46 protein-coding genes (2 of these 46 cut by a window edge) are annotated in these 57,671 nt (G+C 72.5%); 20 read left to right on the top strand and 26 right to left on the bottom strand.

The features are described from left to right. A protein-coding gene (locus tag AB0J66_RS16045; RefSeq protein ID WP_364660455.1) for an FAD-binding oxidoreductase crosses the window boundary here: on the bottom strand, positions 1-1,220 show its 5' portion. It extends 148 nt beyond the left edge of the window; only the first 1,220 of its 1,368 coding nucleotides appear in the window; its start codon is at positions 1,218-1,220; the stop codon falls past the left edge of the window. 46 nt (positions 1,221-1,266) lie between these two features. Here AB0J66_RS16045 and AB0J66_RS16040 point away from each other — a divergent pair, with 46 nt between their 5' ends. Beyond that, a complete protein-coding gene (locus AB0J66_RS16040) occupies positions 1,267-2,880 on the top strand; it encodes an alpha/beta fold hydrolase (RefSeq protein WP_364660453.1) in 1,614 nt (537 codons plus the stop codon). On the opposite strand, the gene AB0J66_RS16035 is transcribed toward AB0J66_RS16040, so the two are convergent. Together AB0J66_RS16035 and AB0J66_RS16030 are read right to left on the bottom strand one after the other, a co-directional pair. Next, the gene (locus AB0J66_RS16035) at positions 2,867-4,459 is read right to left on the bottom strand and encodes a gamma-glutamyltransferase (protein ID WP_364660451.1); all 1,593 of its coding nucleotides are present in this window, start codon (positions 4,457-4,459) and stop codon (positions 2,867-2,869) included. The two genes, AB0J66_RS16040 and AB0J66_RS16035, sit on opposite strands and share 14 nt — an antisense overlap. After that, positions 4,456-5,577, bottom strand: a complete 1,122-nt coding sequence (locus AB0J66_RS16030) for an epoxide hydrolase family protein (protein WP_364660449.1) — start codon at positions 5,575-5,577, stop codon at positions 4,456-4,458. Before AB0J66_RS16030 ends, AB0J66_RS16035 begins: the two co-directional genes overlap by 4 nt. 117 nt (positions 5,578-5,694) lie before the next feature. Here AB0J66_RS16030 and AB0J66_RS16025 point away from each other — a divergent pair, with 117 nt between their 5' ends. Next, positions 5,695-6,300, top strand: coding sequence for a helix-turn-helix domain-containing protein (locus tag AB0J66_RS16025; protein ID WP_364660447.1), 606 nt, complete (start codon positions 5,695-5,697; stop codon positions 6,298-6,300). A gap of 125 nt (positions 6,301-6,425) precedes the next feature. On the opposite strand, the gene AB0J66_RS16020 is transcribed toward AB0J66_RS16025, so the two are convergent. Then, complete coding sequence (locus tag AB0J66_RS16020; protein WP_364660446.1) at positions 6,426-7,046, bottom strand: carbonic anhydrase; 621 nt, start codon at positions 7,044-7,046, stop codon at positions 6,426-6,428. A 27-nt stretch (positions 7,047-7,073) separates the two neighbouring features. Further along, positions 7,074-8,627, bottom strand: coding sequence for a GAF domain-containing protein (locus AB0J66_RS16015; protein WP_364660444.1), 1,554 nt, complete (start codon positions 8,625-8,627; stop codon positions 7,074-7,076). 121 nt (positions 8,628-8,748) lie between these two features. On the opposite strand from AB0J66_RS16015, the gene AB0J66_RS16010 reads away from it, so the two are divergent. Together AB0J66_RS16010 and gap are read left to right on the top strand one after the other, a co-directional pair. Continuing rightward, positions 8,749-9,699 carry a helix-turn-helix domain-containing protein gene (locus AB0J66_RS16010; protein ID WP_364660442.1) on the top strand — a complete coding sequence of 317 codons (951 nt, stop codon included), beginning with the start codon at positions 8,749-8,751 and terminating at the stop codon, positions 9,697-9,699. Between the two features lie 64 nt (positions 9,700-9,763). Further along, entirely contained in the window at positions 9,764-10,759 is a 996-nt protein-coding gene (gene gap, locus AB0J66_RS16005; protein WP_364660440.1) for a type I glyceraldehyde-3-phosphate dehydrogenase, read from the top strand. 4 nt (positions 10,760-10,763) lie between these two features. Here gap and AB0J66_RS16000 read toward each other — a convergent pair whose 3' ends face one another. Then, positions 10,764-13,523, bottom strand: coding sequence for an AAA family ATPase (locus tag AB0J66_RS16000; protein WP_364660438.1), 2,760 nt, complete (start codon positions 13,521-13,523; stop codon positions 10,764-10,766). Between the two features lie 82 nt (positions 13,524-13,605). Here AB0J66_RS16000 and AB0J66_RS15995 point away from each other — a divergent pair, with 82 nt between their 5' ends. Continuing rightward, positions 13,606-13,854 (top strand): SCO4226 family nickel-binding protein, encoded by a 249-nt coding sequence (locus AB0J66_RS15995; RefSeq protein WP_364660436.1) that lies wholly within the window; start codon positions 13,606-13,608, stop codon positions 13,852-13,854. On the opposite strand, the gene thrS is transcribed toward AB0J66_RS15995, so the two are convergent. The 8 genes from thrS to AB0J66_RS15955 all read right to left on the bottom strand — a co-directional run bounded on the left by thrS (position 13,830) and on the right by AB0J66_RS15955 (position 22,650). Next, positions 13,830-15,869, bottom strand: coding sequence for a threonine--tRNA ligase (gene thrS, locus AB0J66_RS15990; protein WP_364660434.1), 2,040 nt, complete (start codon positions 15,867-15,869; stop codon positions 13,830-13,832). The genes AB0J66_RS15995 and thrS overlap by 25 nt on opposite strands. Positions 15,870-15,953: 84 nt before the next feature. Next, a complete protein-coding gene (locus AB0J66_RS15985; RefSeq protein ID WP_364660432.1) occupies positions 15,954-16,505 on the bottom strand; it encodes a hypothetical protein in 552 nt (183 codons plus the stop codon). Between the two features lie 449 nt (positions 16,506-16,954). Next, entirely contained in the window at positions 16,955-17,617 is a 663-nt protein-coding gene (locus AB0J66_RS15980) for a hypothetical protein (protein ID WP_364660431.1), read from the bottom strand. Between the two features lie 536 nt (positions 17,618-18,153). After that, complete coding sequence (locus AB0J66_RS15975; protein ID WP_364660429.1) at positions 18,154-19,716, bottom strand: AAA family ATPase; 1,563 nt, start codon at positions 19,714-19,716, stop codon at positions 18,154-18,156. Positions 19,717-19,726: 10 nt separating this feature from the next. After that, positions 19,727-20,269: a hypothetical protein gene (locus AB0J66_RS15970; protein WP_364660427.1), complete on the bottom strand. Its 543-nt coding sequence runs from the start codon at positions 20,267-20,269 to the stop codon at positions 19,727-19,729. 2 nt (positions 20,270-20,271) lie between these two features. Next, a complete protein-coding gene (locus AB0J66_RS15965) occupies positions 20,272-20,445 on the bottom strand; it encodes a hypothetical protein (protein WP_364660425.1) in 174 nt (57 codons plus the stop codon). Position 20,446: 1 nt separating this feature from the next. Beyond that, complete coding sequence (locus tag AB0J66_RS15960) at positions 20,447-22,213, bottom strand: hypothetical protein (protein ID WP_364660423.1); 1,767 nt, start codon at positions 22,211-22,213, stop codon at positions 20,447-20,449. A gap of 17 nt (positions 22,214-22,230) precedes the next feature. Further along, positions 22,231-22,650: a hypothetical protein gene (locus AB0J66_RS15955; protein WP_364660421.1), complete on the bottom strand. Its 420-nt coding sequence runs from the start codon at positions 22,648-22,650 to the stop codon at positions 22,231-22,233. Positions 22,651-22,932: 282 nt separating this feature from the next. Here AB0J66_RS15955 and AB0J66_RS15950 point away from each other — a divergent pair, with 282 nt between their 5' ends. From AB0J66_RS15950 to AB0J66_RS15935, 4 genes are read left to right on the top strand one after another with little or no spacing between them, the layout of a single operon-like run. Then, a complete protein-coding gene (locus tag AB0J66_RS15950; RefSeq protein ID WP_364660419.1) occupies positions 22,933-24,204 on the top strand; it encodes a hypothetical protein in 1,272 nt (423 codons plus the stop codon). Beyond that, positions 24,201-26,066 carry a caspase family protein gene (locus AB0J66_RS15945; RefSeq protein ID WP_364660417.1) on the top strand — a complete coding sequence of 622 codons (1,866 nt, stop codon included), beginning with the start codon at positions 24,201-24,203 and terminating at the stop codon, positions 26,064-26,066. Before AB0J66_RS15950 ends, AB0J66_RS15945 begins: the two co-directional genes overlap by 4 nt. Beyond that, positions 26,066-30,079 (top strand): CHAT domain-containing protein, encoded by a 4,014-nt coding sequence (locus AB0J66_RS15940; protein WP_364660415.1) that lies wholly within the window; start codon positions 26,066-26,068, stop codon positions 30,077-30,079. Before AB0J66_RS15945 ends, AB0J66_RS15940 begins: the two co-directional genes overlap by 1 nt. A 20-nt stretch (positions 30,080-30,099) precedes the next feature. Continuing rightward, positions 30,100-31,515, top strand: coding sequence for a serine hydrolase (locus AB0J66_RS15935; protein WP_364660413.1), 1,416 nt, complete (start codon positions 30,100-30,102; stop codon positions 31,513-31,515). 3 nt (positions 31,516-31,518) lie between these two features. Here AB0J66_RS15935 and AB0J66_RS15930 read toward each other — a convergent pair whose 3' ends face one another. From AB0J66_RS15930 to AB0J66_RS15915, 4 genes are read right to left on the bottom strand one after another with little or no spacing between them, the layout of a single operon-like run. Then, complete coding sequence (locus tag AB0J66_RS15930; RefSeq protein ID WP_364660412.1) at positions 31,519-34,419, bottom strand: CHAT domain-containing protein; 2,901 nt, start codon at positions 34,417-34,419, stop codon at positions 31,519-31,521. Between the two features lie 17 nt (positions 34,420-34,436). Continuing rightward, a complete protein-coding gene (locus AB0J66_RS15925; RefSeq protein ID WP_364660410.1) occupies positions 34,437-35,243 on the bottom strand; it encodes a hypothetical protein in 807 nt (268 codons plus the stop codon). Beyond that, the gene (locus AB0J66_RS15920; RefSeq protein ID WP_364660408.1) at positions 35,240-35,527 is read right to left on the bottom strand and encodes a hypothetical protein; all 288 of its coding nucleotides are present in this window, start codon (positions 35,525-35,527) and stop codon (positions 35,240-35,242) included. Before AB0J66_RS15920 ends, AB0J66_RS15925 begins: the two co-directional genes overlap by 4 nt. Positions 35,528-35,570: 43 nt before the next feature. After that, entirely contained in the window at positions 35,571-36,269 is a 699-nt protein-coding gene (locus AB0J66_RS15915; protein WP_364660406.1) for a nicotinamide mononucleotide transporter family protein, read from the bottom strand. Positions 36,270-36,315: 46 nt separating this feature from the next. On the opposite strand from AB0J66_RS15915, the gene AB0J66_RS15910 reads away from it, so the two are divergent. After that, entirely contained in the window at positions 36,316-37,308 is a 993-nt protein-coding gene (locus AB0J66_RS15910; protein WP_364660404.1) for a magnesium transporter CorA family protein, read from the top strand. A gap of 30 nt (positions 37,309-37,338) precedes the next feature. After that, the gene (locus AB0J66_RS15905; protein WP_364660402.1) at positions 37,339-37,992 is read left to right on the top strand and encodes an ATP-binding cassette domain-containing protein; all 654 of its coding nucleotides are present in this window, start codon (positions 37,339-37,341) and stop codon (positions 37,990-37,992) included. Between the two features lie 3 nt (positions 37,993-37,995). On the opposite strand, the gene AB0J66_RS15900 is transcribed toward AB0J66_RS15905, so the two are convergent. Next, on the bottom strand, positions 37,996-38,826 hold the full coding sequence (locus AB0J66_RS15900) for an ATP-binding cassette domain-containing protein (protein WP_364660400.1): 831 nt from the start codon (positions 38,824-38,826) through the stop codon (positions 37,996-37,998). Positions 38,827-38,871: 45 nt separating this feature from the next. Here AB0J66_RS15900 and AB0J66_RS15895 point away from each other — a divergent pair, with 45 nt between their 5' ends. After that, a complete protein-coding gene (locus tag AB0J66_RS15895) occupies positions 38,872-39,810 on the top strand; it encodes a ribose-phosphate pyrophosphokinase (protein ID WP_364660398.1) in 939 nt (312 codons plus the stop codon). 150 nt (positions 39,811-39,960) lie between these two features. Here the strand turns inward: AB0J66_RS15895 and AB0J66_RS15890 are convergent, their stop codons facing one another. Then, the gene (locus AB0J66_RS15890; protein WP_364660396.1) at positions 39,961-41,031 is read right to left on the bottom strand and encodes a lytic polysaccharide monooxygenase; all 1,071 of its coding nucleotides are present in this window, start codon (positions 41,029-41,031) and stop codon (positions 39,961-39,963) included. Positions 41,032-41,314: 283 nt separating this feature from the next. Here AB0J66_RS15890 and AB0J66_RS15885 point away from each other — a divergent pair, with 283 nt between their 5' ends. The 4 genes from AB0J66_RS15885 to tuf all read left to right on the top strand — a co-directional run bounded on the left by AB0J66_RS15885 (position 41,315) and on the right by tuf (position 47,475). Further along, entirely contained in the window at positions 41,315-42,010 is a 696-nt protein-coding gene (locus AB0J66_RS15885) for an NAD-dependent deacylase (RefSeq protein WP_364660394.1), read from the top strand. A 60-nt stretch (positions 42,011-42,070) separates the two neighbouring features. After that, positions 42,071-44,089 carry a response regulator gene (locus AB0J66_RS15880; protein ID WP_364660392.1) on the top strand — a complete coding sequence of 673 codons (2,019 nt, stop codon included), beginning with the start codon at positions 42,071-42,073 and terminating at the stop codon, positions 44,087-44,089. A 138-nt stretch (positions 44,090-44,227) separates the two neighbouring features. Next, positions 44,228-46,042 carry a protein kinase gene (locus AB0J66_RS15875; protein WP_364660390.1) on the top strand — a complete coding sequence of 605 codons (1,815 nt, stop codon included), beginning with the start codon at positions 44,228-44,230 and terminating at the stop codon, positions 46,040-46,042. 242 nt (positions 46,043-46,284) lie between these two features. Continuing rightward, entirely contained in the window at positions 46,285-47,475 is a 1,191-nt protein-coding gene (gene tuf / locus AB0J66_RS15870; RefSeq protein WP_364660388.1) for an elongation factor Tu, read from the top strand. 43 nt (positions 47,476-47,518) lie between these two features. Here the strand turns inward: tuf and AB0J66_RS15865 are convergent, their stop codons facing one another. Then, positions 47,519-48,217: a TetR/AcrR family transcriptional regulator gene (locus tag AB0J66_RS15865; protein ID WP_364660386.1), complete on the bottom strand. Its 699-nt coding sequence runs from the start codon at positions 48,215-48,217 to the stop codon at positions 47,519-47,521. Between the two features lie 87 nt (positions 48,218-48,304). Between AB0J66_RS15865 and AB0J66_RS15860 the strand changes: the two genes are divergently transcribed. Continuing rightward, the gene (locus AB0J66_RS15860; protein ID WP_364660384.1) at positions 48,305-49,177 is read left to right on the top strand and encodes an aldo/keto reductase; all 873 of its coding nucleotides are present in this window, start codon (positions 48,305-48,307) and stop codon (positions 49,175-49,177) included. Further along, positions 49,177-49,782, top strand: a complete 606-nt coding sequence (locus AB0J66_RS15855; RefSeq protein WP_364661187.1) for an HAD family phosphatase — start codon at positions 49,177-49,179, stop codon at positions 49,780-49,782. Before AB0J66_RS15860 ends, AB0J66_RS15855 begins: the two co-directional genes overlap by 1 nt. 129 nt (positions 49,783-49,911) lie before the next feature. Here AB0J66_RS15855 and AB0J66_RS15850 read toward each other — a convergent pair whose 3' ends face one another. Beyond that, complete coding sequence (locus AB0J66_RS15850; protein ID WP_364660382.1) at positions 49,912-52,086, bottom strand: carbohydrate-binding protein; 2,175 nt, start codon at positions 52,084-52,086, stop codon at positions 49,912-49,914. 110 nt (positions 52,087-52,196) lie between these two features. Between AB0J66_RS15850 and AB0J66_RS15845 the strand changes: the two genes are divergently transcribed. After that, positions 52,197-53,399, top strand: coding sequence for a hypothetical protein (locus AB0J66_RS15845; protein ID WP_364660380.1), 1,203 nt, complete (start codon positions 52,197-52,199; stop codon positions 53,397-53,399). A 246-nt stretch (positions 53,400-53,645) separates the two neighbouring features. Here AB0J66_RS15845 and AB0J66_RS15840 read toward each other — a convergent pair whose 3' ends face one another. Genes AB0J66_RS15840 through AB0J66_RS15830 form a run of 3 tightly spaced genes read right to left on the bottom strand, consistent with a single transcriptional unit; the run spans position 53,646 to position 55,533 of the window. Further along, positions 53,646-54,401, bottom strand: a complete 756-nt coding sequence (locus AB0J66_RS15840) for a DUF427 domain-containing protein (protein ID WP_364660378.1) — start codon at positions 54,399-54,401, stop codon at positions 53,646-53,648. Between the two features lie 9 nt (positions 54,402-54,410). Beyond that, the gene (locus tag AB0J66_RS15835; protein WP_364660376.1) at positions 54,411-54,701 is read right to left on the bottom strand and encodes a PLDc N-terminal domain-containing protein; all 291 of its coding nucleotides are present in this window, start codon (positions 54,699-54,701) and stop codon (positions 54,411-54,413) included. 58 nt (positions 54,702-54,759) lie between these two features. Beyond that, a complete protein-coding gene (locus AB0J66_RS15830; RefSeq protein WP_364660374.1) occupies positions 54,760-55,533 on the bottom strand; it encodes an SGNH/GDSL hydrolase family protein in 774 nt (257 codons plus the stop codon). Between the two features lie 195 nt (positions 55,534-55,728). Here AB0J66_RS15830 and AB0J66_RS15825 point away from each other — a divergent pair, with 195 nt between their 5' ends. Continuing rightward, positions 55,729-56,112, top strand: a complete 384-nt coding sequence (locus tag AB0J66_RS15825; RefSeq protein WP_364660372.1) for a hypothetical protein — start codon at positions 55,729-55,731, stop codon at positions 56,110-56,112. Positions 56,113-56,115: 3 nt separating this feature from the next. Here AB0J66_RS15825 and AB0J66_RS15820 read toward each other — a convergent pair whose 3' ends face one another. After that, a protein-coding gene (locus AB0J66_RS15820) for a UvrD-helicase domain-containing protein (protein WP_364660370.1) crosses the window boundary here: on the bottom strand, positions 56,116-57,671 show its 3' portion. 292 nt of this gene lie beyond the right edge of the window; 1,556 of the gene's 1,848 nt are visible here — the last part of the coding sequence; its start codon lies beyond the right edge, outside the window; the stop codon is at positions 56,116-56,118.

Below are 57,671 nucleotides of genomic sequence, written 5' to 3'. Positions count from 1 at the left end.
GAACCGCCGGTAGCGTGGGGGCGGATCCGGCCGGCCAGGCGGTCGAGGGCCGTGTCGGCCCTTTCCGCGCCGGCCCTTCCTGCGCTGGCCCTTTCCGCGCCGGCATTGGCTCTTTCTGCGGCGGCGGGATAGGGGGCGACTGCCATGACCGAGAACGGGACGTCGCGGTGTCCGGCCGGGCCGGCGTCGGGGGCGGGGCGGGCCATCGCGCCGCCCCAGTGGCGTAGCTCGACGAAGGCGAGCGGTGAGTCGGGGGCGCCGGCCTCGACGACGGCGTCCAGGACCTCGTCCGGCAGAGTGTGGAACAACTCGAGCTCCTGCCGATTGGCCATCGGTGGTGCGTCGGGGCCGTTAGTAGCGTCGCCGGCCGCCGGGAAGGGGCGCATCTCGAACGCGTCGAACAACGGTGGGCCGGCGGCGGCCAGCAGCGGGGCGAGGACGCGGCGGCCGTCGTCGCCGTGGTGGAACGCGCGGAGGGCCAGGACCCGCTGTCCCCGCAACGGCTCCCTGATCAGCAGCACGGCGCTGTTCATGGCCTCGGGCTCGGTGCGGGCCCACTCCCGATAGGCGGCCAGGGTTTCCCGCGCTCGCTCGATGCGATAGAAGGACATGCCGGAGAAGACCCGGTCCACCGGGTAGAGCCGGAACTCCAGCGAGGTGACGATGCCGAAGTTGCCGCCACCGCCGCGCAGGGCCCAGAAGAGGTCGGGGTGCTGGTCGGCCGAGGCGGTCCGCGCGACGCCGTCCGCGGTGACGAGGTCGGCCCGGACGACGCTGTCGGCGGCGAAGCCGTACGTCCGGGACAACCACGACTGGCCGCCGCCGAGCGTGTAGCCGGTGACCCCGACCGTGCGGCAACGGCCGGCCAGGCCGGCGAGACCGTAGCGGGCGGCGGCGCGATTGACGTCGGCCCAGACTGCGCCGGGGCCGACACGGGCGATCCGGTTTCGGGGGTCGATGTGGACGTCGGTGAGCGCGGTGGTCTTGAGCAGCAGAGCGCCGTCGGCCGGGACCAGGGTGCCGTGACCGGTGGCCTGCACCGCGAGCGGCAGGGCCTGCTCCCGGGCCGCGCGGACCGCGGCCTGGACGTCATCGGCGCCGGCGGCGGCCACGATGACGGCCGGCCGTGACTCGAAGTTGCGCTGCCAGCCGGCCCGATGCTCGTCGTAGCCGGCGTCGCCGGGCCGGAACACCGGTCCGTACCGGGTGAAGGTCGTCATGGGCCTGAAGCTATGCAGCTCCCGGCCGGGGACGGATGCTGTGAGGATGTGGTCCGGATGTGCCGTGCGCGTGCTCGGCACCGGCGCGCTCCCGGTGGAGCGCAAAGCGCGCGAGCTGCTGACGATCCTGACCGTCCACGCCCCGGCCGCGGTCGGGCTCGACGAGCTCGCACGCCTGCTGTGGGACGACCCGCCGCCGTCTGCGGTCAAGACCTTGCGGGCCCACCTGTCCCGCGTCCGCACCGCCCTGCGCGCCGCCGATAGGCCGGCCGATCCCGTCGCCCGGAATGCTGACGGGTCGGCGGATTCTGTTGCCGGGGGCGCCGGTGGGTTGGCCAATCCGGTCGCTGACATTGAGCGGGTCGGGCGGGACGGGTATCGGTTGGCGGTCGCGGCTGAGCGCACCGATGTCGGCCTGGTCGCCGCCGCGCGGGTGCGGGCCCGGCGGCTGCTGGCCGACGGGGAGCCGGACAGCGCCGCCGCCGTGCTGGCCGAGGCCCGTGAGCTGTGGCGCGGCGAACCGGAACTGCCGGATACGGTCGCGGCGGCGGCGCTGAGGCAGGGATGGCGACAGGAACGGCGGCTTCTCGTGCAGGAGCATCTCGGGTGTGTCGCGGCGGGCACCGATCCGGGCTCGGCCCTCGGCGAGCTGGAGCGGCTGACCGCGACCGATCCGCTGGACGAGCCGCTGTGGGTGCTCTACGTGCGGGCCCTGCACCGATCGGGGCGGCCGACCGAGGCTTTGCAAGCGGCGGCCACCGCCCGGGCGGCGCTCGTCGAGGTCGGCCTCGACCCGTCGGCCGCTCTGCGTGACGCCCAGGCCGAGGTGCTGCGGCCGGAAGCCCCGATGACGTCCACAGTGGATTATGCCGGGCCGACCGCGTACACCCGTCTCTCCCGCCGCGGCCATGACCTCGTCGTGCTCAACCCGGGCCTGCTCACCATCGACGGCTTGCTCGACGGCGGCTACGCCCGCACGGCGCTGGCGGCCCTCGCCGAACACGCGGCCGTCGTCTGCCTGGACCGCCGCGGCATCGGCCTTTCCGGCCCGCTCGACCCGCAGCAGGCCCCGCTGGACCAATGGGCGGACGACGTGCGCCAGGTGCTCGACACCCTCGGCGTCGCGCGGGCCGACCTGTTCGCCAACTTCGACACCGGACTGGTCGCCCTGGAGTTCGCGGCCCGCCACCCCGCCCGCGTACGCCGTCTGGTCCTGGCCCAGTGCTTCCCGCGCTACACCCGGAGCGGCGACTATCCGTACGGCCTGGACCCCCACACGACCGAGACCCTGATCAGGGACACGGTCGCCCCGGCAGGGCTGGACTCGGTCGCCCAGGCCGCCCCGAGCGTCGCCGCCGACGAGTCCTTCCGCCAATGGTGGAACCGGCTCGGCCGCCGCGCCGCCGCCCCCGCGGTCGCCACGGCGATCCGGTCGGTCGCCACCGGCACCGACCTACGCCACCGGCTGCCCGCCGTGACCGCGCCGACGCTGATCCTGCACCGCCGCACCTGCCTCAACGTCGACATCGGGCACGCCCGCTACCTGGCCGCCCACCTCCCGGACAGCGAGCTGCGAACCCTGCCCGGCACCGACGCCCTGTGGTTCACCGACTCGCCCGACCTGCGCCGCGCCGCCATCGACTTCCTCACCCGCCGCTGAACACCTCCGCCCGCCCATCGGCCCGCGGATCGCTGCCCGCGTCCAGGACGCCACCCCGCAGCCGAGCCACCTGCACGTGCCCAGCGTCGTCGTGAAGCCCCGGAGCCGTCTCCACGACGTATTCCCGGGCCGCCCCGCCCAGCCCCGGCGCCCCGTCGAGCCCCGGCGTCTCGCTCGGGCCTGGCGCCCCGTCCAGCCTCGGCGTCTCGCCCGCGCCTGGCGTCTCGCCCAGCCCCGGCTCGAGGAGCAGGGTGGGCACGGGCCGGCCGATCTCTTCCGTCCCGATCACCCAGCGGGGCCGTGCGACGAGGGCGGCCAGGTCGGCGGCGTCCACCACGTCCTCGGCCACCTGGGCCAGGATCCACGGCTGGGACCGGCCACCCTGGCACCCGAGCGCGATCACCCCGTCCTCGATGACCCCGAGCGTGGGACAGAGCGTGTGCGGCGGCCGCATCCCGGGCGCGATTCGAGCCGGATGCGCCGGATCAAGACTGAACGACGCCCCGCGGTTGTGCAGCACGACGCCGGTGGCCGGATCCAGCAGCCCCGAGCCGAAACTGAAGAACACACTCTGGATCAGCGTGACCGCATTCCCCTCACTGTCGACCGCCACCACAGCCACGGTGTCCCCAGTGGGCCGCAAACCGCTTCCCCCACCGCTGTGCCTTTCGGATATTTCCGATTTGCTGACGGGAGAAGCTGCCGCTGGGCCGGCCACTAAACCGGCCGCTGGGGCGGGTGGGTGGTTGGGCAGCAATCCGGCCAGGTTGATCGGGCCTGTGCGGGGGTCGCCGAGGAAGCGGTCGCGGGCGGCCCGGGCGCGCCAGGCGTCGGCCAGCAGGGTCTTCGAGCCGACGAGGTCCAGGAAAGTAGCGCCCTGGACGGGTGGAGGCGCGGCGGACCACACCACCCCGTCGACCGTTCTGGTCAGCGGGTCGGTCACCTCGGCTCGGTGGGCGGCGAAGTCGGCGACGGTCAGCGGGCTGCCCAGTTCGCGGAGCCCCTCGGCCAGGGGCGGGCGATCGTAGAACGAGCGCCAGTCCTCGCCGACAGCGGTCAACGTGCGGGCCAGGGCGGGCTGGACGAGGTGGTCCCGCAGGGCTTCACCGTCGAGGAGCAGGGCGGACAGGCCAGGATCGGCGCGTACGGCGTCGAGGCCGGCCACAGCCGCCCGGCGGAGGCCCGGGCTGACCGGTACGCCGTTCTCGGCCAGGGCGATCGCGGGGGCGAGCAGCTCGCGCAGGGGGCGGGTCGCGCCGAGGGCGGCGATCGCGGCCCAGCCGGCCACCACGCCGGGGACGGTGATGGTCTGCGGGCCGGCGGTGGGCATCCGGTCGCCGGCCGCCCGCAGACCCTCCACATCGGTCGCCGCGGCGGCCGCCCCGATCGAGAGAACCGCGCGGGGCGCTTGACCCGCGGGGCGGACGATGGCCACGAGGTCGCCGCCGAGGGAGCACTGGTGGGGGTAGACCACCGTCAGCGCGGCCGCCGCCGCGAGGGCCGCGTCGAAGGCGTTGCCGCCGACGGCCCGGCCGCTCTCGACGGCGGTGAAGTGGGGAGCGGCGACCGCTGTTCTCATGCCGCCAGAGTAGAGAAGAAAGCGCGGACGTCGTCGATGAAGAGTTTCGGCTCCTCGGCGGCGAGGAAGTTGCCGCCGGCCGGCAGCTCGGTCCAGTGGGTGACCGGGGCGTCGCGGTCGGCGAAGCGGCGGACGGTGATGTCGGTGACCCCGAGGGCGACACCCAGCGGGAAGGTCGAGCGGGGCTTCGGGACCCAGGCCGCCGGGTCGTGGGCGGCCTCCCAGTAGAGGTTGGCCGAGGAGCCGGCCGTGCCGGTGAACCAGTAGAGGCTGACGTTGGTGAGCAGCAGGTCCAGCCCGACGGCGTCCTCGGGCCGCTCGGCCGACGGGTCGGTCCACTCCTGGAACTTCTCGACGATCCAGGCGAGCTGGCCGACCGGGGAGTCGTGCAAGCCGTACGCCACGGTCTGGGGCCGGGTCGACTGGATGACGTTGAAGCCCATCTTGTCGTCGCGGAACTCCTGCAGGCGCTGCAACCGGGTCTGCTCGGCCTCGGTGAGCCCCTCGAAGTCGGCCGGGTCGCCCGACGGGAAGGTGATGTGGCCGTGGACGTGGACGCCGATCACGCGCTCGGGCGCCTGCCGGCCCATCTCGACCGCGATGGCGCCGCCGCCTCCGCTGCCCTGCACGCCGTACCGCTCGTAACCCAGCCGGGACATGATCTCGCCGAAGGCGGCGGCGATCCTCGGGGTGTTCCAGCCGGGCGCGGTGAGCGGGCCGGAGAAGCCGACGCCGGGGGTGCTCGCCAGCACGAGGTGGAAGTCGGCCCGGAACGCCTCGACCACCGGCTGGTAGAGGGCGAACGAGCCGGGCCAGTCGTGCGTGATCAGCAGCGGGGTGGCGGCCGGGTTGTCCGAGCGGACGTGGGCGAAGTGGAGGGTCTGGCCGTCCACCTCGGTCAGGAACTGGGGGAGTTCGTTGAGGCGCGCCTCGGCGGCCCGCCAGTCGAAGTTATCGGCCCAGTACGCGGCGAGGCCGCGCAGGTAGTCGACCGGGACGCCGCGGCTCCAGCCCTGGCCGGGGATCTCGGGGGACCAGCGGGTGCGGGCGAGGCGGTCGCGCAGGTCGGCGATGTCGGCGTCGGAGATGTCGATGCGGAAGGGGCGGATCTCGGTCATGCCACTCTTCTCCTCCGTGAGCGGAACGGAATGTTCCGTTCCGCTTTCGACTCTACGCCGGCCCGGAGGGGAAAGCTATAGGGGAACGGAACATTCCGTTCCGGTATGCTGAGGGGTATGGCGATCTCCGAACGAGCCCGCAAGGCGGCCCTGAACGACACGGCGATCCTGGCCGCGGCCCGGGACGTCTTCATCGCCGACCAGCGGGCCCCGATCTCCGAGGTGGCGGAGCGGGCCGGCGTCGGCATCAGCGCCCTCTACCGCCGGTACCGGAACAAGGAGGAACTGCTCCGGGTCCTGTGCCACACCGGGCTGAAGACGTTCATCGCCGCCGCCGAGGACGCCGCGGCCGAGCCCGACGGGTGGACGGCGTTCGAGACCTTCCTGCGCACGGTCGTCGACGCGGACGTCCACTCGCTGACCGTGCACCTGGCCGGCACGTTCACCCCGACGGCCGAGATGGACGACGACGCCGTCCGGGCCGGCGAGCTGGCCGCCGCCCTGCTCGACCGGGCCCGCGCCTCGGTGCGCTCCGGCTTCGTCCTGGCCGACGTCACCATGCTGCTGGAGATGTGCGCCGCCGTCCGCCTGCCCGACCCCGACCGCACCCGGCAGCTGCGCGAGCGCTACCTGACCGTCCTCCTCGACGGCATCCGCACCGGCGCCGGCCTCCCCGGCCCCGACCCCACCGACGAGGAACTCGGCTGGCGCTGGCGCCACTGAGGGTCGGGGCCCCCGCAGGCGTCAGGGGGTTGGGGGCCCGCGCAGCGTCAGGGGGTCGGGGGCACGCGCAGGCGTCAGGGGGTTGGAGGCCCGCGCAGCGTCAGGGGGTCGGGGCCCGAGCAGCGTCAGGCGGCCGCCGTCGCCAGGGCGGGCGTCACCTCGATGACGGCTCCGGTGGTCAGGCTGTAGAGGGCGGGCACCGCCTGGACCGTGCCCCGGCGCAGGGCGTCGTCGATGCTGGACGATCGCTGCCGCAGGCGGTCGAGGGTGTGCAGGGCGTGCTGGCCGCAGATCTCGGCCGGGGTCACCGCGCCGTCCTTGCGGGCGCGCAGCACGTGCGGGGCGATGCGCTCGGCGATGTCGCGGATGTAGCCGGGCGGGACGGTCGCGTTGTCCAGGACGTTGGTCGCGGCCGCGACCGCGCCGCAGCACTCGTGACCCAGCACGACGATCAGGGAGACACCGAGGACGTCGACCGCGTACTCGGCCGAGCCCAGCACGGCCGTGTCGAGCACGTGCCCGGCCGTGCGGACCACGAACAGGTCGCCCAGACCCTGGTCGAACAGGATCTCGGCCGGGACCCGCGAGTCCGAGCAGCCGAGGATCAGCGCGAACGGCGACTGGGACTCGGTGATCTGGGCGCGGCGGCTCGCGCCGCGGTCACCGGAAGCGGTGCTGTGGTCCTCTCGCCAGCGCAGATTGCCTTCCTGCAGGCGGGCCCAGGGGGACTGGTGAGGAGAAGTCATGGGGGAACTCCGGGTCTGGTGGGGGATTCAGTTGAGGATGGCGCCGGTGGTGGCGACCTGTTCGGTGAGCACGCCGCTGATCAGCTTCTGCGTCTGGTTGATCTCACCGACGGCCGTGTGGATCTCGGCCAGCGATGCCGTGACCGCGTCCACCCGGGCCTGGATGGCGCCGACCTTCGCGCTGACCTCGGTGGTGGCCCGCTCGGTCTCGCTCGACAGCTCCTTCACCTCGCCGGCCACGACGGCGAAGCCCTTGCCGAGCTCACCCGCCCGGGCCGCTTCGATCGTGGCGTTGAGCGCGAGCAGCTTGGTCTGGGCGGCGATCGACTGGATCGTCTTCACCACCTGGTTGATCTCGGCGCTGGCCTGCCCGAGCGTGGCCACCTGCTGGTTGGCCTCGACGGTGAGCCGTTCACCCTGCTCGGCCACGGTGGCCGCCGAGGTGACGTTGCGCTCCACCTCGGCGATGGAGTCGAGCAGCTCGCGGCCGGCGTTGTGCAGCTGATCGGCCGCCGTGAACCGCTCCAGCGCCTGCCCGACCAGGAACGCGGTGTTGCGCAGGGCGCTCTCCCGTCCCGGGTACATGATCAGCGTGCGGGTGGCGAAGAAGTCCATGGTGCCGACGATCCGGCCGCCCACCCTGATCGGCAGGCACACGCCCGACTTGACCCCGGCCGCCTGGGCGGCGGGACGCCGTACGCAGTCGGTCAGCTCGCCGAGGTCCTCGACGAACACGAGGTCGCCGCGGGCCCAGGCGCGGCCGGACAGGCCGACACCCTTGGCGAACGAGGCCGACATGGTGACCCGGCGGAACTCCTCGCCGGCGTCGCCCGACTCGAGCGCGAAGCGGAGGACGTCGTCGTTCTCGTCCAGTTGCCAGAACGAGCCGTACTGCCAGTCGAAGTCCTTGCGGATGGTCTCCAGCGCCGACCGCAGGGCCTGGTCGCGGCCGGTGGCCTCGGTCAGCTCGCGGATGACGGTGGAGACGGCCTCGACGTCCTGGGCCGCCTTCTCCTGCCGGACGGCCTCGTGCAGGCGGGCCAGCGCCCCCGAGACGAGCTGGCCGACCGCCCGCAGGACCGACAGCCGGCCCTCGGACGGGTCCAGCTCCTCGGTGGCGAAGAAGTCCATCGTGCCGACGACGTGGCCGTCCTCGATGAGCGGGAAACAGATGCCGCTGCGCACGCCGGCCCGGGCCGCGACGGGGGCGCGGACGCAGTCGGTCATGTCGGCGATGTTGCGGACGAAGTACAGGTCACGCTGACGCCACGTACGCCCCGACAGGCCGACCCCCTCGGCGAACGCCGCTTCCAGGGTCACCCGGCGGAAGTCGTCGTTGACGCTGCCGCTCTCCTGCGAGAACCGGAGGACCTTGCCGGCCGGATCGAGCTGCCAGTACGAGCCGTAGGCCCAGCCGAACAGGCTGCGAACCAGATCAAGGGCGGTGCCGATCGCCTTCTCGGGGGAGGGGGCGCTCTCCATGGCCCGCATGATCGCGGTGACCGCCTGCAGGTCGGCCTGGGCCTCCGCCAGGTCCTCGGTCAGCTGCTCGGTCGCCTTCTGTCTGCCGCTTCGGAACACGCCGCTCCCTCCGGGAGAGCGGCACCTTACCGCTCAGTAGCCTGTCCATCGGCCCGGCCCGGCCTTACTTGAAATTTTTACAAATGGTCTGCTGATTCAGCGGAGCGGTTAGCTTTCATGCGTGGCCGCCACCCGCCTGAACAGAGTCGCCGTCCTCGTGCTGGAGGGGGCGAAGCCCCTCGACGTCGGGATCCCGGCCCAGGTCTTCACGACGCGGGCCAGCATGCCGTACGAGGTGAAGGTCTGCGGTGCGCATCCCGGCCTGGTCACCGGTGGCGACGGGCTCTCGTACCACGTGGCCGACGGGCTGGACGCGCTCGAGTGGGCCGACATCGCCTTCATCCCCGGCTACCGCCACCCGGACCGGGAGGATCCGCCCGAGGCCGTCGTCGAGGCGCTGCGCGCGGCCCACGCGAACGGGACGCGGCTGGCGGCGATCTCCACGGGTGCGTTCGCGCTGGCGGCGACCGGGCTGCTCGACGGGAAGAGGGCGACCACGCACTGGCATTACACGCGGCAGCTGGCGGCCAAGCACCCGCAGGTCCGGGTCGACGAGAACGTGCTCTTCGTGGACGAGGGCAGCGTGCTCACCAGCGCCGGGGCGGCGTCCGGGATCGACCTCTGTCTGCACATCCTGCGGGGCGATCTGGGGGTGGCGCGCTCCAACCACGCGGCTCGGCGGCTGGTCGCCGCTCCGTACCGCAGTGGTGGTCAGGCGCAGTACGTGCCACGCAGCGTGCCCGAGCCGCTGGGCGCGCGGTTCGCGGCGACGCGGGAGTGGGCGCTGCACCGGCTGGACAAGCCGCTGACGCTGGAGACTCTCGCGCGGCATGCGAGAGTCTCCGCCCGTACGTTCTCCCGCCGATTCGCCGAGGACACGGGGTACACGCCGATGCAGTGGGTGATGCGGGCCCGCATCGACATGGCGCGGGAACTGCTCGAAAGCTCGGAGCGCAGCGTGGAGCAGATCGCCGGTGACGTGGGGCTCGGGACCGGGGCGAATCTGCGGCTGCACTTCCGGCGGATCCTGGGAACGACCCCGAGCGAGTACCGGCATACGTTCGTGGCGTGATCCTTGCGGACCATGGCGCTTACGCCGCTGTCACGTTCTTCCGGGGAGCGGAAGTCTCTAAGGCATGACACGCATTGCGATCAACGGATTCGGCCGTATCGGGCGCAACGTGCTGCGCGCCCTGCTCGAACGGGACAGCAAGCTCGAGATCGTCGCCGTCAACGATCTCGCCGAGCCGGCGGCGCTGGCCCGGCTGCTCGCCTTCGACAGCACGGCGGGCCGGCTCGGCCGCCCGGTGACCGTCGACGGGGACACGCTGGTCGTGGACGGCCGGCGCATCAAGGTGCTGGCCGAGCGCGAGCCGGCCAACCTGCCGTGGAAGGAGCTCGGCGTCGACGTCGTGCTGGAGGCCACCGGCCGCTTCACGTCGGCGGCCGCGGCCAAGGCCCACATCGACGCGGGGGCCAGGAAGGTGCTGGTCGGCGCGCCCTCGGACGGCGCCGACGTGACCATCGCGCCCGGGGTCAACACTTCGGCGTACGACCCGAGCGCGCACACGATCGTCTCGAACGCCTCCTGCACGACCAACGCGCTGGCCCCGCTCGCGCACGTGCTCGACGAACTGGCCGGCATCGAGCACGGCTTCATGACCACCGTGCACGCCTACACCCAGGAGCAGAACCTGCAGGACGGCCCGCACCGGGATCCCCGGCGGGCCCGCGCGGCCGGCGTCAACATCGTGCCCACCACCACCGGCGCCGCCAAGGCCATCGGCAAGGTCCTGCCCAAGCTGGACGGCAAGCTCTCCGGCGACTCGATCCGCGTCCCGATCCCGGTCGGCTCCATCGTCGAGCTGAACACGATGGTGGCCCGCGACGTCACCCGCGAGGAGATCCTGGAGGCCTACCGCGCGGCGGCGAACGGCCCGCTGGCCGGCATCCTCGAGTACTCCGAGGACGCCCTGGTCTCCTCCGATATCGTCGGCAACCCGGCCTCGTCCATCTTCGACTCGGCCCTGACCCGCGTCGACGGCCGCCACGTCAAGGTCGTCGCCTGGTACGACAACGAGTGGGGCTTCTCCAACCGCGTGATCGACACGCTGGAGCTGCTCGCGGTCTGAGCGCTCACTGCCCGGCCACCCAGGTGGCGATCTGGGCCCGCCGGGAGACGCCGAGCTTGGTGCGGATGTGCTCGACGTGGGCGGCGGCCGTCTTCGGGGCGATGGTCAGGGCCGCGGCGATCTCCGGATTCGTCCGGCCCTCGGCCACCAGCCGCGCCACCTCCATCTCGCGGGCCGACAGGGCGGAGACGGCCGCCGGCTGCGGCAAGGTCAGGACCGGGAGACCCGCTTGGCTGTACGCGGTGACGGCCGCGGCCCGGAACTCGGCGGCGGCCGCCGGCCGGCGTGAACGGGTCGCGCACCGGGCCTGATCGAGCCGGACGGCTGTGCCCTCCCAGAAGCGGTCGCGCGACGCCCAGAACGAGGCGGCCGCGGCCAGGTGGGTGCGGGCCTTCCCGGTCTGCCCCTCGTGCAGCAGGATCAGGCCGAGGGCGTGGTCGAGGGCGCCGAGCGTGCCCGGGATGGCCCGTTCGCCCAGCAGCGCGGAGGTGCGGGCGAGCCAGTCGCGGGCCGCGGTCGCTCCCGGGCCGGCCAGGTACGCGCGGGTGCCCGTGACCACGTACGGGAAGAGGTAGGCCGCGTCCCGCACCCGCGCGGAGGCCTCGAAGCCCACCTCGCAGCGGGCGACGGCCGTGGCGATCTCGCCGCGGGCGAGCGCCACCTCGGCCTGACCCCACCCGGCGGGAGAGAGCCGCTGCAGCTCGCGCATGGCCGAGCCCAGCTTCTCGGCCTCGGCCAGGTGCGCGGTCGCCTCGTCGTGGGCGCCGCGGGCCAGCGCGACATAACCGAGCACGTGCCGTGCGGTGATCTCGGTGGTGATGCCGCCGCCGTCGGCCAAGACTCTCGACGCCAGCTCGGCGGCCGAGGCGAACCGGCCGGTGGCCCACCGCACGTGCGCGAGATGCGCGGTCATGTAGTGCTCGTCGTTGATCCGCTCGGCCCGCGCGGCGTAGCCGATCCCCGCCTCGAGCACGGCGGCGGCCTCCCGATACTCCACCAGCACCGACAGGCTCGAACCGAGCATCCGGTACGCCCGCGCCGCCTGCGCTTCGAGCCGCAGCTCAACCGCCCGGGCGATCGCCGTCCGCAGCAGACCGGCACCTTCCGCCATCCGCCCGGCAAAGAGAAACACCGACCCCAGCGTCGCGTCCAGGTCGCACCGCACCTGATGCCGGCTCTCCGGTGGGGCCGGCTGGTCGTCGGTCAGCGCGAGGGCCAACTCGCCGTCCTCGATGGCCTCGGTCAGCTGCCGGTCCAGCATGTAGGCGGCGGACAGGGCCGCGTGGATGCGGGCACGGTCGGCCGGGCGGCCGGCGACCAGGGGAAGCGCGGAGCGCAAACTGGCCGTGCGCTCGGCCAGGTGGGCGCCGAGCAGGTGGCGGACGGCGACCCAGTCGGGCAGCAGGGCGGCCGCACCGGGCCCGTCGCCCAAGTCGAGACGCAGCCGGTGCGCCTGCTCGTAGGCGGCTGCGGCGGCGGTGTTGTCGTCCACGGCGGCCAGCTCGGCGGCCAGGGCGGCCAGCAGATCGGCCCGCTCGGCCGGGGGCAGCCCGGCCGGCCAGGTGCGCCGGGCGCGCTGGTAGAGCTCGACCGCCTCCCGGTGGGCGGACATGGCCGACGCCTCGGTGGCGGCGGCCAGCGCGTGCCGGAACGCCTCATCGGTGCGGCCGGCCCGCTCGTACTGGTCGCTGAGGAACGCGTCGGGGAACCCGGTGGCCGCCGCGGCGGCCCGGGCGTGCAGATCACGCCGCCGGTGCGGGGTGATGTCGGCGTAGAGGGCGTCCCGGATCAGCGCGTGCCGGAAGTCGTAGCCGTCCCGGTCGGCCCGCGGTTGCACTAAGAACAGCGAGGTGAGCTCACGCAGCCCGTCATCCACCGCTTCCGGCCCGTCGCCGGTGATCGCGGTCAGCAGATCCAGATCGAACGACCGCCCGAGCACGGAGGCCACCTCGGCCAGCGCCCGTGCCGACGGCGACAGCTGGGCGGCCCGCGCGAGCACAGCATCGGCCAGCGTCTCCGGGACCTCGTCCCCCACCACCCCGCCGGCGGCCAGGAACTCCTCGACGTGCAGCGGGATCCCGTCGCTGCGGGCGTACACCGAGGCGGTGACGGCGCGCGGCAGAGCGGCCCCCGTGATCGCCGCCGCCATCGCCGCGGTGTCTTCGACGCCGAGGCGGGGCAGCCGCACCTCCTCGGCCAGGCGCTGGGTGAGCAGCCGGGTCCGCCACTGCCGCATCGGCACCCGGGGATACAACTCGTCACTGCGATAGGTGCCGACCACGAGCAGCCGCATCTGCTTCGCCCGCGCCCCGAGCCGGCCGATGACATCAAGGGTGAGGTCATCCGCCCAATGCAGATCCTCACAAGCGACGAGCACGCCCGCCGGCGCGGGTCCGGCGATCAGGTCGGCCAGATCGGCGGCCAGCAGACGCCGCTGCCGGTGCTGGTCACCGTCGGACAGTTCGTGCAGGCGCTGCTGAAGGCGCTCCCCGGCGGCCCGCCGGCCCGGGTCGCGGCGCATCTCGGCTCCGAGGTCGGCCAGCAGCCCACCCGCGATCTCGGTGTCACCGGGCGAGGCCCCGGCGGCAAGCACGGCGTACCCCAGGGCCCGGGCCCGCCGGACGATCTCACCGAGCAGCCGGGTCTTCCCGATGCCCGCCTCGCCGGCCAGGAAGAGCAGCTCGCCCGCGGGCGCGGCCAGCCGCCGATCGGCCAGCGCGACAAGATCGTCGCGCCCGACGAGCATGGGGCTGCTGAGCGTCACCCCGCGACTTTAGGTCTACGACGTCGGCTTCTTAGGTGCTCTGACCGATGTCCGACCGGCGGCCCCCGCCAAGACTGAGGACATGGCGAAATTCATGGATGTACACAGCGGATTCCACGGCGTCACCCCCGAGCAGTTGAGCGAGGCCCACGACGCCGACCTGAAGATCGAGGGCGAGGAGGGCGTCCACTTCGAGCGGGCCTGGCTCGACCCGGAGTCGGGCAAGGTCTTCTGCCTGAGCACCGGGCCGAGCAAGGAGGCCGTCATGCGCGTCCACGAACGCGCCGGCCACCCGACCACCGAGGTCTACGAGCTGACCGCCGAGGTCTGATCGTCGGAGGAAGCAGCGGCGAACGACGGGCTGACGTTCGTCCGGGAGCGGACGATCTCGACCACGTGGGCGACGGCGTCGTCGAGGGCGACGCCGTTGCGCTGCGAGCCGTCGCGGTAGCGGAAGGAGACCGTGCCCCCGTTGACGTCGTCGTCGCCGGCGATCGCCATGAAGGGGATCTTCTGCTGCTGGGCGGTGCGGATCTTCTTCTGCATGCGGTCGGTGGAGTGGTCGACCTCGGCCCGGATGCCCTGCCGGCGCAGTTTGGCGACGAACTCTTCGAGGTACGGGGCGTGGTCGTCGCGGATCGGGATGCCGACCACCTGGACCGGGGCCAGCCAGGCCGGGAACGCGCCCGCGTAGTGCTCGACCAGCACGCCGAAGAACCGCTCGATCGAGCCGAACTTGGCCGAGTGGATCATGACCGGTTCCTGGCGGGTGCCGTCGGCGGCCTGGAACTCGAGGCCGAAGCGGGCCGGCTGGTTGAAGTCGTACTGGATGGTCGACATCTGCCACGTACGGCCGATCGCGTCCTTGGCCTGGACCGAGATCTTCGGGCCGTAGAAGGCGGCGCCGCCCGGGTCGAGCACGAGCTCCAGTCCGGACTCGGTGGCCACGTCCTCGAGGACCTTGGTCGCGACCGCCCACTGCTCGTCCGAGCCGATGAACTTGTCGCTCTTCGGGTCGCGGGTCGACAGCTCCAGGTAGTAGTCGTCCAGGCCGAAGTCGTCGAGCAGTGAGCGGACGAAGTTCAGCAGGTGCTTGATCTCGCCCGGCGCCTGCTCGGCGGTCACGTACGAGTGGGAGTCGTCCTGGGTCAGGCCGCGCACCCGGGTCAGGCCGTGCACCACGCCCGACTTCTCGTAGCGGTAGACCGTGCCGAACTCGAAGAAGCGCAGCGGCAGCTCACGGTAGGACCGCCCGCGTGACCTGAAGATCAGGTTGTGCATCGGGCAGTTCATCGCCTTGAGGTAGTAGTTCGCCCCCTCGAGCTCCATCGGGGGGAACATCGTGTCCTTGTAGTACGGCAGGTGCCCGGAGGTGTGGAACAGCCCCTCCTTGGTGATGTGCGGCGAGCTGACGTACTGGAAGCCCTCCTCGATGTGGCGGGCCCGGACGTAGTCCTCCATCTCGCGCTTGATGACGCCACCCTTGGGGTGGAACACCACCAGACCGCTGCCGATCTCGTCCGGGAAGGAGAACAGGTCGAGCTCGGTGCCGAGCTTGCGGTGGTCGCGGCGCTCGGCCTCGGCGAGGCGGGTGAGGTACGCCTTCAGCTCGTCCCGCGACGGCCAGGCGGTGCCGTAGATGCGCTGCAGCTGCGGGTTCTTCTCGCTGCCACGCCAGTACGCGGCGGCCGAGCGCATGAGCTTGAACGCCGGGATGAGCCGGGTCGTGGGCAGGTGCGGGCCGCGGCAGAGGTCGCCCCAGACACGCTGGCCGTCCTTGTCGAGGTTGTCGTAGTGGGTCAGCTCGCCGTGGCCGACCTCCATGACCTCGTTGGCGTCGACGTCACCCTTGAGGTCGACCAGCTCCAGCTTGTACGGCTCGCCGGCCAGCTCGACCTTCGCCTCTTCGAGCGACTTGTACTCGCGCCGGCGGAACGACTGCCCCGCCTTGACGATCTCCTGCATGCGCTTCTCGAGCTTCTGCAGGTCCTCCGGCTGGAACGGCTTGGGCACGTCGAAGTCGTAGTAGAAGCCGTCGGTGATCGGCGGCCCGATGCCGAGCTTGGCCTCGGGGAAGACGTCCTGCACGGCCTGGGCCAGCACGTGCGCGGCCGAGTGGCGCAGCACGTTGAGCCCGTCCGGCTCGTCGATCGCGACCGGGGTCACGTCGGTGTCGAGCTCGGGCTGCCAGTCGAGGTCGCGCAGGCGGCCGGAGGCGTCCCGGACGACGACGACCGCCTTGGGGCCCGTCGTCGGCAGGCCGGCTGCGGCCACCGCGTCGGCGGCCGTAGTCCCGGCCGGGACGACGAGAGGGTCGGCCACAGCGGGGGTACGGGGTGCGGACACGGTGTTCTCCTTCGCGAGAAAAAGCATGGGTAAGCCTTGACGATGCTATCCGCCCGGAAATTCCCGCGATGAGGCAGCAAGCTTTTAGCCGGCGCCGGCCAGCGGCGCGACGGCGATGATCACCAGAACGGCGGCGGCCGCGTAACCCAGCCAGTCGGCAGCCGCGAGGGCCGGGCGCGCGGCGAGCCGCCGCACGGTCGGACCGGACAGCCCGGCCAGCACTTCCACGGCCCGTACGCGGTCACCCCGGCCCATGGTCACCCGAACGATGTCGTTGTGCCGCAGCGCATCGGCCGGCCCACCGTCCCGCATCGTGCAGAAGATCGTCTGGCCGGCGGTGGTCCGCACGCTGAACTGCCGGACGTCCCTCCGGGTCAGGTGCAGGGCCAAGAACACAGCACCCAGCAGTACGGGTGGCAGCACGATCCCCAGCAGCAAGCCCGGCCGGCCCACGTCGCCGAGCACGGCGCGCACCCCTGTGACGGCCACAGCCAGCCCCGCCGCCGCAGCCACGGCGACCAGAACAGGCGACTTGCGCACGTCCCGGTCGTCCCGGCTGATCGCGACCGGCCCCGAGATCAACCCGACCAGCCCCGCCGCCGGCGCCGCCGGGTCAATGCTCGCCGCCTGCGTCACGTTCGTCTCGGCCGGCAGCGGCGGCGGCCGCCGCCCCAAGGGTGGCCCCGGAGTTGCCGGCGATGGTCCGGGAGCAGGTGGCGCGCCCGGACCAAGCATCGCCCCCACCGCCGGTGACGAGCCCGTCCGCGGCTCCGACCGTCGCCGCGGCACCGCTGAAGGCTTGGCGCCGGACTTCGGCATCGCTCCGAGATCGGCACGGGCGACCGGCACTGTCCAAGGCGCGGGGCCGGTACTGGACACCGCTGCCCCCGGTTCGACGCTCGAACCCGGCACCGCGTGGGGCACGTCGCCTGCGTCGGGCGCCAGGTGTGGCACGTTGCCTGCGCCGGGCGCCGGGTGCGGCACGTCGCCCGCAGTCGGGGTTGGGCGTGGGTCGTTGCCTGCACTCGGAGGCGGGCGCGGGTCATCCCCCGGGCGCGGGGTGGCCCACGGGGGCGGCGTGTCGCTCATTGGCCCGGGTTCAGCCGGCGGACCGCGCACTGGTTCTCGCGCTGGGCGGCGGACAGGCTGGCGAACTGCGCGTCGCACCACGAGTGCACGGCGGCGGCGTTCGGGAAGCTGCCGATGGCGAACGTCACCCACAAGAAGTGCCCGTCGACCGTCTGCCGCTTGCTGTAATCCGTGCTCTTGACCAGCACGATCGGGTGCTCGGCGCTGGTGTGGGCGTCGCGCAGGGTGCGGTGCTCGTCCAGGATGTCGGTCGCGTTGAAGGTGTGCGAGCCACCGGCCGTGGTCTGCAGCTTGTCGTAGATGCCGGGGTACTTGGAGGCGATCTGCGCGGCGTACTGGCCCTGGAAGGAGACCTGGCCGGAATCCTCGCTCCAGATCTGCTCGAGCTGGGCCGCCGCGGCCTGCTCGGGGTCGACCGTGGCGACCTCGGTCGTCGGCGGCGCCTCGGTCGTCTCGATCTGGGTCGGCGTCGGCTCCGGCTCGGCGAAGGTCGGCTCGGGCTGCTCGGTGATCGGCACGCCCTCGTCCGCGTTGGCCGCCTGCCCGGTGGACACCTGCTGCTGCGCGGCCGGAGGCTGGTCGTCGCCGGAGCGCAGGGCCGCGATCGTCCCGGCGGTGGCCAGGAGCAGCACCACCGCCACAACCGCGGTGACGATCATCCCGTTGCTCACCCGCCGCGGCGGCGGAGGCCCGGGGGGAGCGGCGGCCGGGCCGGGGGTGGTCCAGGGCGGCGCCGGGTTCGCCGACGGCTCGGGCCGGGGCGTCGGCTGCCACTCCGGCGGCTGCCACCCCGGCGGCGGCTGAGTCGGCGGCGAGGGCTGAACCGGCGGCGAGGGCTGAGTCGGCAGAGCCTCAGTCGGCGGGGTCTCAGCCGGCGGCGACTGAATCGGCGGAGGCTGAGCGGCGGCCGGCTCGCGCGTCGCCCACGGCGGCGCCGGAGTCGGCGCAGCCTCGGACCGGGGTGGCGCAGCCTCGGACCGGGGTGGCGCGGGCTCGGACCGGGGTGGCGCGGGCTCGGCCCGGGGTGGCGCGGGCTCGGCCCGGGGTGGCGGCGGCCGCCACCCCGGCGGCGGCTCGCTCGGCGGCGGGGGCGGCGGCGAGGCCGGCGAGCCCGGTGAGTGCGCGTCGTCGCCGTGGTTGACCAGGGAGTTCAGGTCCCACAGGCCGCCGGATCCGTTGTTGTCGGTCATGCTGATCAGTCCCCGAAGACCATGACTCGCCGGCCGCGGTGGCCGGTCGCGTTCGGCGCCGTGACCGCCGGCCGCCCGGCCGGGACGGCCCGGTCGCGGCCCCAGCCCCGGATCTCCTCGATCTGCTCCGGGTTGGTGCGGCTCAGTGGCATCGTGTTGGTGAAGGTGTCCATCACGAACTCGGCCCGCAGCGATTCGGCGCCGTTGAGGTAGACGTGCTCGCCCACTTCGTGCAGCGCCGCCTCGATGTCGGCCCCGGCGAACCCTTCCGAGAGCCCGACCAGCTTGTCCACGAGCTCCGGGGCCGGCGGCTGGGAGAGGTACCGCCGGTAGTACATGCCGATGATCTCCTGGCGGTCCTCGGGGTCCGGAAGGTCGACGAAGAACAGCTCGTCGAAGCGGCCCTTGCGCAGCAGCTCGGGCGGCAGCGACCGGACGTCGTTGCTGGTCGCCACCACGAAGACCCGGTGCCGGGACTCCTGCAGCCAGAACAGGAACTGCCCGACGAGGCGCCGGTTGACCCCGGTGCTGTCGTTCTGCCCGGCCAGACCCTTCTCGATCTCGTCGATCCAGAGCACGCACGGGGCGAGCCGGTCGGCCGTGTCCAGGGCCTCGCGCAGCCGTCCCTCGGACTGGCCCACGTACTGGCCGAGGATCGCGCCCAGGTCGAGCCGGTAGAGCGGCAGCCGCCACTCGGCCGCGATGGCCTTGGCCGACAGTGATTTCCCGCAGCCGGGCACACCGACCAGCAGCACACCGCGGGGCGGCCGCAACTCGGTGCCACGCAGGTCGGCCGAGATGATGCGCTGTTTACGGCGGAGCCACTCGCGCAGGCTGCTGAGCCCGCCGACCTCGGTCTCGGATTCACGCAGGCGTACCCGCTCCAGGCCCGCCAGGGCCCCGAAGTGCTTGTCCTTGAACTCGGCCAGCTTCTCGACGTCGTCGCGCTCGACCGAGCCCTTGGCCACCAGGGTCGCCATCACGTTGACGGCGGTGCCCTCGGGGACGCCGACCAGGAACTCGGCGGCCCGGCGGGCGTCCTGGTCGGTCCAGGCGATCGGCACCACGCCGTGGTGGTCGCGCAGGAACTCGACGATCACCTCGTACATCTCGGTGGCGTCGGGCAGGTCGAGGGTGACGCTCATGCCGAGGCGTTCGAGGCCGCCCCAGAGCGGGGTGTCGGTGACGATGATGACGCTGCCCGAGTTGGCGTCGGCCAGCCGGGCCAGCTCGGCCACGTGCCGGCTGGCGGTGTTGTCGTCGCTCAGGTTCTCGGGGTCCACGAAGATGACCGTGGCCTGGGCCCGGCTGGCGAACTGGGCCGCCGCGAAGTCCATGGCCCCGGTCAGCGACCGGTCCTCCTGGGCCGGGGTGTTGGTCCGCAGGTCGCGCAGGCCGGTGGCCCGGGTGTAGACCCAGAACGGCAGGCTGGCCCGCCGCGGACCGGCCGCCACCTGCTTGACCAGGCGTAAGGCCCGCACCTGCTCGATGCTGCGCACCCCGATGATGGGCACCCGGGCGGAGATGTAGCTGTCCAGGTCCCGGAGCGACTCGGCGTAGTTCGACATGGCTTCTTCCTCAGAGGATCACGCGGCGGCGCGGGGTGGCGGTCGGGTCGCCGCCCCAGCCGTCGCCCGTGACGTGCGGCCCGCGGGTGACCGCGGTCAAAGGGTTGTCGCGGACCGTGCGCAGCCGGGCCTCGATGGCCGAGCTGGGCGCGCCGGACGAGCGCAGGCCCTGGACCTGCTCGTCGATCTGCTGCTGGACCGCGGCGACCAGGTTGTCGACCATCTCGACGAGCTTGTGGCGCAGCTCCTCGGGAATGGCCGGGGCCGACGCCAGGGCGCGGATCGGCGGCAGCGACCAGCGGGCGTGGTTGAGGGCCCGGGCCGCGGCGAACTCGTCGCGGGCGGCCGGCAGCTCCCGGGCCAGCGTGTCCGACCAGGCGGTGAGCCGCTGGTCGAGGGCGCCGGTGATCCGGTCGGCCAGCCGCTGCCAGCTGTCGCCGGCGAAGTCGGCCGGGGTGAGCGGGGGCAGGGTGGCCGGGTCGAGGTTCTCGCCGGCCCCCCAGCGCTCGAGGAACGTGGCCCAGGCCTGGTAGTGCCCGCCGGTGACGAACATGGTCAGTCCCGCCGGTGCCGGTTGACCAGGATCTCGCCCGGCGGCAGCGGATCCCACGACGGCAGGGTGCGCACGTACTGCCGGGTGCGGGTGGTGGCCGGCTCCTGGTGGGTGGCCTGGCGGGCCCAGGGCACGTCCTCGGCGTCGTCGGTGCGCTTGGGGAAGGCGTCGCTCATGTCAGGCTCCAGCCGGGGCGCCGACGCGCCGCTCGTAGGGGGAGGGGGCGTTGCCGGCCGTGGCCAGGTCGGCGATCAGGGCCCGTACGGCCGGCTCTCGGCTGTCGGCCTGCCGGAAGGCGCCCGACCAGTCGACGACCTCGGCCGCGGCCCCGCGCAGTTGCTGCAGGGAGTCCAGCTTGGCCAGCTGGATGACGTCCTCCGCTTCCTTCTGGCGGGCGGCCGCGTTCTGCGACTGCCACCACAGGATCCCGCCCCAGATGGCCGCGACCAGCAGCGGCAGGACGAACAGGGCCGGTGTCCCGGAGACGCCGGCGCAGATGAACAGCACCACGGTGACGGCGATCGGCGCGATCAGGTTGACGCCCCACTTGTAGGCCAGGCTGTCGATGAACGGCCGCGTCGCCCGGTCCCAGTGGGCCGACAGTGAGCGCTCGAGCTCCTCGATCGGCTGGGTGAACGAGCCGACCCAGCGCGGCAGCCGGAAGACCTGACCGACCGCGTTGTGCGAGCTCTCGAAGACCGCTTCCACGTTGGCCGGCAGGGTGGCCCGGTAGTCGCGGCTGTAACCGGCGTGTGCCTGCTCGAACCACGAGTGGCAGGACGAGACGGCCATCCGCTGGGTGGCCCGGGTGACGCCGAGCTTCTCCGGGTTGAGGGCCGACTCCGACTGGATGGTCAGGTAGTCGAGCCGGCGGTCCAGGGCGAGCAGATCGGTGTCGAGGTCGTGCTGGGCCGCGTTCAGGTCGCCGTGGTGGCGGACGACCGCGTGGTGCTGGGCGAGCTCGCGGCGCAGCGGCAGCTCCTCCTCGTCGTAGCCGGTGACCAGCCGGTCGAGGATGTCGTCGACCTGGTCCTCGAGGCGTTCGCGGGCGGCCGGCTCCTCGGCCGACATGGCCGAGTACTTGGCGATCAGCGAGTCGTGCGCGGCCGCCTTGGCCAGCGCCTGGTCCATCTGCGGCCACTGCGGGCTGACCCCGGCCAGCCGCGGGAAACGCTGGGCCGAGGACGGGCCGACGTGCCGTTCCAGCTCGGCCCGCCACCGGGTGACCTGGGCCTGCTCGCGGCTCTCGTCGCTGAGCAGCTGGGCCCGCCACACGTTCAGCCGCTCCTGCACGATCTCCACACCGGCCGGGCCGAACGCGCCCTGCGACACCGACTCCAGGATCACCGCGAACTCGCGGCCGAGCTCGTTCGGGTCGAGCGCGGCCAGGTAGTGCTTGAGCCAGCGCAGCGAGCTCTCCACCCGGCCCTGCCGGCGCAACATCAAGGCCATGAACAGCGAGGTACGGCTGGGTGAGCGCCGGAACGCCTCCTGGACCGCCCGCTCGCACTGGACCTGGTCGTCGGCCAGCCACGACCGCAGCGCCACCAGCACCGGGGCCAGCCAGTAGCGCGGCGTCTCGATCATCAGCTGCTCGCCGACGTCGCGCAGCGTCTCGTCCGAGACCAGACCCAGGTCGAAGCCCTGCAGCATGCCGGTGGCGACCCGGCGGACCACCTTGTAGTGGCCGAACTGGTGCTCGATCTGGCCCTCGACCACGCCGATGCGGGTCTCGGAGCGCTGCACGTTCGCGGTGCGCTCGGCCTGCAGCACGTACGACTCGAAGGCCTGGGACAGCTTCTGCAGCCGGTCGTTGGTCTCCTCGGCCCGTTGGCCGACCTGGGCGACCTGCATGCCCACCTGGCCGACACCCTGCTCGAGCCGGAGGACGACCTCCTGAACCTCTTTGATCTTTTGGCGGACAAGGGGATCGTGGTCGCTCATGTGTTCTCGTAAACCTTTCAGGCGACGACGGAGCCGTCTTTGAGGACCGGCCGGAGTTCCCCGCTGGCGTAGATCTCGACGAAGTCGTACGCGCCCGTGCGCACGAGCATCCGGGCCTGGTTGAAGGGCTCCGGCACGAGGTCGGCCGGCGCGTAGTGCTCGACGATGGACTGCCACAGGTCGAGCCGGTGGTCGATGTAGGGCGGGCCGAGGTGGCAGAGGGCGAACATGCCCAGCGGCACGTCGCCGAACTCGCTCTCGTACTCGGCTCGGATCCACTCGGACAGCTGCGCGCGGGCCCCCTGGTCGAGGCCGGCGTCGAGCCGGTGGACCGCCTCGAAGAGACCGGCGTGGCGCGGCTTGCGGCTGATCTTCTGCCCGGGGCGGATCTGCTGGCTCTGCTGACCGGTGGTGGCCGACCGGAGATCGAGGCCCATGTCCACACGGCGCCGTCGCGCGAATTCCATTCTTCTCCCGGGGGATAGCCTTTAATGGGGCGGCTGTGCCGGGAGCCTAACGCCGCCGCCGGGAAAAGCAACAGATCCTTTCAGTCGACCATCGAAACCACTGCGGTACCGCATCCGGATGATGATCGACGAAGTGGACTGTCCGAACGGGCTAGTGCAGTCTGCCTGCACAGATGGGTCGCCGCGTAGTTGATCAAAGTGGACTTCGGGCTTCCTTGCCGTGCTCCTTGCCCGCGTGCAAGGATGCCGCCCATGCCCCGCCCGGAAAGCGCCGAACAATTGACGGCGACCGAATCCGCGTTTCATCAGGACGAATTACTACGAACGGATGAGGTGCTCACCGACACCCAGTTGACTGATTCTGGGTCACGCGGTGACGAGCGGCTGCGCGTCGGTGTCCGGTTCGGTCGCCCGCGGCTCTATCCGGTGGAGGCGGCCGACCTTCCGCCGGCCCTGTCGGCACCCGGCGCGCGCTACCTCGGGGCGCTGTTCGCCTTCGACCTCGACCCGGCGCCGGCCGGCCACCGGTACGCGACGGCCCGCTTCACGGTCGACCTGGAGAACGCCGGCGTCACCGCCGTAGCCGTGCATGCCGGGGCCGAGCAGTTGGGCCTGCTCGCCGACGGCATCGCCTCACCCCTGGGCGACCGGACCGCCCGCGCCGCCCCGGCCTCGCTGCTGGACCGCCTGCGGACGCGCGACGACCGGCCGCCCGCCTGGACGACCGGCGTCCACAGCCCCCGCTTCGGCTGGCGCTACCACGACCGCCGGGGCACGCCGCTGCTGCCCCGAACCTATGCCGTCCACGCCGTTCTCGAGGTCCCCGCCGCGCTGGCCGAGCTGTCCGGCGCCTTCGAGGCCGAGCTCGACCTGTCCGGCCGCGTGCGCCGCCGCCTCTCCGCCACCGACCGGATCCGTTTCACGGCCCCGGTTCCCGGCCCTTCGCTTCACAAGGCCGCGGCCGTACGCCTGTGCATGGCGGCCGACATCGTCGGCTACAGCGGTCACGGCCCCGACGCGTCCGCCCGCCTCCAGCACGACCTGGTCCGGATCCTGGCCGAGGGCCGCGCGGCGGCCGGGGTGACGCCGGGCGAGGTCGACCCGCAGCCGCAGGGCGACGGCCAGTTCACCGTGCTGCCGATCGGGCTGGACGAGGCCGCCGCCGTGCCCCGCCTGCTGCGCGGCATCGCGACCGCATTGACCGCCCGCAACGCCACCGCCGACGACCGGATGCGCCTGCGGCTGGCCCTGCACCGCGGCCTGGTGCGCGAGGCCGACAACGGCTGGGTCGGCCGGGCCGCGACCGCCGTGCACCGGCTGCTCGACTCGCCCCCGCTGCGGGCCGCGGTCGTCGAGCACCCGGCGGCCGACTACGTGCTCGGCGTGCCCGACGTGCTCTACGCCGACGTGCTGTCCACAGGAGACGATCCGCCGCCGGCGGCGTTCCGGCCGGTCACCGTCGACCTGCCGGCCAAGGGTTTCCAGGAGCGCAGCTGGATCTACGTGCCGGAGGGGGCCGCGTGAGCACGGTGTACGCCCTGATCGTGGGCATCGACGAGTACCGCGCGGCCACGGTCGGCTCGCTGACCGGCGCCCGCAACGACGCCGTGGCGGCGCTCGCCTACCTGCGCTCGCGGGTCGGTGACCTTCAAGTCCGGGAGCTGTACGACGAGCAGGCGACCCGCGCCGCGATCATCGACGCCATCCGGGCCCACCTCGGCCGGGCCGGCGCCGGCGACACCGCCGTCCTCTGGTACGCCGGGCACGGCTCCGAGGCGCCGGTGCCGCCCGAGCTGTGGGCCCGCGAGTCGGAGGGCCTGGTGCAGAGCCTGGTCTGCGCCGACTCGCGCGACGGCGACGTCCCCGATCTGTACGACAAGGAGCTGGCCGTGCTCCTCGACCAGGTCGCCGCGACCGGCGCCCACGTCGCGGCCGTCATGGACAGCTGCCACTCGGGCGGTGTCACCCGCGAGATTCCCGAGGCCACGGCCCGGGCCCGCCGCGTCTCGCCCGCCACCCGGGCGCCCCGGCCCGAGACCCTGATCCCCGAGCTGCACGGCGGCTGGGACGCGCTGCCCGACACCAGCCGGCACGTGCTGCTCGCCGCCTGCCGCGCCGACCAACTGGCCCAGGAGTTCCCGCTCGACGACGTCCCGCACGGCGTCTTCAGCTGGGCCCTGCTGCGCGCGCTCAACCAGCTCGGCCCGCACGCCACCTACCGCGAGCTGCTGGCCGCCGCCCGCTGCACGGTCGAGGACCGCACCCAGTTCCAGGCGCCCCAGCTCGCCGGCGACGTCCCGGCCGACCAGCCCTTCCTCGGCGGCGCACTACGCGCGGCGGCCTCCCGGATCACCATGCGCCACCTGGACCACCGGTGGGAGATCGACGCCGGCAGCTGCCACGGCATGCCGCCCGCCACGCCCGGCCCGCTGCGCGTCGCGGTCGCCGGTGACGGCCCGGTCCGCCCGGCCCGGGTGACGGCGGTGTCGCTCGACCGCTCGGTGGTCGAGCCGGACGGCTGGCAGCCCGACCCCGAGCGGCAGTACCCGGTCGTGGTCACGCAACTGCCGGAGGCGCACCTGGCGGTCGACGTGGCCGGCTCGGCCGAGCTGGCCGAACTGGTCGAACGCTCGCCGTTCCTGCGGATCGCCGACACCGCACGCGGCGAGGTCCCCGACCTGCGCTTTTCCCAAGACCAGACCGGAGCCGTACGCATCCTGGGCGCCGGCGAGCTTCCCGTGGCGCCCGACCTGCACGGCCCGGATCTCGCCCGGCGCGCGGTCCGCGCCGGCGAGCACATCGCCCGCTGGCGTCAGGTGCAGGCGCTCGAGAACCCCGGCTCGCCCCTGGCCGGCGCCGTCCGTCTGGAGATCGTCGCCGCCGGCCCCGGCGAGACCCAGGCGTCGTTGCACCGCCTGCCCGAACGACCCGACGCCGACGGCCTGATCCAGCTGGCGTACACCTGGCGCAACGGCACGCCGACGCCGCCCACCGCCTTCCTGCGCCTGCACAACACGACCGGCCGCTCGCTCTACTGCGTACTGCTGAACCTGACCGAGCGCTACCGCGTCCACGCCTCCCTGTTCCCCGGCGCGTTCGTGGGCCCGGGTCTCGTCGGGGCCGCCCTCAACGGCCGCCCGGTCCAGTTCAGCCTGCCCGGCGGCGTGCCGCCCACCCGCGGTGCGCAGGTCCGCGACCGGGTCAAACTGATCGTCGCCGAGCAGGAGTTCGCCGCCCGCCCATTCGAACAGGACGCCCTCGACGACGCGGTCCGCCGTGGTGTGCTCCCCCGGGTCGCCATGACCCGCGACGCCGGCGACGCCACCCCCACCGACGTCTACGACTGGGCCACCACCACCCTCACCGTGATCACCACCGTCCCGTGATGACCAACCACGCCTCTTTGCCGGACGACCCGGGCCCCCTCGGCTCTGCGGGCGGCCCCGGCACCCTCGGCGCCCCCGTGACCGACCACGGTGATCTCGGCGACCAGTGCCTCGACCGCTACGAAGCGGATCCGGACCTGGCCCACCTCGACCGCGCGTTAGCCCACTACGAGGCGGCGATCGCGGCCGGCGGCGACGGCCTGGCCTGGTGGCTGCACGCCATCGCGATGATCCACCGAGAGCGCGCCGACCGAACCGGCGACCCAGCGGCCTGGACCGACGCCATCACCGCGGGCCGGCTCGCCGCCGACGCCCTCATCCCCGGCGAGCTGCGCGACGAGGAGCTGGGCGACCTCGCCCACGCCCACCACGCCCGCCTGACCACCATCCTGCTCGCCAACCACCGACCCGCCCCATCGGACGTCCCCGCGCCACCCGGGCCCGCCGTGGCTTCCGCGCCGCCTGGACCCGCGATACCTTCCGCGCCGCCCGGGTCTGCCGCCCGTCCCGCGCCGCCCGGGTCTGCCGCCCGTCCCGCGCCGCCCGGGTCTGCCGCCCGTCCCGCGCCGCCCGATTCCGCAGAAGCGCTGGCGCGGGCGGTTGCCGCTGAGATCGCGCTGATCGCGGCCGAGGTGACGACCGGGTCGCCGGAGGCGCGGCTGGCCTATGGGATGACGCTCGGGCGGATCGCCACGCTGACCGACGATCCGGCCGATCTCGAGGCCGCCGTCGCCGTGCTTGGGCCAGCCGTCGAGGCCGCCGACCCGGACGGGCCCTTCCACGCCCAGGCCTGTGCCGATCTGTGCTTCCTCCATCTTTTCGGACCGCAGCCCGACCCCGACCGGGCGATCGAGGCCGGCCGGCGCGGCGGCGAGGACGGCGACCCCGTGGTGCGCCACGCGCTGGCCTGTGCCTACCAGGAACGCTGGGACACGCGGGCCGATGAGTCCGATCTGGACCGGGCCATCGACCATTGGCGGGCCGCCCTGGCCGACGTGCCGGAGCCGGGCGGCATGGCCGATTGCGGCCGGCTGCTCGGCGAGCGGGCCGAACGGCAGTCCTCGACCGGCGACGCCACCGAGGCGGTGACCTGGCTCGAACGGGCCGCCGCCGAGGGCGAGCCGTGCTGGTGGGCGCTGGGCCTGGCCTACCGACTGCGGGCCGGCCTGGCCGACGACCCGGCCGATCTGCACCGCGCGGCCGAGTGTCTCGACCGCGGCATCGCCGACCCGCCCTGGCCGGAGTGGCTGCTTTACGCCCACCGCGAGCGTCTCGACCTCACCCAGGCCCTGGTACTGGCCGAAGAAACCAGTCACACGACTACCTCCGCCCAGTATGCCTCCACCATGCTCGACCACATCGCGGCCGCCCGGGCCGTGTTCGACAGCGGCCTCGGCGACCACGACGAGCGGGCCGCGCTCGCCGCGGTCATGGCGGCCGACGTCGGCTACGGCTGGCAGGAGTATCCCGAGCTCAGCGACCCAGCGTGGATGCTGGAGATGGTTGCCTTCGCGCGTACCCGTACCGACAAGCCGCCGGAGTGGGACCGCCGGCTGGACAGCGTCGAGGCCCTCGCCCGCTACCTCGACCGCGCCTTGAGCGGCGGTGGCGACCCCGGCAACGGCCTCCAGCAGTTGCTCGCGCCCCTACGTGACGGTGAGGACGATCCCGAAGTTCGCCGCACGATCGAGGGGCTTACACCGATCTTCCTGGCGGCCAAGGCCATCCACGGCGGCGACCGGCGGCTACTGGCTACGGCGATCGACCAGATGCGCGCCTCCGGCGACCCCGAGGACGAGCTCATGGCCGACGGGTTCGCCCTGATCGACCGGGCTCGTCAGGGCGACGCCGGTGCCCACGGCGACCTGCGGGCGATGCTCGAACGCCTGCGGGACCTGCCGGCCTCCTACGCGCTGCGGGCCTCCCTCACCCCGATGCTCAGCCTGATCGAATCGATCATGTCCGGCGCGGACGGCGTGTATCGGCCGGTCGACCGCGCACCGATCCCGCCGGGCGACGTCACCGCGGCCGGCGCGGCCCTGATCGCCCTGCCCGCAGTGTGCGGGTCGGCGGTGGTCCGGCACGACGTGGTGACGATGCGCGAGGCCGCCGACCGGGTCGGCGAACTCCTCGACGTCCTGCCTCCCGGTCACGCCTTCCGCCTGATGGCGCTCGGGCTGGGCTGCCAGGTCGGAATCGGCCTGCTGCGCGACGAGCCCAGGGACCAGCCGACCGCGGAACGGGTGATCGGATGGGCCACCGAGGGCCTGGGTATCGCCGAGGGACCCCGGGCCCCGTTGTGGTCGCAGTTCGCGCTGGTCCGGGCCGAGGCCCTGCGGCACCGCGACGGCGCCGACCCGGCCGAGTCGCGCCGCTGGGGCCTGGTCGGGCTGCACGGCTTCGGCTGGCAGGTGCTGTTGCAGGCCGGCACGGACGAGGCGGTGCTGGCCGCGGCTGACGCCGGCGAGGCGGCCCGCCGGGTCGCCGGCTGGTGCCGGGCCGACGGGGCCTACGACGACCTGGTGGCCGCCGTCGACGCCGGCCGGGGCCTGATGCTGCAGGCCGCGACCAACTCGCGCACCATCGCCGACCGGCTCGTCCTGGCCGGCCGGCCCGACCTGGCCGACCGGTGGCGCACGTCGGCCGGCTACGGCGGCGACATGGTCACCGGCGGGGCGCTGCGCGGGATGCCCGGCGCGCGCGTCTTCGAGGTGCCGGACGACCTGCGCTCCGAGGTCCTGCACGCGCTGCAGCTGGGTACCCCGGAGTTCGGATCCACACACGACATCCGGGTCGCCCTGGCCGCCACCGAGACCGACGCGCTCGTCTACCTGCTGCCCACCGCGGGCGACCAGCCCGGCTGCGCGGTCATCGTGCCGGTCCGGGGCGACACCAGGGTTCTGATCCTGCCCGGCCTGCGCACCAACCGCGGTTCCGCCTTCGCCCAGCACACCACCGCCCTCCACGGCCCCACCCGAGACACCGCCCCGACTCCCGACGGCGCCCTTACTCCCCATGGCGTGCCGCCGCACGGCGGCGCCTGGCCTATCGCCCCGGCCCCCGGTGGCGGGCGGGACGCGGGCGAGGTCAGCGGGGCACCGGAGACGGCCTCGGCGGGGCCGGACGAGCTGTGCCGGTGGGCGTGGTCGGCGGCCATGAGCGCGGTGTTGCGGCACGTCCGGGGGTGGGAGCTGGGGCGGCCGGCTCGGCTCGTGCTGGTGCCGACCGGGCCGCTGGCGGCGGTGCCGTGGCATGCGGCGTACCGCAACGACGGCGAGCGGCGCCGCTATGCGATCGAGCAGGCCGTGATCTCGTACGCCGTCTCGGGGCGAGCCTTCGCCCAGAGCGCGCGCGAGACGGCCCGGGAGGTCAAGTCGGTCCTGGTCGTCGGTGATCCGACCGGTGACCTGCCGGCGGCCGGAGCGGAGGCCCGCGCGATCGGTGATGTCTTCTACCCGGACGGCACCTTCCTGGGCCGCGCCGACGGCTCGCCCCGGCAGGTGCTGGCGTGGGTGGCCGCCGCCGCCCCCGGCCCGTCCCTGCTGCACCTGGCCTGCCACGGCCAGGCCGACCCGGAACACCCCGGCGACACCGGCCTGCGCCTGGCCGGCGGGCGGCTGACCGCCCGGCAGCTGCTGGAGGCGTCCCGTACGGCCGAACTGGAGATCGAGCAGGTCTTCCTGGCCGCCTGCACCACCGGCGTCGTCGGCGCCCGCCACGACGAGGCGTTCAGCCTGGCCACCGCGTTCCTGTCGGCCGGCGCCCGTACCGTCTTCGGGTCCCTGTGGCGCGTCCCCGACGAGGAGACGTCCCTGCTGATGTTCCTGGTGCACCACCACCTCAACACCGGCCGCTGCTCCCCGGCCGACGCCCTGCGCCAGGCCCAACTGTGGATGCTCGACCCCGACCGAGCCGTACCCCCGACCATGCCGGCCGAGTTGGCCCGCCACGGCACCAGCCCCCGCCTGGCCGATCCCTTGTGCTGGGCCGGTTTTACCCACCAGGGCGTCTGAAGATCCCGTACCGTGCCTGAATGTCCTCCGGTCTCCTGCCCCGCGCCACCCCGGCCGCCATGGGGGTCCCGTCCCGTGCGATCGGCGCGTTGCTCGACCGGCTCGAGGCCGGGCCGATCGAGCTGCACTCCATCATGGTCGTCCGCCACGGTCACGTGGTGGCCGAGGGCTGGTGGGCGCCGTACGCGGCCGACCGCCCCCACCTGCTGTACTCGCTGACCAAGTCGGTCACCTCGGTCGCGGTGGGGCTCGCGATCGCCGACGGCCGCCTCGCCCTGGACGATCGCGTGGTCGACGTGCTGCCCGACCACGTCCCGGACGGCCTCTCCGAGCAGGCGGGCCGCATCACCGTGCACGACCTGCTGTCGATGACGGCCGGGCACGACACGGACAGCCTCGGCGAGGCCTGGCAGCTGGAGCCGGGCGACCTTATGAAAGGTTTCCTTCGGGTTCCTTTTCCGACGCCGGGCCGGCACGCGTACGACAACGCGACCACCGGCGTCCTGGCCCGGATGGTGGAACGAGCCACCGGCCGGAACCTGCCGGATCTGCTCGACGAGCGCGTGTTCCATCCCATGGGCATCGACCACGCCGAGTGGGATCGGCTGGGCAGCGGTGCCGTCTTCGGCTTCCACGGGCTGCACCTGCGGACGGAGGCGGTAGCGGCCTTCGGCGAATTGCTGCTGCGCGAGGGCGCTTGGGGCGACCGGCAGCTCATTCCGCGCGAGTGGGTCGCTCTGGCCACCAGGAAGCACGCCGACACCTCGCACAAGGCGGACGAGTCACCCAACCCCGAAGGCCTGCACGGCTACGGCTACCAATTTTGGATGTCGCGTCACGGTTACCGGGCCGAGGGAGCGTACGGCCAGATGTGTGTGGTTGTGCCGTCGCACGATCTGGTGGTCGTCGTGACGTGCGGCGGCGGCCAGGACCCGGACATGCCGGCCGCGCTGTGGGACGTCCTGCTGCCCGGCCTGGACGGCACGGTCACTCCCGAGGACGACGACATCCTCGCGTCGCGGCTTCGGCGTTTGTCGATCCCGGTGGTACGGGGTTCGGCCGAACCCGGCCGGTCCGCCACGGCCAACGTCGTCGCCGCCGAGGACTCGGCGCTTCCCGCCGGGAGCGCGGTGACCGTCGAGCCGGTGGACGGCGGCTGGCAGCTTCGGCTCGGCCCATCCATCAAACTGGCCGTCGGCCACGGTGAATGGCGGGAGAGCTCACCACTGGGCCGCCCGGTCGTCGCCGGCGGCGCCTGGCAGGGCGACACGTTCGTCGCCGACCTGTTCGTCATCACCACGCCACACCGGGTCCGCCTGACTCTCGACGCCCGGGCCGGCACGGCCGTGGCCACGTGGAGCACGGTGCCCCTGACCACCAGCGACTTGGAGTTGCACCTGCGCTCGCCGCTGATGACCCGCCCCGACGTCGCCTGATACTCACCAGCCGTGGTGGGTGAAGCCGGCCCAGGCGGCTGTGTCGGGGGTGGTCAGGGAGCGGGCCTGGCGGGTGAGAGCGGGGGGCATGGCCGGGGGGATCTCGCGGTCGGGGTTGAGCATCCAGCGCTGGGCGTGGTTGAGGGCGTCGACGGGGTGCTTGCCGGCGGCGTGGACGTAGTGGTGGGCCATGAACATCAGCAGCGATGTCGAGTCGTCGGGGACGGGCCACAGGGAGCTGAAGACGCTGCGGGCGCCGGTGGCCAGGAAGGCGGTGGCCAGGCTGAAGGCCTCGTCGTGGGCGCCGCTCGGTACGCCGGTGGTGCAGGCGGCCAGGGCGACCAGGCCGATCGAGGCGACCCGCTTGGTGCGCAGGATGTCGCGGGCGGTCAGGCGGCCGCCGGTCAGGCGCAGGTGGGAGCCGTCGAGGCCGGGCCGTACGGCGCCGTGGCAGGCGAGGTGGAGGACGGAGCCGCCGCCGGCGAGCAGCCAATCCCGTACGGCCTCGGGGGTGGCCTGGTGTTGCAGCTCGGCTGTGGGGAGGAAGGCCGTTCGGACCGCTTCGGCCTCGGCCCGCGCGGCCGGGAGGTCATCGGTCGGGTCGGCGACGATGAGGGCCGGGGCCCGGGCGGGCACCGGCGGGCGTTCGGCGGTCTGGCACAGGAGGCGGGCCGAGGCGGCGTACGAGAAGGTGGCCAGCTCCACCGCCCGGGTGCCGTCGCGGTCGCGGGCGGCATGCCAGGGAACCGCCGCGAGGTCGCCCATCGGGATCAGCACGATGCGCGGCGCCCGGCCGATCCGCCAGGTGTCCAGAGTGGACAGCAAGCGGCCCATGACGGTGGACCAGGCCCAGTCGCACAGTTGATCGAGACCAGCTCGCCAGCCGCTCTCGTGGGGGTGAGGGGTGGTGGGGCCGGCGTCGCGGCTGTCGGGGTGAGGGGTGACTGAGCGGGCGTCGCGCGCGTGGGGGCGAGGAGTGGAGGGGGCGGCGTCGTGTGCGTGGGGGTGAGGAGTAAATGGGGCGGCGTCGTGTGCGTGGGGGTGAGGAGTGGAGGGGGCGGCGTCGTGTGCGTGGGGTTGAGCGGTGGCGGCGCGTGTGTCCAGCTGGGTGAGGTGGTGGGCGACGGGGCCGGTGGTGGTCAGGCTGGGCAGGGACAGGTGGGTGGGGCGGCGGCCGTCGGCGGGGACCAGGACGGCGTAGCCGGGGCCCTGGTCGTCGGCGGGGAGCAGGTAGACCAGGGCGTCGGCTCGGAGCCGGGTCAGGGCGGGGGCGATCTCGTCCAGGGGTGGGGGGTCGAGGACGTCCGGCACGGAGGCGTCGGTGAGCTCGCCGCCGGTCAGGGCGGCCAGGACGTCGGCCCGGACCTCGGGGTCGGTGGGGTCGCGCATCCAGCGTTCGAGGAGGTCGGGGCGTCCTAGGCCGTCGAGGCGGGCCGGGATGTCCATGGTGACCGTGGTGGCGTAGAGCATCAGGCAGCGGCCCGCGTCCAGGGCCGAGACGGCGCCCACGGGGTCGCCGTCCTCCAGGCACCAGCGGGCCACCTGCTTGGCGTTGTCGGCGGCGTCGCGGGCGGCCGATGCCGCGTCCTCGGTGCCGGCCTGCAGCAGCACCGACCAGGCGTGACCGCGCAGCGCGCGCCGGCCGGTCTCGCGGCTGAGGACGGCCCGGCCCGCCACCCGGTAGGCCATGCCGAGCGACATCAGGGTCGGGGCCCAGATGGGATGCCCGGGATGCCCGGCCGCCCGCTGCGCGTCGGTGAGCCGCCGGATCGCCTCGTCCAGCACCGGCCGGCCCCCGCCGAAGCCGGCGCCGGACGGGCCGCCGAAGCCGGGAGCGGACGGGCCGCCGAAGCCGAGAGCGGACGGGCCGGCGGTGTCGAGCTGGCTCTGGATGGTGAGCATCTGGCCGAGCATGCTGAGGATCAGCGCCCGATGGCGGTAGTCGGCCGGTGCGACCTCGGCCGCCTCCCGCAGGATCCGGATGCCCCGGCCGACCGCGGCCGCGTCCTTGGCGTCCAGAGCGGGCTGCAGAATGCCCATCGCGCTCATCAGCAGCCGCCAGGCGCGTTCGCCCGCGGCCAGCCCGGCCTCGTCGGCGTCCTCTTCGGACGCCTGGCCGGTCGCGCCGGCGAGCAGGCGGCGCATCGCCGTCGCCTGCGGGCCGGCCGGCATCTGGGCGACGGCGTCGGTCAGGGCGAGCATCTGGGCCGAGGCCTGGTCCAGCTCGCCGCGCTGGGCGGCGGCCATCCCCTCGGCGCCGGCCAGCATGGCCTCGGCCGCGGCGCGCCGGGCCGGGTCGAGCTCGCCGCTCTCGAGCAGGCCGCGGGCGTGTTCGGCGGCCGCGGTGGCGTCGGAATAGTTGCCCCGTTCGGTGCCGCGTTTGACCGCCAGGGCCATGCGCAGGCTGGGCAGCACCGCGCGGAGCTCGTTCTCGGGCGGGATCGTCTCGGCCAGCTCGTCGAGGCGGCGCAGGGACTCGGCGTGGTCGTAGCCGGGCTCGTCGGCGTAGGCGGCCATCACGTCGGTCATCGCGAGGATCAGGGCCGCGCTGCCGGGCATGGTCGGGTCGTCGCCGGCCTCGGCCACCATGGCGCGCACGGCCGGCAGGTCGACCGGCTGGCCCAGGAAGCCGGCCAGCAGGCGGCGCAGGGCCAGGTAGCGGCCGACCCCGCCGCGCTGCGGCCCCCGGTAGGTGGAGGCCGCGTAGTCGGCCAGGGCGGCGGCCAGCGTGGCCGGGTCGTGGTCGCGGTCGAAGCGGATGCCGAGGGCCCAGGCCCGGGCCAGCCGGTGGGCCGGGGTGGGGTGGTGGGCCGGGTCGGCCAGCTCGGCGATCACCCGGTCGAGGGTCTCGGTGGGCCACTCCAGCAGATCGGGCAGGACCGCGAGCGGATCGGTGACGAGCACACACCGACCGTAGAGGCTCAGGACGCCAAGCGCTTCTCCCGTTCGGTGGAGGCCCGGCTGGCCGCTTCGCCGCGCAGGGCTTCGTCCTGGGCGCGGGAGGCGAGCAGGGATTGCCGGGCCCGGGCCTCCAGCAGGCGGTGGGCGGTGTCGCGGTCGTGGGCGGGCAGGCCGGTGGCGGCGGCGACGATGTCGGGCTGCTCGGTGATGATCCGGTCCTGGATCATCGGGTGCAGGCCGAGCCACCACTCGGCCCGGCTCTTCGGGCTCCACGCGGCCAGCGCCGGACCGTCGATCCTCGGGTAGTCCGGCAGCTGGTCGCCGGGGCCGAAGTCCTCGCGGTAGCTGTTGCGGGCCAGGATCGCGGCGGCCCGCCGGTCGGCCTCGTCGGCGCGGGCCAGCACCTGGCCGATCTGTTCGGCGTACCCGTCGACGGTGGCCTGGGTGACCGAGCCGGCGAGCGCCAGGGGCACGGTGATCTCGCCGGAGTCGAGGTCGATGCGCAGGCCGCGCGCCCGGGCCTCGGTGACCAGCTGGTCGAGCAGGCGCCGGCACTGGTCGAGGTCGTCGGCGAACTCGCGGACGGCGACGCCGGTGGCGACGCAGTTGTCGTGCGCGTTGCCGAGGCGAACCCGCAGCCGCACGCCTTTGTCCCGGGCCGCCTGCGCGGCCGTACCGCCGAACCAATGGTCCTCGAGGTCGCTGGTCCGCAGGGTCAGGTCCTCCACGGCCCGGTCGAGGCGAAGGCCGAGCCGCATCCACTGCTCGGCCACACTCCGGACCGCCGCCAGGTCGGCCCGCAGCAGCGCCGGCAAACTGATGCTCATGGCATCCTCCCGGCCGACGCCTCGTCGGCGACCAGGTAGGCCAGGGCGGCCGTGCGCAGCTCCACCCCGTACGCCCGTACCTCGCCGGCCAGTTGCCCGAGCGTGACCTCCCAGCCGAAGCCGGAGGTCGAGAGCTGGGACGGGCACATGAGCGAGCCGGCGACGGCCTCGCCGGCCCGCATGGCCCACCCGTAGATGCCCGCGGCTTCCGTGGCGAGCCGGTCGCCCACCTCGGCCACTTCGTCCCCGTCGGCCAGGAGCGCGGGGACGTCCATACCGGTCATTGCATCACCCTCCGTGTCGTAGTCACTACGGAAGGTACAAGGGCTATGCCAGTACGGCGGTGGACTGCGGCTCGGTGCGGGTGATGCGCAGCCAGACCACGAAGCCCCAGATCACGAAGGCGGCGTAGACCGCGTACAGGACGGCCGACGGGTAGTACTTGAAGTGCAGCAGCTCGGGGACGCCGACCAGGTCGACCGCGATCCAGCACAGCCAGAACTCGACCCAGCCGCGGGCCATCGCGTACGTGGCCAGGATCGAGCCGACGAAGATCCACGAGTCGGCCAGGTAGTACCACCAGGGGACCGGGAAGCCGGCGCCGACGGCGCGGAAGACGAAGAAGCAGAGGAGTACGGCGACGAGCGCGCCACCTCCGTACAGCAGCCGTTGCCTGGGGGTGGCCCAGCGCGGCTGGACCGCGGTGCCGTCCGAGCGCGCGGCGTTGCGGTGCCAGCGCCACCACCCGTACACGCTGGTGATCAGGAAGAAGACCTGCCGGGCGGCCTGGCCGTAGAGCGGGGTGCCCTGATCGTTGCCGATCGCCTGGCCCGCGAAGACGGTGAAGAGCAGCACGTTGCCGACGATCCCGACCGGCCAGGCCCACGCGTTGCGGCGCAGCCCGAACAGAGCCGAGCCCAGCCCGAAGGCGTTGCCCACGATCTCGCGGTAGTAGATCGCCTGGTCGGCGGTCACCTGCCACTTGGCGGTGTAGAACGACGTCAGCAGCTGATCGAGCCAGGTCACGGCTCATCGTAGGATGAGATCCGGCCCGCCGGGGCATAGTGGGCGTGTGACCTCCCCCGCCACCGCCACCCGCCTCTATCAGGATGGCAAGGTCGTCGCCCAGGATTTCGGGCCCGACGACGCGCAGAACCAGCTCGACCAGCACCCCGGCTCGGTCCTCTGGCTCGATCTTCTCCACCCCGACGCGGCCGACCTCGACAAGATCGCCGCCGCCTTCGAGCTGCACCCGCTGGCCGTCGAGGACGCCCTGGCCGATCACGAGCGGCCCAAGCTCGACCGCTACCCCAACCACATCTTCCTCAACGTGTACGCCGTGGACCTCTCCGTCGAGGAGGGGAACCACCACTTCACCAAGGCCGAGCTGAGCGTCTTCGTCACCGACCGCGCGCTGATCACCGTGCGCAAGGCGCCGATCGACATCACCCGGCTCCCCGAACGCTGGGACGCCAACGCCGACCTGGGCCGCGACGGCGGGGTCGCGTTCCTGCTGTACGGGCTGCTCGACGTGGTCGTCGACGGGCACTACTCGGCCAGCCAGCAGCTGGACGCGGCGATGGACGGCGTCGAGGACGCCTTGCTGGAGGAGGGCGGCGCGCCGCGGCCCGTCCGCATGCACGCCATGGCGATCCGCAAGACAGTGGCCGCGTTCCGCCGGGCCATCGCGCCCATGCCGGAGCTGGTCGGCCAGGCCGCGCGGGCCGACCTCGACGTCGTCGACGAGCATCTGCGGCCGTACTTCCGCGACGTCGAGGACCACGCCAAGCACACCGTCGACCAGGTCGAGCATCTGCGCGAGCGGATCGAGCAGCTGTTGCAGGCCGACCTGGCCGAGCAGGGCAATGTGCTCAACGACGTCACCCGCAAGCTGGCCGCCTGGGCCGCCATCGTGGCCGTGCCGACCGCGGTGACCGGCTACTTCGGGCAGAACCTGCCCTATCCCGGCTACGACCGCTTCTGGGGCTGGCTGGTCAGCACCGCCCTGATCGTCGTCATATCCGGGGGCCTGTACGTCTCCCTCAAGCGCCGGGGCTGGCTGTAACCTGCCCTCTGTTCGATACGGGGAGGACGCATGACGACGCTCAGCGTTGAGGACGCCGACATCGCCTGGGGGACCGACGCGCCGGTGCTGCGGGGGGTCTCGGTGGAGGCCCGGCCGGGTGAGATCCTGGCCGTCACGGGCACCTCCGGGGCGGGCAAGACCACGCTGCTCAGCTCGATGGCCGGCCTGCTGCCGCCGGCGTCGGGCCGGGTGCTGGTGGACGGCGAGAAGCTGACCGACCGCGACCAGGCGGTGCACCTGGGCGTCGTGCTGATCCCGCAGGACAACGGGCTGGCCGCGATCCTGACGGCGGCCGAGAACATCTCGGTGGCCGTGATCGCCACCGGTGGCACCCCGGCCGAGGCGCGTCGCCGCACCGCCGAGTCGCTGGAGCCACTCGGCCTGTCGGCCCAGGCCAACCAGCTGATCGAGGAGCTCTCCGGCGGTCAGCAGCAGCGCACGGCGATCGCCCGTGGCCTGGCCCTGCGGGGCGAGGTGCTGCTGGCCGACGAGATCACCAGCGAGCTCGACGCGGCCAACCGGCAGCGGGTCCTGGAGCTGCTCAAGGCCGAGGCCGCCCGCGGCGCCGCCGTCGTCTTCGCCACCCACGACCCGGAGGCGGCCGCCGCCTGCGACCGCGAGCTGCACCTGGCCGACGGCGAGGCGGTCTGGGCCCGCCCTTAGTGTCTAGTGCTCGCCGGGGACCAGGGTGACCTCGCCGTCGACGTGCTGGACGGTGAAGAGCGTGCCGGGCGGGTAACTGCCCAGGACCTCGGGGGGCAGCTGGACGGTGCCGTCGCCCGCCACCACCGCGAAATCCTGCCCGTCGCGGCCCTCCGCCCCGACCCGGCCGTCGCGGATGGTCACCGCGCGGCCGAGACGGGCGCCGACCTCGTTGTCGTGGGTGACCACGACGATGGTGGTCTGGCGTTCGGCGTTGACCGTCTCCATGGCCGCGAGGACCTCGTCGCGGCCGGCCGTGTCGAGGCGGCTAGTCGGCTCGTCGACCAGCAGCAGGCCGGGGCCGGTGGCGATGCCGACGGCCAGGGCGGCCCGCTGGCGGCCGCCCGGGGTCAGGTCGGACAGGCGCTGGCGGCCCTGGCCGGGCAGGCCGACCAGGTCGAGGATGCGGTCGGGGTCGTCCAGGCTGATGCCGCGGGTGTGCGCGGCGCGGCGCTGGGCCAGCCAGATGTTGCGGTGCAACGTGGCGTACGGCAGAAGGTTGCGCGCGGCGCCCTGCAGGACCACCCCGATCTCGGTGCCGCGCAGGCGGCTGACCTCGCCGTCGGAGAGCTTGCCCATGTCGTACGTGCCGATGTTGATCCGCCCGGCCGAGGGGCGCATCAGACCGGCCAGCAGGGCGATCAGGGTGGACTTGCCGGAGCCGGAGGGGCCGACCAGGGCGATGGTCTCGCCGGGGGCGATGGAGAGGTCGACGCCGGCCAGCGCGACCACGTCGCCGGCCTCGGCCCGGTAGATGTGCACCACGCGGCGGCAGGCCACGGCGAGTCCGTTCATGGACCACACCGTAGCGAAGGCGGCGGCGCATCTTAAGGTGTGCCCGTGCGCGACATCGCCGTATTCTCCGGATCCGCCCATACCGAGCTCGCCGCCGAGATCTGCCACCACCTCGGCGTGCCGCTGTTGCCGACCAAGACCTCGAGGTTCGCCAACGACGCGATCGAGGTGCAGTTGCAGGGCAACTGCCGCGAACGTGACGTCTTCCTGATCCAGCCGCTGGTCCCGCCGACCCAGGAGAACCTGGTCGAGCTGCTGTTCATGCTGGACGCGGCGCGCGGCGCCTCGGCCGGGCGGATCACCGTGGTGCTGCCCCACTACGCGTACGCCCGCAGTGACAAGAAGGACGCGCCGCGCATCTCCATCGGCGGGCGGCTGGTGGCCGACCTGCTGACCACCGCGGGTGCGAACCGCGTGCTGGCCATGACGCTGCACTCGCCGCAGGTGCACGGCTTCTTCAGCATCCCGGTCGATCACCTGCACGCGCTGCGCGAGCTGGCCGACCACTTCAAGGGCTACGACCTGAGCAACACCGTCGTGGTCTCGCCCGACCTGGGCAACGCCAAGGAGGCGGCGGCGTTCGCCCGGCTGCTCGGGGTCGGGGTCGCGGCCGGCGCGAAGCAGCGGTTCGCCGACGACAAGGTGGTCATCAGCACGGTCATCGGCGACGTGTCGGGCAAGGACGTGATCGTGCTCGACGACGAGATCGCCAAGGGCAGCACGGTCTTCGAGCTGCTGGCCCGTCTGCGCGAGCGGGATGTCCGCAGCGTACGGGTGGCCTGCACGCACGGCCTGTTCGCGGCGAACGCGGTGCAGCGGCTGGCCGATGAGAAGGACGTCGAGGAGATCGTCTGCACCAACACGGTGCCGATCGCGCCCGGCACCCACAGCGACAAGCTGACCGTGCTGTCGGTGGCGCCGGCCCTGGCCGAGGCGATGCGCCGCATCCACAACGGCGAGTCGGTCAGCGCCTTGTTCGCCTGAGTTCGATTAGGGCGGGGGACGGGGAGGGCAAGACTCCGTCCCCCGAAAGCACAAGGTCATCCGCCGGGTCGAGCTCAGCTCCTTTCGCCTGTCGCTGAGTGAGATGGGAGCGCTCCCATCGATGAATGTAACTCCAAGACCTGGTTTGCGCTAGGCGGTCGTGCAGGTTGCTGTCGGCGTGGCCGGGGTGCCGGAGGCGATGAAGCCGAACGACGTCGAGGCGCCGGCGGCCAGGGAGCCGTTGTAGGTGGCGTTCGTCGCGGTCACGGTGGTACCGCTGGACGACACCGTGGCGTTCCAGCCCTGCTGCACCGAGGCCGCCGACGGGTAGGCCAGGGTGACCCGCCAGCCGCTGATCGCGGCCGTGCCCGCGGTCACGGTGACGGTGCCCTGGTAGCCGCCCTGCCACTGGCTGCTCACCGAGTAGGTGGCCGAGCAGGCGCCTGACACGGGCGGGGTCGTGGTGGCCGGCGGCGTGGTCGCCGGGGGAGTGGTCACCGGCGGGGTGGTGGCCGGCGGCGTGGTGGCCGGCGGGGTCGTGGTCGTGCCGCCGAAGTTGATGTCACTGCAGAAGTAGTACGACTGGTCCGAGTGGCTGGCCTGCCAGATCGTGTAGACCATGGCCCGCCCGCTGCGGCCGGAGACCCGCACCGGCGCGCTGATCGCGACACCGTTGCTCAGCTGCTCCGGCCACTGTGCGGCCGGCGTGTTGCCGAGCTCGGTCACCTTGTCCAGATCGGACCACTTCAGCGCCTGCGTCGTGGGATCGAAGCCCGGCTTGGTCACGTACACCCGGATGTAGTCGGCCCCGTGGCGGGCGCCGTCGAAAAGGCGTACGTCGAAGGAATTGCCGACGTTGGTGGCCTGCCAGTTGCCGATCGCGTCCATGGCGTTGTAGCGGCCGCTCACGGTGTGCCCGGCGCTGCACAACTGGCCGTCCGGGATGGCAGCCTGGTGATTGCCGGCCACGCCCTCGCGGAACAGGCCGTTCCAGTTCCACATGGCGTTCGGGTCGGCCTGCCAGGCCTGCCAGCACATCGGGTCCTGGGTGGCCATGGCCGGGTCCTGGAACTTGCTGCCCCAGCGCTCGAAGCAGCCGTAGTTCCGGGACGCGGGCCCGGTCACGTTGCCGTGCGCCGAGGCCGGCCCGGACGGGGCGAGAACGGCGATCGCGGCGATGAGGACGCCGACGACCGCGCTGACTATCAGGGATTTACGCATGAGGGCTGTGCTCCGCAGTGTCTGATGAACGCTGGCGGATGACTGCCCTCGGTCTCCGCGGAAGTGCCGGCGCGTGTGGACACCCTGTCGATAAAATTGATTAATGTCAATACACGATCGATGTCCGCCGCGGAGCGGCAGCTGATCGTGGCCAAGGCGCCCTGCCCGGGCTGGACGACGACGACCGTGCGGTCGGCCGGCTCGCGTGGACGCCGGGAGCGCGGCATCCCACGACCGCCCTCCTCGCCGCGGCGGCCTGGGCCGGGTCCGGTACACAAGGCTGATGGATTCGTTGCAGGAGGCGGCTCGGCTGCTGGCTGAAGCCGGGCGGGTCGTCGTGTTCACCGGGGCCGGGATGTCGGCTGAGAGTGGCATTCCTACCTTTCGGGACTCGCTGACCGGGTTGTGGGCGCGGTACGACGCGCAGGAGCTGGCTACGCCGGAGGCGTTCGAGCGGGATCCCGAGCTCGTCTGGAGCTGGTACGAGTGGCGGCGGGCGGCCGTCGAGCAGGCCGTGCCCAACGCCGGGCATGAGGCGGTGGCGGCGATCGGCGGGGTGCTGATCACGCAGAACGTGGATGATCTGCACGAGCGGGCCGGCTCCCCTGACCCCGTACATCTGCATGGAAGTCTCTTCGCGCCGCGCTGCTCGGTCTGTGAGAAGCCGGCCGGCTCGAAGGTCTGCGCCGAGTGTGGGGGGCGGGCCCGGCCGGGGGTGGTCTGGTTCGGGGAGCAGTTGCCGGCGGCGGCTTTGACGAAGGCCGTCGAGGCGGCCTCGGCGTGCGATCTGCTGATCACGGTGGGGACGTCGGGGCTGGTCTATCCGGCGGCGGAGATTCCGCACGTGGCGGCGAGGGGCGGGGCGGCCGTCATTCAGGTGAATCCGCAGCCCACCCCGCTGGACGAGGTGGCCACGGTCAACCTGCGGGGCACGGCGGCGGCGCTGTTGCCCGCGATGCTCAGGGAAAGCACAGGGTAAAAACCTGGCGAACCGCCACCAAGGCCCCCGTAAGGCGCGGATCATGTCGTCATGGGTGTCATGGCTTACCCCCTCCGGTACGCGCTCGCCGACCTGGCCCTGGCGCTCAGCCGGGTCTCGCACGACCCGGCGGCGGTGCAGTCGACGGCGGCCCGCGCGGCCGCCGACATGATCGGTGACGGCGCGGGTGTGCAGCTGCTGCGCGACGACGGCCGGTACGACGGGATCACGTACCACCACATCGACGACCAGCGGTCGGCGTCGATGTCGCGGGTGCTCGACCACGTCGACCAGCTGCCCGACGACGACTTCTCGACCGCGATGGCGGCCAGTCGCCGGCCGATCGTGCTGGCCGGCGACGGTGTCGAGCCGCTGGCAGGCGAGGAGCACGAGATCCACGCGGCCGTCCTGTGCCCGGTGATCGTCGACAACACGTACGCCGGTTATCTGGTGTTGACCCGGGAGGCCAGCGGCTCGTCGTACACGTCGGCCGAGGTCGAGCTGGCCCGGGACATCGCCGGTGAGCTGGCCCTGGCCTGTTCGAGCGCGCGGGCCCTGGAACGGCTGCGGGCCAGCGAGGAGCGCTACCGGCGGGTCCTGGAGACCATCCCCGAGGGGGTGCTCCAGCTGGATCACGACGGCGTCATCACGTACGCCAACGAGCCGATCGGGGTCGTGCTCGGCATGCCGCGCTCGCAGCTGGTCGGGGTGTCGCTGCGCGGCTTCCTCAACGACCAGGGGCAGAAGGAGCTCAACCGGCGGATCAAGGAGTGCACGCAGGGCCGCTCGACCGTGGGCGCGACCCGGCTCATGCGGGCCGACGGCTCGCAGCGCAGCGTGCGGATGAGCATGATGCCGCTCAACGACGACCACGGCGCCTTCAACGGCGTGGTCTGCATGGTCGCCGACACCACCGACCACATCGACGCCCGCGGCCTCAAGCGCCAGCTCGACCACCTGCGCCGGCTCGACAGCCTGGGCCAGCTCATCGGCGGCATCTCGCACGACTTCAACAACCTGCTGACCGTGGTCGGCGGGTCGGCCGAGATGATCACGTCGACGACGCCCGAGGACCACCCGAACCACAAGCTGGCGGCGGACATCCTGGAGGCGGTGGGCACCGGGCGTACGCTCACCCATCAGCTGCTGGCGTTCGGCCGCAGCGAGGGCAACCGGCCCGAGATCATCCCGATCCCGGACCTGCTGACCGACGTCCAGTCGCTGTTCAGCCGCACGCTGGGCGAGCACATCGGTCTCGACCTGGCCTTCGGCCCGGACGTGTGGCCGGTCCGGGCCGAGCGCGGCCCGCTGGAGCAGGCCCTGGTCAATCTGGCCGCGAACGCCCGCGACGCCATGCTGCACGGCGGCATGCTGCGGGTGGCCGCGATGAACGAGGTCATCGACGAGAACAAGCGCGCCCAGCTGGGCCTGCCGGCCGGCCGGCTCGTGCACATGGTCATCACCGACACCGGCGTCGGCATGACCGAGGAGGTACGCCAGCGGGCGCTGGAGCCGTTCTTCACCACCCGCCCGACGGCGGCCGGTCTGGGCCTGGCCACCACGGCCGGCATCGTGCAGGGTCTCGGCGGGCACATCGAGCTCGAGTCGGCGCCCCGGATGGGCACGACCGTGCACCTCTACCTGCCGGCGGCCGAGGAGAAGACGGCCTCGGCCGAGGGCCGTCAGGGCGCGCCCGCGGTGATCGGCCGGGTGCTGATCGTCGAGGACCAGCCGGAGGTGGCCCAGCTCGTGCAGCGGCTGATCGAGCCGGCCGGGTACGCGATCACGGTCGCCACCGACGCCCTGCAGGCGGTCACCCAGGTGGCCGGCGGGGCCCACCCGGACCTGCTGATCACCGACGTGGTGATGCCGACGATGACCGGGCCCGAGCTGGCCTCGGCGCTGCGCACGCACCGCCCGGATCTGCCGGTGCTGTTCATGTCGGGTTACACGGCGGCCTCGCTCGGCCCGCAGCTGCACCTCGACGACAACAGCATGCTGATCGAGAAGCCGTTCACCCGCTCGACGCTGCTGGGCGCGATCCGCACGCTGTGCGGGCCGCAGCCGACCACGCCGTAGGAACGAGCCCGCCCGCGAGCGGGTAACGGGATTTCCGCGACTCCTACCAAAGGTGCGAACTCGGGCGCCAAAGCTTGCTAATCGATCCGGACAAACCGCAATATTCCGGGGCACTGTCGCCGCCGGAAGGACAACCGAGTGTCTCAGGATCGCACGAGAGATCGGACGAACCGCGGAGCACGCGCCGAAGCGGACGGCACGTCGACCATGGACCTGAGCGGGCGCTGCGTCGGCAGCTCGTACGTGCTGCGGCAGCCGATCGGCCAGGGCGCCACCGGCACCGTGTGGGAGGCCCTCGACCGCGCGTCCGGCGAGGCCGTCGCGGTCAAGCTCCTGCACGAGAGCCTGCTGCGCCAGCCCAAGCTGGTCACCCGCTTCGTGCAGGAGCGCACCATCCTGCGGATGCTGCGCCACCGCAACGTCGTGCGGGTCCGCGACCTGTTCAGCGTCGGCGAGACCCTCGGCCTCGTGATGGACCTGGTCGCCGGCGGCAACCTGCGCGACCTGCTGCGCGCCGAGCACACCATCGCCCCCGGCGAGGCGGCCCGGCTGACCGCCCAGGTGGCGGCGGCGCTGGCCGAGGCCCACGAGCTCGGCGTGGTGCACCGCGACCTCAAGCCGGACAACATCCTGCTCGACACCGGCGACGGCCCGCCCGAGACCCGGCTCACCGACTTCGGGGTGGCCCGCATCCTCAACACCCCGAGCATGACCACACCCAGCTCGGTCTTCGGCACGCCGCACTACATGTCGCCGGAGGCGTTCCGGGGCGCCACGGCCAGCCCGGCGACCGACGTGTACGCGTTCGGGGTGCTCCTCTACGAGCTGGTCAGCGGTCACCCGCCGTACCGCAGCGACTCGATCCCCGAGCTGATGCAGCTGCACCTGGCCGGGCACCCGGAGCGCCGGCCCGGCATCCCGGACGAGCTCTGGGACGTGATCACGGCATGCATGGAGCAGAAGCCGCGGCTGCGCCCGACCGCGGCCGAGCTGGTGGCCGAGCTCTCCGACCTGGCCAAGCAACTCGCCTCGGCGCCGGCCCTGGACCCACCGGCCGCGGTCCTGGAGGCGCCGGTCGCCGCCTCCGACCCGGCTGCCGCTTTCGGTCCGCCGGCTGCGGCTGTGGCTTTCGGTGCGCCGGCCGCCGCTGAGCCGGGGGCGCCCGCCCGGTCGGCCGTTCCCAAGCCTCGCCACGAGCAGCGCCGCAACGACGCGCCGAAGTGGCGCTGGGCCCGCCCCGGCGTGACCCTGTCGATGGTGGCCGGCGCGATGGCCGTCTCCGCCGTGATCACCACCGCCTGGCACCTCGGCCGGGCCGGCGCCGAACCCCAGGACCTGGCCGCGCCGCAGGTGATCACCGTCCCGGCCACGCAACGGCCGACCACGCCGTCGTCCCCGCCCCGCCAGCGCCAGGCCGCCACCAGGGACGATCGGCGGCCGGCGGCCACGACGACGCCGGTTCCGGCCGTTCCCCAGGCGGCCCGGCCGGCCGTCGTGATCAGTTCAACCCCTGCGGCCGTACGGCCGAAGCCCGCACCCACCACGAAAGCGCCACCGCCGCGATCACCGCAACCCGAGGCCAAGCCGTACGGGCCCTGGAACTGCACCCAGTCGTTCGCCATCGACTTCCGCAACCGGACCGGCCTGGGGGTGAAGCCGTGCCAGATGCTCGGCCGTGACATCCGCTACCAGGCCTCGCTGACCGCGCCCGGCAACGGCGCCCGCGGCAGCATCACCGTCTCGCTGCAGGACGTCGGCACCGGAAGAACCGTGGCCGGCCCCAAGACCTGCGACGGCCTGTCCTTCGACGGGAACGCCGCCACCCGCAGCTGCGGACCGGCCGGGGCCCGGCCCGCCCGCGGCCACGACTACGCCGTGGTGGTCTCCTACCGCTACGAGCGCGACGGCCGCACCCTGGCCAACACGGCCAAGGGGTCCAGCTTCGCGTGGTGAGGAATTAAGTCGCGGGGTCTGTGGTTCTGGCCTACCGTGATCCGCATGTTCGCCTCCGGTATGAAGCAGCCCGCATGGGCCGCTCCCGCGTGCGCGCATGTCGATACCCGAATCTGACCCTTCCCCGTAGCAGCAGAACCGCAGGGGAAGGGTGGATCTCTGCGCGCGGTTCTGGCGCGCTCTGCCCGGCAAACAGGGCGTGCACCCCTCATCTCTGCCTCGCATCCAGTGAGGATCCCATCATGGCCAAGAGCCAGTTCATCCGTACGAAGCCGCACGTCAACATCGGCACGATGGGTCACGTCGACCACGGCAAGACGACCCTGACCGCCGCCATCACGAAGGTCCTGGCCGACCGCGACCCGGCAACCAACCGGTACGTGGCGTTCGAGGGCATCGACAAGGCCCCGGAGGAGGCCGCCCGCGGCATCACCATCACCATCGCGCACGTCGAGTACGAGACCCCCAACCGGCACTACGCGCACGTCGACATGCCCGGCCACGCCGACTACGTGAAGAACATGATCACGGGCGCGGCCCAGGTCGACGGGGCGATCCTCGTCGTCAGCGCCCAGGACGGCTCGATGCCGCAGACCCGCGAGCACGTGCTGCTCGCCCAGCGGGTCGGCGTGCCGTACCTGGTCGTGGCGCTCAACAAGAGCGACGCGGTGGACGACCCGGAGCTGCTCGACCTGGTCGAGCTCGAGGTGCGGGAGCTGCTCAGCGAGTACGGCTTCCCCGGCGACGAGGTGCCGGTCGTACGCGTCAGCGCGCTCAAGGCGCTCGAGGGCGACCCCAAGTGGGTGGCCTCGATCGGCGAGCTGCTCGACGCGGTCGACGACTACGTGCCCGTGCCCGAGCGCGAGCTCGGCGAGCCGTTCCTGATGCCGATCGAGAACGTGCTGACGATCAGCGGTCGCGGCACGGTCGTCACCGGCAAGGTGGAGCGCGGCACGCTGCGCGTCGGCGAGCCGGTCGAGGTGGTCGGGCTCGGCCCGACGGTGGCCTCGGTCGCCATCGGGATGGAGACGTTCGGCAAGTCCCTGGCCTCGGCCGAGGCCGGCGACAACGCGGGCATCCTGCTGCGCGGCGTCAAGCGCGACCAGGTGGAGCGCGGCCAGGTGGTCGCGGTCCCCGGGTCGGTGACGCCGCACCGGGTCTTCGAGGCCCGGATGTACGCGCTGACGAAGGAGGAGGGCGGCCGGCACACGCCGTTCGCATCGGACTACCGGCCCCAGTTCTACTTCCACACCACCGACGTCTCGGGCGGCCTCGACCTCGGCGACCGCGACCTGGTCATGCCCGGCGACACGCTGGACAAGGTCACGGTGACCCTGGGCAAGCCGGTCGCCCTGGAGGTGGGCCTCGGCTTCGCGGTCCGCGAGGGCAACCGCACCGTCGCCGCCGGCACGGTGACGGCCCTGCTCGACTGAGGTGACAAGGACGGCCCCGGCCCACTCGGGCCGGGGCCGTCCGTCATCGGGCGAGCCGGCCGAGCCAGTCGCGCAGCAGCGCGGTCTCGGCCGGGCGCAGCGGCAGAGCGGCCTCGCCGTCGAGGGCGTTGTCGAGGGCGAGGGCCCGGGAGGCCACGCCCGGATCCGCCGGTGGGGGCGGGTCGGTGGTGAAGAAGCCGATCAGGACGTCTCGCATCTTCGCGGACACGGTGGGATCGCGGTCTTCCTCGGGCGCGGCGATGAGCGACAGCGTGACCCCGGTGGCGGCGGCCAGGCACAGATCGGCCGCGAGGGCCGGTGGCACCCGCAGCTGCCCCGCCGCGGCCACCCGGTCGAGAAAACCGCGCAGCAGCTCATGCGCCTCACCCGCGGCCGGCGGCCGGCGCCCCGGCCGGTCGGCGCCGAACATCAGCAGGTAGAGGGCCGGATGCCGCAGCCCGAAGTTGACGTGCAGGTCCCAGCCGCGGCGCATGTCCTCGACCGGATCGCCGGTGGACGCCACCGCGGTCTTCTTCTCCGCCAGATAGCGGTCGAAAGCCCGCACGGCGAGCGCCGCCAGCAGCCCGTCCTTGTCGCCGAAGAACTGGTAGAGCGACGCGGCGCGGATGCCGGCCGCCGCGGCGACCGACCGGGTGGAGACCGCCTGGGCCCCGTCCCGCTCGAGGATCTCGGCCGCGGCCTCGAGGATCTGATCCCGTACCCGGCTTTTCTCGTCGTCCACGGTGGCAATGCTACGGGCTTCGGTGTATCACTGGAACGTGGCAGTGCTACGGCAGATAGCGTGGCAGTGATACGACGAGGAGACGTCATGAATCGGGTGGGATACGGCGCCATGCAACTGGCGGGGCCGAACGTCTGGGGCCGACCGGACGACGCCGAGCCGGCGCGGCAGCTGCTGCGCCTCGCGGTCGAGCTGGGGGTCACGTTCTTCGACACCGCGAACGCGTACGGGCCCCGCACGGTCAACCAGCTGATCGGGGAGGCGCTGCGGCCGTTCCCGGAAGACGTGATCGTCGGCAACAAGGTCGGCGCGGGGCGCGGGCCGGACCGGTCGTGGATCATCACGGATCACCCGGACACGGTCCGCCGGCAGGTGCACGAGGCGATCGAAGACCTGGGCGTGGAGGTGAGCGAGCTAACGTACCTGCGGCTGCCCGGCGACACCCCCGGCGCGGCGGAGAGCACCGGGGTGCCGCTGGAGGACTCGCTCGGTGTGCTGGCCGAGCTGCGCGAGCAGGGCCTCATCCGCCGTATCGGCCTGTCCGGAGCCTCGCCGGAGATGCTGGCCCGGGCGCAGGCGATCACGCCGATCGCGGCGGTGCAGAACCGGTTCAACCTGCTCGACCGCAGCGGTGTGCAGGTGCTCGCCGACTGCGAAGCCCAAGGGATCACGTTCGTTCCCTACTTCCCGCTCGCCGCGGGCCGGCTCGCCGGCTACGACGAGCTGACCGGGCCCGCTCAACGGCTCGGCGTGACGCCGGCCCAGGTCGCGCTGGCCTGGCTGCTGCGCCGGTCACCCGCCATGGTCGTCATCCCCGGCACGGCGAACCCCGATCACCTGCGGGCCAACGTCGCCGCGGCCGGCGTCGCCGACGAGCTGACGGACGCCGAGGTGACCCGCCTGACCGGCCTGGTCGACGAGTCGGCGGCGGTCCTCGCCGGCACTACAGTGGCCGGGTGATGCTGCCGCTGCCCGAGGGCGAGTTCGACGCGTACCTGTTCGACTGTGACGGCACGATCGCCGACTCGATGCCGATCCACTACAAGGCCTGGCAGCAGGCGCTGGGGGAGTGGGGGGCCGACTTCCCTGAGGAGCTGTTCTATGCCTGGGGCGGCCGGACGCCGGTCGCGGTGATCGAGACGCTGAACGCTCAGCAAGGGCTGGCGATGCCGGTCGAGCTCGTGAACGAACGCCGCGAGCAGGTCTTTCAGGAACTCCTGCCCAGCGTCTCGGCGGTGCCCGAGGTGCTCGAGCACATCCAGGAGGCGTACGGCAAAGTGCCCTTCGCCGTCGTCTCGGGCAGCAGCCGCGAGTCGGTGACAGCCTCGCTCACCGCGCTCGGCCTGCTCGACCGCTTCGATGTCATGGTCTGCGCCGGCGAATATTTGAACGGCAAGCCCGACCCGGAGTGCTTCCTGACCGCGGCCGAACTGCTCGGCGTCGCCCCCACCCGCTGCGTCGTCTTCGAGGACGCGGAACTAGGCCTGCAAGCCGCCGCAGCTGCGGGGATGGCTGCCGTTCGGGTGCCGCCACCGTGGCAGCGACACCCATCGACCGCGAGCTGATGCACATTCCGCCGGTCATTGGGGCTTATCCACAGGCCCGCCGGCTGTCCACAGGCCGCCCGCGCGACCCCGCGATTTTCGGAATAATGGACGTCGGGGAGGCCCCCTGGGAGGGTGGGCTCCGTGGGCTCAGCTCAGCTGCAAATAATCGAGGTTGAAGCCGCCCGTTTCGCAGTAAAGGGTGACCAGCTGGTCGCCCGCGGCCAAGGTCACCGGGACGTGCACGGACTGGTAGGTGGCCCAGCCGCCGGTGGTCGGCACCGACACCGTGGCCAGCTTGGTGCCGGTCGCGTCGCGGAACGAGATGGCGTCGGGGGCGGCCGCGCCGGTGCCGTTGGCGACTCGCAGCTCCAGGTCGTACGTGCCCGGCTGGACCACGTCGACGCGGTAGGTGAGGGAGTTGCCGGGGGCGGTCCAGCCGATGTTCTTGCCGCCGCTGGCGGAGGCGTTCGATTCGACGAAGTTGGCGCCGCCCTCGGCCCAGCCGGTCTGGGCGGTGTAGGCCTCGGCCTCGACGCGCTGGCCGATGGGGGCGCCGTGCGGGGCGACGGTCAGCGCCACCTTGATCGTGTCGCGGGTGGCGCCGTCGGTGACGTGGAAGGTGAGCTGGTGCGTGCCGACCTGGGTGGGGCGGACGGTGACGACGCCCGTCGTGGCGTTCAGTGACACGCCGGCGGGCAGATCCGTGGCGTAGTAGGCGAGGCGGTCACGGTCGCGGTCCGTCGCGGTGAGGCGGAACGTCGTGGTCGCGTACTGGTCGGCGGTCACCGCCGGGAAGTCGCGCAAGACCGGTGCGTGGTCACGGCGGGGGGTTTCGGCCTTCCAGCGGTACGTGGCGTAGGCACCGGCCGGCACCTCGACGACGAAGTCGCGGTCGGCGAGCACGACTCGTACATGAGAAGTTGTGGGGTTGCTGTTGGCCAGGATGGCGGTGAACTGGTCGCCGTCGCGGTAGACCACGTTGCTGACGCCGTTGGCGGGCGCGCTCGACTCGACGCGCACGTCGTCCGGGGAGAGGTAGCGGGCGAACTGGCCGAGCGGGTACAGCTCATCGCGTACCGTCGCGGTCCTGGTCTCGGTGTTGACCTTGACCAGGCGGTCCGGCCACTTGGTGGTGCGGCCGACCTCCTCCCAGTCGACGTTGTTGTCGCGCTTGTCGGTCCAGTGCAGGGTGCCGCCGGTCTGGTCGGTCGTCTGGGCCCACAGGGTGTAACTGCTGGCGTTCAACCGGAAGTAGTTGAGCACCGTGGCCGGGTTGAGATCGCTCGTCTCCGTCATGTGGACCGGCTTGCCGAACTCCTCGTAGGCGTCGCGCATGACGGCCGGATCGCCCCAGTAGGGGTGGAAGGCGATGGCGTCGGCCGCCCGCCGCGTGGCCGGGTCGTTCATGATCCGGTAGTAGTTCTTGGTGGCGGTGCTGTTCGGGTCGCGCCAGTCCCAGAAGTTGAAGTCGTGCACGTAGAGCTGCGTGCTCTTACCGGCCTTGCGCAGCTCCCGTTTGATGGCGACGGCGAGCTTCTGCTGCTGCTCGACACTGATGTCCATGGCCGGATAGACGACGTCCATGCCCGGCTCGTTGAGCAGCGTCAACGCGTCGACCTTGATGCCGTGCCGGGCGTACGCCTGCACGTACTTGACGTAGTAGCGGGCGAACACGTCGATGCAGTCGTCGCGCAGCTTGCCGACCTGGTAGTGCTCGGTGGTGCTGCCCGGCTTGAGCGCGACCTCGCCGGTGAACTTGTTGTTGGTCTTCATCCAGGCCGGCGCGCTCCAGGCCGAGGCGAAGAACGTGGCCCGCGGGTTGTACTTCTGGATCAGCTTGATCGTGTCGATCATGTGCAGGTCGATGTCGCGCTGGATCGAGAAGTACTTGAGGTCGAAGTCGCTGGTCACGCCGGGCGGCAGCTCGTCGTAGGACCAGAACGGCAGGTGCTCGATCAGGTCGGGGCTGCCGATGGTGAGCCGGAAGCGGTCGAAGCCGGCTCCCGACCGCGGGTCGGCCAGCAGGCGGATCGTGCGCTCGCGCTCGGCCGGGGTCAGCTTCCACAGGTTGGAGACGCTGGTCTCGTCGATCGAGAAGCCGATGCCGCTGTAGTGCTGCCGCTCCTGCGAGGGGTCGATCACGACGGTCGCGTCGGCGTTCCGGTCCCGCTGGGCGCCCGGCAGGGGCTGCCACTGATGGGCCGCCCCGGTCGAGTAGGTACCGGTCACCTGCACGCCGTGCCGGCCGCCGGCCATCGCGGGTGGGGCCATCGCCAGGGTCGTCGCCGCGACGGCCAGCGCCGCGGTCACCGTTCGGTTCACCGAGTCTCCTCGCATCGACAGATGGTCATTCGTCTATCGGGCGGAGTTTATTAAGGTCTTTAACTAACGCGCAACACTTTGGAAATCCGGAACTCGGGCATGCTGGGCGGGTGCAGCCGTTCGCTCTCTTCCCCTCGATGGGGGAGTACCCGGTCTATGACGACGCGGTCTACGACGGGCTGGCGGCGGGGGATGCCCGGTGGCGGGCTTACGCGGACGCGCTGGCCGTCGCCGCGCCGGGTCGCGTGGTGCTCGATGTGGGCACGGGACGGGATGCCTTGTGGGCCCTTGTCGCCGCTCGCGCGGGGGCCCGGCACGTCTACGCGATCGAGGCGTCTCCCGCCTTCGCCGCCGCGGCTCAGGCGGCTGTCCACGCTGCCGGACTTTCCCGGCAAATCACCGTGCTGCCCGGCTTCGCCGCAGATCAGATCCTGCCCGTACGCGCCGAGGTGTGTGTCTCCGAGGTCATCGGCAACATCGCGTCGGCCGAGGGCGCCATCCCGATCCTGAACGACTGCCGCTCGCGCCTCTGCACCCCCGACTGTGTCTGGATTCCCTTCCGCGCCCGCACGATGATCGCAGCCGTCGACGTCGGTGAGCCGGAGTTGGCTCCGGAGTGCCGCCCGCTGGTCGACCGCGTGCTGGCCGCCCGGGCCGCGCTCTTCGGCGTTTCCGGTCCCGGCGGACCCCAGGGCACGGGTGCACCCGCGGGCGAAGGTGCGCCCGCAGGTGAGGGCGCGCTCCTGGGTGAGGGCGCGCTCCTGGGTGAGGGCGCGCTCCTGGGTGAGGGCGCGCTCCTGGGTGAGGGCGCGCCCCGGGGCGAAGGTGCGCCGCCGAGTGTGGGCGTGACGCTTGGATCGGCCGCGCCTTTGGGCTCGGGTGCTTTGGTGGATTCGGCCGGGCTTCAGGGCGGGTCGGCGTTGGAGGGGCTGCGGCTCTGTCTGGGTGGGCCGGCGTGGGCGGCGCTGGTGTCGCGGCCGGCCGTTGTCGAGTCCGATGTCTTCGACAGTCGCCGCCCGCCGCCCATGTCGGAAATTTCCGCTGATGTGGAGCTGCCGTTGTCCGGCGGGACCGCCAGCGGGCTCCTGCTCTGGTCGCGGGTGGCGGTTGCCGCCAGCGGCCGGGAGGTGGACACATTGGAGAGTGACACGCGCGCCTGGGCCCCGGTCTACGTGCCGGTGCCGTTCGCCGGCGGGCGCGTGACCTTCACCCGCCGCACGAGCGACGACGGTGTCCACCCCGACTACGAGCTGGCCGTCGACGGAGCGCTTGTCTGGCGCAGCCCGCACCACGTCAGCCGGTGGACGGGGTGACGCCCGGCTCAGCCCGCGCCGCCACGGTTCGTCGGAGGGGTGACTGTCTGGCGCAGTCTGCGCCGCCTCGGTTCGTTGGAGGGGTGACTGTTTGGCGCAGTCTGCGCCGCCACGGTTCGTCGGAGGGGTGACTGTCTGGCGCAGTCTGCGCCGCCACGGTTCGTCGGAGGGGTGACTGTCTGGCGCAGTCTGCGCCGCCTCGGCTCGTTGAGGGGTGACTGGCTGGCGTGGGCCGGGCGTCAGGCTCTACGAGAACGGGGTGACTGGGCGCTCTTGCAGCTCGCCGTCCACGTACGTGTCGACCTTTTCGTCGTAGAAGGCGATCAGGCCGGCGATGGGGGCGACCGCGGGGAAGGGCTGGCCGTAGGACCAGGCCAGGTCGGGCTGGTCGCCGACGGCCCAGTAGTCGCTTGTGCGGCCCTTGTAGGGGCAGTGGGTGCTGGTGTCGGTGTGGGTCAGAGCGTCGAAGTTCACCGCCGTGCGGTCCAGGTAGTACCGGGTGGGCAGGCCTGTTTCGAACAGCAGGACCGGGGCGTGCGACTCGGCCAGCACGACACCGTCGAGCTCGACCCGTACGTGGCGGGTCGAGCGGAGGGCGTCGACCCGGTGGTACGGGTCGCGGGGGTGGCCGAAGATCTCCTCGTCCTCCTCGAACCAGGCGTCCAGCGCGTCCCACTCGAAGCGGACCAGGCCCTCGAGCGCGGGCAGCTTGCTCTCGATGTAGTGCCGGGCGGCGGCCGGGCGGTGCACGTCGCCCACCCTCAGTCCGAGGCGGCGGGCCCGGCCGCGGCTGAGGCGCTGCTCATGCTCCTCGTCGACGATGACGTCCTTGGCCACGTCGTCGATCGGGATGTAGTAGGCCGGGAAGTTGACGGTCTCCCACAGGTAGAAGGCCTGCGTCGTGTCGATGACGATGCGCCCGTTGAGCATCGCGCGCACCCGGCGCGGCGAGGGCTCGATCTGGTTGACCGCGGCGATCGACCGCGGGTAATTGGTCCCCATGGACCGACGCTAGCCCTGCCCGTTGGCTTTGCGGATGGTTGCGCCGAGTGAGTTGAGGAACTCCGGGTTGTCGTCCGGCGCGACGAAGACCGGGCGCTCACGGAGGCGTACCGCCGGAATGGGTCGCCCCTTGACGAACCACGCGATCGCCGCGAGGGGCGAGACCAGCAGGATGGCGAAGGTCCACGCGCCGCGAGGCGCGAAGCGGATCTTGTCCTCGTCGGCGTTCCAGCAGTCGATCAGGGCGCAGGCGACCAGAGCGACGTCGAACAGCAGCAGCAGGGCGTAGACGTTGGCCATGGGGGCAACAGTGACCGGCCGGGACCGCACATCGAGGTCCCGGCCGGGTGCGCTTGGGTTAGAGGGCGGGCAGGTATCCGTACCGGTAGCCGTTGGCGTTGGGGTGGAAGGAGTTCTGCGGCGGCAGCAGGGTCAGGCCGTTGAGGTACGGCGACGACGAGCAGATGCCGTGGCCCTGGAACTCGTCGCGGACGTCGGACCAGGTGAAGCCGGCCGCCTGGGCGCGGTCGCGGATCAGGTCGTCGAGCACCTGGGCGCCCTCGTTGAGGGCCCGCCGCTTGGTCAGGCTCATGCCGGCCAGGCCGCAGGAGGCCGACGAGGTGTCGAACAGGATCGGGTAGCCGAGGACGATGACCCGCGCGGCCGGGGCCTTGGCCTTGATCGCGGTGTACGTGGCGTCGAGCTTGGCCCCGAGCGTGGTGGTGATGTCGGCCCGGGCCGCGGCGACCGTCCGTACGCAGGCCGCGTCGCTGGAGACCTGGCAGCTCAGCACGGTCGGAGCGAAGCCGGCGTCGTTGCCGCCGATCGTGATGCTGATCAGGTCGGCGCCGGCCGGGATGGCCGGGGCCTGCGTGTTGATGACGTCCCCGGTGACCGCGCCCCCGCAGGTCAGGTTGGTGAAACTCGTGGGCTTGTTGACGGCCGCCCAGAGGGCCGGATATCCGTAAGGGCTGCGCAGGCAGGTGCCGCTCTGCGAGGGGGCGCCGACCCCCGAGGAATAGGAGTCGCCGAGCGCGACGTAATCGGTGGTCGCTTCGGCCGCCGCGGCTCGGGTGGCGCCGGCGATCAACAGCAGTGCGGACAGGGCGAGGACGAACAGTCGCCTGCTCATGGGGTGGCCTCCGGTCCGTGGGGGAGAGGAAGCCGGAGCGCTCCGGTGCTCGCACGCTAAAACGCGGTCCCGATAAAAGATATGCGTCGATATTCTTGGTACGCCGGAGTAGCGTTTACTCGTTCGTGGCGGATTCACACGGGTGCCACAGGCGATCTTCAGGCTGTGTCCAGTCGGCCGCACTAGCTTCTTCACATGGAAGAAGAACGGGCACGACGAATCGTCGAAACGCTGCGCGCGCGCAACATCTTCGCCCATGTGAAGCTGCCGCAGGCGGGCATCACGCAGTACGGCATCCGGGTCGTCCTCCCCGACGGCCGCGAGGCGATCTGGGACAACGACGGCACCGCCGGCCTTGAGGCGCAGATCATGCGCAACGGGATCCTGGTCGGGTTCGTCGCCTCCATCCCCGAGTCCGAGAACTACGGTGACGGCCAGATCGTCGAGGCGATCGCCACCGCCGACTACGACCGGCCGGTCGGCCGTTCCCGCCCGTCTTCCGCGCCGCGTCCGGCCACTACGGCGCCGCGCTCCTCGGGCTCGCTGGCCCAGCGGCTGCGCAGCGGATTCCGGGGCTGAGCGTCACTCGTCGGGGCTGATCAGCTCGATCAGGCGCTCCAGGGCGACCGGCCACAGCTCGGGGGTGAGGTTGGCCAGCAGGGTCTCGGCCAGCGCGTGGGCGACCATGTCGATCTGCTCGCGCACGGCCGGGTCGAGGGGGATCGGCGGCGCGGAGACCGGCGGGCTCGAGACGGGAGCCGGCTCGTTCGACACGAGGGCCGGCTCGGGCATGACAGCGACCCGTTCCGCCGCCGTCGCCGTCGTGGCGGGCTCGGCCGGTGGGGCCGAGACGGCGGCGAAGTCGGCCGGCAGGTCTTCCGGGGCGCCGACCAGATGCACATGTGACGTCGCGCGGGTCAAGGCGATGTAGAGCAACCGATGCCCGCGCGGATCGTCATCGACGATGAAGCCGGGCTCGACGACGATCGCGGCGTCGAATTCCAAGCCCTTCGCCTCGTGCGGGCTGAGCAGAGTGATCCCCGGGCCCGCGCCGGGGCGCGGATCGCCGGCCGGCTCGGCGGGGGCGGCGGTCCAGGCGAGTTCCTCCTGCTTGAGGAGGGCCTCGATGTCGTCGCGGCAGCGCTGGGGGCAGAGGATCGCCACGGAGTGGCCTTCCTCCGCGTGGTCGGCGGCGGCCGCGACCACGGCGGCGGCGCGCTCGGCCGGGTCGGCGACCGGGGTGATGACCGGGTCGGCGGGGCCCTCCCGAACCGTGGTGGGGGCCTGCACGCTGGGGGCGGCGGTCGGCAGGAGCTCGGCGGCCAGGTCGAAGATCTGGCGGGGGATGCGGTAGCCGAAACGTAGTTCGCGGTGCACGTGCGGCTGCGGGGACGGCAGATGCGCCAGCACGTCGTGCCAGTCGTCGCGGGCCCACGGGCCGGTGGATTGCGCCATGTCGCCGACCACCGTGAGCGAGCCGTTGGCCGAGCGCCGGGAGAGCGCCCGCAACTGCATCGGCGACAGGTCCTGGGCCTCGTCGATCACCACGTGGGCGAAGCGGTCCGGTTCCGTGCCGGCCAGGTGCTCGGTCTCGTCGAGCAGGGCCAGGTCGGCCTCCCCGAAGTCGTCGTCGGGGCGGTACAACGCGTTGATCTCGCGGTCGGTGAACTCCTCACCGGCGGCCGCGGTCAGCCGGTCCCGCGAGGCGAACAGCTCGCGGAGGAACGTGGCCGCCGCGAACTCGGGCCAGATCAGCTCGGCCAGCAGGTCGGCCGCCTCCAGCACGAGAGAGGGGTCGGGACTTCCGGCGACCAGCACGGCCCGCAGCAGCCGGCGCCGGTCACCGGCCGAGGCCTCGCTGGCCCGCGCGGTGACGATCACCCGCTCGACCGCCACCGGATCCAGGGTGACGGCTCGTCCGCGTACCGTCACTGTCGCCGGCATGCCGGCGGGAATGCCCTTCTCCCGGGACTCCAGCGCGCGGCTGAGCAGCCCGGCCATGCGGGCCTCGCCCTTGAGCCGGGTGACATACAGCGACTCGGCCCGGCCTACGGTCACCCGCGGGAGAAGACCGGAGATCGAGTGGTGGCGCACGCCGGGATGGTTCCAGCTTTCCAGCCGGGTCCGGCTCTCCCGGG

Origin of the sequence: Actinoplanes sp. NPDC049598, assembly GCF_040675435.1 — a bacterium.
Taxonomy (GTDB): Bacteria; Actinomycetota; Actinomycetes; order Mycobacteriales; family Micromonosporaceae; genus Actinoplanes.
This window is presented reverse-complemented; position numbering and strand designations above follow the sequence as displayed.

Bases quoted from the DNA above. Each gene is read 5' to 3' on its own strand.
- AB0J66_RS15995 (WP_364660436.1), top strand. From the start codon at position 13,606: ATGGCGAAATTCATGGATGTACACAGCGGATTCCACGGCGTCACCCCC.
- AB0J66_RS15920 (WP_364660408.1), bottom strand. From the start codon at position 35,527: ATGACCGGTATGGACGTCCCCGCGCTCCTGGCCGACGGGGACGAAGTG.
- AB0J66_RS15905 (WP_364660402.1), top strand. From the start codon at position 37,339: ATGACGACGCTCAGCGTTGAGGACGCCGACATCGCCTGGGGGACCGAC.
- AB0J66_RS15890 (WP_364660396.1), bottom strand. From the start codon at position 41,031: ATGCGTAAATCCCTGATAGTCAGCGCGGTCGTCGGCGTCCTCATCGCC.
- AB0J66_RS15960 (WP_364660423.1), bottom strand. From the start codon at position 22,213: ATGAGCGACCACGATCCCCTTGTCCGCCAAAAGATCAAAGAGGTTCAG.
- AB0J66_RS15925 (WP_364660410.1), bottom strand. From the start codon at position 35,243: ATGAGCATCAGTTTGCCGGCGCTGCTGCGGGCCGACCTGGCGGCGGTC.
- tuf (WP_364660388.1), top strand. From the start codon at position 46,285: ATGGCCAAGAGCCAGTTCATCCGTACGAAGCCGCACGTCAACATCGGC.
- AB0J66_RS16025 (WP_364660447.1), top strand. From the start codon at position 5,695: ATGGCGATCTCCGAACGAGCCCGCAAGGCGGCCCTGAACGACACGGCG.
- AB0J66_RS15885 (WP_364660394.1), top strand. From the start codon at position 41,315: ATGGATTCGTTGCAGGAGGCGGCTCGGCTGCTGGCTGAAGCCGGGCGG.
- AB0J66_RS16035 (WP_364660451.1), bottom strand. From the start codon at position 4,459: ATGAGAACAGCGGTCGCCGCTCCCCACTTCACCGCCGTCGAGAGCGGC.
- AB0J66_RS16020 (WP_364660446.1), bottom strand. From the start codon at position 7,046: ATGACTTCTCCTCACCAGTCCCCCTGGGCCCGCCTGCAGGAAGGCAAT.
- AB0J66_RS15955 (WP_364660421.1), bottom strand. From the start codon at position 22,650: ATGGGCCTCGATCTCCGGTCGGCCACCACCGGTCAGCAGAGCCAGCAG.
- AB0J66_RS15835 (WP_364660376.1), bottom strand. From the start codon at position 54,701: ATGGCCAACGTCTACGCCCTGCTGCTGCTGTTCGACGTCGCTCTGGTC.
- AB0J66_RS15855 (WP_364661187.1), top strand. From the start codon at position 49,177: ATGCTGCCGCTGCCCGAGGGCGAGTTCGACGCGTACCTGTTCGACTGT.
- AB0J66_RS15940 (WP_364660415.1), top strand. From the start codon at position 26,066: ATGACCAACCACGCCTCTTTGCCGGACGACCCGGGCCCCCTCGGCTCT.
- AB0J66_RS15900 (WP_364660400.1), bottom strand. From the start codon at position 38,826: ATGAACGGACTCGCCGTGGCCTGCCGCCGCGTGGTGCACATCTACCGG.
- AB0J66_RS15830 (WP_364660374.1), bottom strand. From the start codon at position 55,533: ATGAGCAGGCGACTGTTCGTCCTCGCCCTGTCCGCACTGCTGTTGATC.
- AB0J66_RS15950 (WP_364660419.1), top strand. From the start codon at position 22,933: ATGCCCCGCCCGGAAAGCGCCGAACAATTGACGGCGACCGAATCCGCG.
- AB0J66_RS15840 (WP_364660378.1), bottom strand. From the start codon at position 54,401: ATGGGGACCAATTACCCGCGGTCGATCGCCGCGGTCAACCAGATCGAG.
- gap (WP_364660440.1), top strand. From the start codon at position 9,764: ATGACACGCATTGCGATCAACGGATTCGGCCGTATCGGGCGCAACGTG.
- AB0J66_RS15975 (WP_364660429.1), bottom strand. From the start codon at position 19,716: ATGTCGAACTACGCCGAGTCGCTCCGGGACCTGGACAGCTACATCTCC.
- AB0J66_RS15965 (WP_364660425.1), bottom strand. From the start codon at position 20,445: ATGAGCGACGCCTTCCCCAAGCGCACCGACGACGCCGAGGACGTGCCC.
- AB0J66_RS16030 (WP_364660449.1), bottom strand. From the start codon at position 5,577: ATGACCGAGATCCGCCCCTTCCGCATCGACATCTCCGACGCCGACATC.
- AB0J66_RS15935 (WP_364660413.1), top strand. From the start codon at position 30,100: ATGTCCTCCGGTCTCCTGCCCCGCGCCACCCCGGCCGCCATGGGGGTC.
- AB0J66_RS15825 (WP_364660372.1), top strand. From the start codon at position 55,729: ATGGAAGAAGAACGGGCACGACGAATCGTCGAAACGCTGCGCGCGCGC.
- AB0J66_RS16040 (WP_364660453.1), top strand. From the start codon at position 1,267: ATGTGGTCCGGATGTGCCGTGCGCGTGCTCGGCACCGGCGCGCTCCCG.
- AB0J66_RS15970 (WP_364660427.1), bottom strand. From the start codon at position 20,269: ATGTTCGTCACCGGCGGGCACTACCAGGCCTGGGCCACGTTCCTCGAG.
- AB0J66_RS15880 (WP_364660392.1), top strand. From the start codon at position 42,071: ATGGCTTACCCCCTCCGGTACGCGCTCGCCGACCTGGCCCTGGCGCTC.
- AB0J66_RS15860 (WP_364660384.1), top strand. From the start codon at position 48,305: ATGAATCGGGTGGGATACGGCGCCATGCAACTGGCGGGGCCGAACGTC.
- AB0J66_RS15980 (WP_364660431.1), bottom strand. From the start codon at position 17,617: ATGATCGTCACCGCGGTTGTGGCGGTGGTGCTGCTCCTGGCCACCGCC.